We start from the raw sequence: 53,868 nt of genomic DNA on the forward strand, positions 1-53,868 counted from the left end.
GACCTGCAGGCGCACCAGGTCATCCACCATCGGCCGGTACTGCTTGAAAGTGTCGGAGGTGCCGTGCACCGGGCCCGAGATGATGAGCGGCGTGCGGGCCTCGTCGATCAGCACGCTGTCCACCTCGTCCACGATGGCGTAGTGATGGCCGCGCTGCACCCGGTCCTCCAGGCGGAACGACATGTTGTCGCGCAGGTAGTCGAAACCGAACTCGTTGTTGGTGCCGTAGGTGATGTCGCAGTTGTAGGCTTTCTGGCGCTCGGGCGGGTCCATGTCGTGCTGGATGCAGCCGACAGTGAGGCCGAGGAAAGTGAAGATCGTGCCCATCCACTCGCTATCGCGCCGGGCCAGGTAGTCGTTGACCGTGACCAGGTGCACGCCGCGGCCTTTCAGGGCGTTGAGGTAGAGCGGCATCACCGCCACCAGGGTCTTGCCCTCGCCGGTGGCCATCTCGGCGATCTTGCCCTGGTGCAGCACCACCGCCCCGATCAACTGGACATCATAGGGCACCATGTCCCAGACCATCGGCTGGCCGCAGACCGAAATCTCGCGGCCCATGTTGCGTCGGCAGGCATCCTTGGCCAGGGCGAAAGCCTCGGGCAGGGCCTCCTCCGTGGCGGCCGCCTGTTCCTCGAGGTCCTCGATCGAACTGAGTGCCTGCTTGAGCGCCAGGCTGCGCTCGACCAGTTCCTGGTCGCTCAGGGACAGGAGCCCGGCGCAGATTTCGTTGATCCGGTCCACGGTGGGACGGATTTTCTTGGTCTCGCGCTTGTGGGCATCCCCGAAAATCATCTTTCCGATTTTGGATAACATCGTTTTTCCTCGGCTGACTTCCGTTCGGCAGCCGGCCCGTGGTCGGGCCGGCCGTGCGTGAAATCGGTCCCCGGGCGCCGCCGGAGCGTTCAGCCGCGGCATTCCCGGTAAAGGTCGTTTTCCTGAATGTAGCGCGCCACCGGCTCAGGCACCAGGTAGCGTAGCGAACCACCCTGCGCGCTGAGCGAGCGCACGAGGGTGGAAGAGATATCGATCAGCGGCATGCGGACCCATTCGACCCGCAGGTCCGGCATCTTGCGCTCGACCACCTGGCGGGCCTGCTCCGTGCCTGGCCGCTCCAGGCCGGCGATCCGGCAGGCCGCGGTGATCCGGCGCCAGTCTTTCCAGGTGTCGAAATCGACCAGGTTGTCGGCACCCACCACAAGATAGAGTTCATCCTCGGCTGCCAAGCGGGCACGCACCGCGCACACCGTGTCCACGGTGAACGAGGCCCCCCCGCGCTCGAGTTCATCCAGCAGGATGTCGAAACGGGGGTTGCCCTTTATCGCCAGGCGGAGCATGTTCACCCGATGAGCGGATTCGCTGATATTCCGGGTGAACTTGTGGGGCGGAGCGGCCGCCGGGACGAACAGCACGCGGTCCAGGCGAAGGCTTTCGGCCGTGCACTCCGCGCCGATAAGGTGCCCGAGGTGCACCGGGTCAAATGTGCCGCCGATCAGGGCGATCCGCACCGCGCGTCCCTCCGCTTGCTCAGTTGGGTGAGTTGGGTGCGGTGGTCGTATCCGACGGGGCGCTGTCCTCGGGCTGGCCCCTGGGGGTAGCGGGCGTGGTCGAGACAGCCCCGCCGCTCAGCGGCTCCTCGGTCTGGCCGCAAATCAGCTTGCTGTACTCGTTGTCCGGGAATTCGGCGCACAGACGGTCGCGGGCATCCTTGGCATCGTCCGGATACCCCATCCGCCGGCTCGAAATGTACAGGTGGTAGAGCGCCGCCGGCACCACCGACGCACTCGGATAGGCCTCCAGCACGCTTTTCAGATAGATGATGGCCGAGTCGTACAGCTTCGCGTCGAAATAGAACTTGGCCGTATGGTATTCTTTCTGGGCCAGACGGTCCTTGAGCAGGACCTCGTGCGCCTTGGCCGTATCGGCGTACTCGGTGTTCGGGTACTTGGAGAGCAGGTTCTCGATCGTCTCCATGGCCTTGAGCGTCTCGGTCTGGTCGCGCTCGAAACGACGGCTCTGCTTTTCGTAGCTCAGGGCGGCCTTGAACAGCGCCACGTCGGCGAAACGGCCCTGGGGGAACTCACGGTTCAGGCGTTCGAACTCATCCGCCGCCAGCACGTAATCCTCGTTCAGGAAATACGAATCGGCCAGGTAATAGCGGGCGTGCTCCACCAGGTCGCTGCCGGGGTACTTGTAGATGATCTGCTTGAGTGCGTCTATCGCCTTGGAATAATCCTCTTTCTGATACAGGTCGTAAGCATTCTCGTACTCACCCTCCGGCGTGGGCGCATACTGGCGCTTGGCCCCGCAACCGGCCAGTGAGGCCAGCAGGGCGCAGAGGGCTATCGATCCAAAAAGCCGGTCCATCCTCATCCTTTTCCCCTTCCGTTAACCATCCCACGGCTCGCGGGCGCGATCATTCCGCCTTTTTCTTCGTGTCTATTTCAAGTATCCGTCGACGGGCCAGGTCGGCGATGCGTTCCTTGTAGTAATAGCGGTTGAGCTTTAGCACCTGGCGGTAGGCTGCGCGCGCCTCCTCGAAGCTCTCCTGTTTCAGCAGGATCTCGCCGCGCAGGAAATAGGCGTCATCCACGTAGTGCTGCGGCTGCCCTGAATCGATTATCTGGTCCACATAGTACAGCGCCTGGTCCAGTTCCTCTTTCTCGAACAGCTCCGAGGCCAGCGGCCAGCAGCAGTTGCCGCGGTGCCAGAGCGCCTCGGGGGCGTGCGGGTCCTGCGGGTAGACTGTCAGGAACTGGTCGAAATAGAGGAACGCGTTGGACCAGTCCTGCTGCTTCTCATAGCACTCGGCCAGATGGAACAGGTACAGCGGCCGGTTCTCCAGGCTCAACTCCAGCGGCAGCCCGCGCTGAAAATAGCCTATCGCCTGCGAGTAATCCCCCGCCGCGTAATAGAACTCGGCCAGATCGAAAAAATACGGCCCCAGGCTGTAGTTCGGAGCGATACGGAGGATTTCCTCCAGGGCCTTGACCTTGGTGGCGTTGTCCCCGGCCTGGCCCCGCTCGATTGCGATCTGGAAATAATCCAGCAGCACCGAGGAGTCGGGCTCGGCGTCCAGGGTGCTGAAATAGCGGTCCAGGTAGCTCTTGGCCTGGAAGAAATCGCTCTTCTTGACGTACACCTTGCCGATCTTGCGCACCAGCTCCGGAGTGACCCCGCGGATACGCTGGGCCATCAGGTACTCGGCCAGGGCGTCATCGTAGGAGCCGCTCAACATGTACTTGTCGCCGCGCCGCTCGTGGTCGGCCGACCCGTCCCCGCAGGCGACAGCGCCCAGCCCGAGGCAAACGGCGAGAGTGATGAGGAGCCTGCTGATCCATTGCATCCGTTCCGTCCCCGGCCTTTGGTTACGCTGTCCGCCCCGGAGTGTCCCAAGCAGTGTACGGCGCTTGGAGCGGCAAAATAAAAGCTAACCTCCGACAGGAGAAGTGTCAACGCTTTTAATTCCGCAAGCGCCGTGGCTTGCGGCTTTGCGCCCGCCGGAGGGCCGCGCCGGGCGGCCCGCGGCAGTGTCGGCGGCCTTGACAGCCGCCGGGGCCGGGTTCATAATATAGCCGACCCGCGGCCACATTGTGAACATCGCACCGGAACAGTCAGCCAGAAAGCGTCCCCGCGATGCCCGATACCTGTCCGGAACTGAAAGGCCTGCTCGCCCAGGTGGAGGGCCGCGACATCCCCTCCGACCTGCGCGCCCCCATCGAGGCCCACCTGGAAAGCTGCCACGCCTGCCGGGCCGATTTCAACCGTTTCCTCAAGATCGGCAACATCCTGCAGCGTACGGTCTACGGCAACCCGAACGAGGACAGGTACATCAGTTACCTCAGCCACCTGACCGGCAGGCGCATGCGCTGGAGTTCCATCCCCCGTACCTGCAAGCCGCCCGAGAAAGACCGCCGCATGCTGTTTCTTCTGCTCAAGGTCTTCATCGGCTTCCTGGTGGCCGCGGCCGCCGGGGCCTCGCTGGCGGTGATCCTGGGGCGTACCGGCATGCTGGGCCGCAAAACGGAAATCGTGCAGGTCGACTCGCTCGACGCCCCGGCCGGACCGTTCCGTATCGCCGGGAGCCAGGAAACGGACAGCGCCGTGGCGGTCACGGCAGCTCCGTCCGACACCTCTTTCCCGCTGCCGGATTCGGTCAGCCCGGGCCGGGTGCTGGAGGCGCTCAACAGCCGGACCGAGCGCGATAGCGGCCTCGCCCCCGCCGACTCGGCCGGTCTCAAGGCCATGCAGGCCGAACTGGGGGCGCTGCGCGACGCCCTGAGCCGTAACCCGCGCGACGCCGACCTTCAGCGGCGCACGGTGGAAAAGTCGCGCCAGGTGCTGGAGGAGAAACGCCGCCTGGGGCTGAGCGCCCAGGTGAAAGATTACTACAACCTGGGCTGGGCTCACTACCAGGGCCATGAGTTCCGCCAGGCCTTGCTGGTCACGGCAGACGGCCTTCAGAGCGTGAAAATCGGCCCCACGGAATATCTGCACTACCTGAAAGCCATGAGCCACTACCAACTGGCCAGCCGTCTGCTCAACCCCCTGCCGGCCGACACCTCCTCGAATGACGGGGCCCGGGTGAAAGGCGCGGTGCTGCGCTCGCAACTGGATGCGGATGCCCGCCGTCAGGCGGTGGGCGAGCTGCGGCGCGCCAGCGAGGAATTCAGCGCCATGCTGGGACGGCCCGAGCTGGAACCGGTGGCCCGCGGCTGGATATTGAAACTCAACGATCAGATCGCCGCTGTCACCACCCCCTGATCCCCCTGCGGCTTACATCCGGCTTGCCTTTTTTGTTCCAGGCTGTTATTTATTCCAACCTTGAAAACCGGCATTGTTTTGTCAGAGAAAGGATACCATCACCCGGTGCAGGACACGGTGTTCGAAAGATGGCGCGCGCGAGTGGAGCGCGGCCTGGCTCGTCTGGCTGGCAACGGCGGCCCGGCGGCCCAGCGGCAGCGGTTCGGGGAGTCCCTCGATCAGTCGCGCCGCCTGGCGGTGCTCGAGACCCCGCTGGCCCGGCTGTTCAACGGCCTGGGCGAGCTGAGCCTGAGCACCGGTTTCCAGGTGCTGGCCCTGATTTTGTTCCGCCGCGCCCGCGGCCTCGACCCGCGTGACCCGTTGCCGGTGGTGAACGTCTCAAGGGCCCGGCTCAGCCTGGCCAACCGGTTCCTGCTGCGCGCGCCGGCCAGCGGTGCGGTGGCCTACAACCTGGGGCTGGGACGGGAAGACCTTGACACGCTGCTCGGAAGGGCGCGCCTGCCCGAGGCCCGCCTGGTCGAGGCCACGGTGCTCAAGCGCCGCATCGAGGACCGTCTGGAGCTGTGGAAAGACATCCAGTCCGGCGAGGTCAAACCCGCCGAGGTACGAGAGATACTGCGCGGCGAGGACCGCGAGCTGCGTCCGGTGCTGACCGGCAAGCTGCCCAGCCTGACTGAACTCGAAAAGCTCGAACCGGCGCGAACCGGTTTCTATTACCGTCAGTACCGCGAGCGGCAGAAACAACACAGGGAGCGCCGTCCGGGACAACGATAGCCACCTCATCTTAACAGAATCGGGGTATCGTGACGGGCGGCCGGGGGGCCGCCTTTTTTCTTTTTCGGGAGTCGGAGGCCGTTTCCGAGGTGGAAACCCTCCGCGAAACGCAGAGAAAACCGGGCCTGCCAAGCGTTCAACGACAGACTCAGGAGGGCTTACTGCTTTCAGACCATGAATTTGCACAATCGGCTCATTTTCAGTATCTTTAAGGGCTGCCGACGGTAGATCACCTGTCCGAGTGCAGTCCTCCACGAGAAAATGACTGAAATCAAGCGGCTCAAAGATTGAGCTTCAACCTTGAATCCCAAGCAACGAGGAGGTGTAATTGTCTGCCCCCACCAAACACAAGAAGCTGTTGTCCTGGGTGGATGAAATAGCGCGGATGACCCGCCCCGACCGGATCGAGTGGTGTGACGGCTCTCAGGCGGAGTACGACCGTCTGACCAAACTGATGACCGACGGCGGGCTGGCCGTGCGCCTGAACCCGGAAAAGCGCCCTGACAGCATACTGTTCCGCTCGGACGCCTCGGACGTGGCCCGGGTGGAAAACCGCACCTACATCGCCTCCCGCACCAAGGAGGAGGCCGGCCCGACCAACAACTGGATCGACCCGGTGGAGCTCAAGGCCACCCTGCGCGGGCTGTACGAGGGCTGCATGGCCGGCCGCACCCTGTACGTGATCCCGTTCTCCATGGGGCCGATCGGCTCGCATATCGCCAAGATCGGGGTGGAGATCACCGATTCGCCCTACGTGGTGGTGAACATGCACATCATGACCCGCGTGGGCGACTCGGTGCTGAAAGCGTTGGGTGCGGACGGTGAGTTCATCCCCTGCCTGCACTCGGTGGGCAAGCCGCTGGCCCCGGGGGAGTCGGACGGCGCGAAATGGCCCTGCGCCCCGCTGGACCGCAAGTACATCTCGCATTTCCCGGAGGAGCGCACGATCTGGTCCTACGGCTCGGGCTACGGCGGCAACGCACTGCTGGGCAAGAAATGCCTGGCTCTGCGCATCGCCTCGGTCGTGGCGCGCGATGAGGGCTGGCTGGCCGAGCACATGCTGATCCTGGGGATCACCAACCCCGAGGGCCGCAAGAAATACATCGCCGCGGCGTTCCCCTCGGCCTGCGGCAAGACCAACCTGGCCATGCTCATCCCGAGCATCCCGGGCTGGAAAGTGGAGACCGTGGGCGATGACATCGCCTGGATGCGGTTCGGCGCGGATGGCCGCCTGTACGCGATCAACCCGGAGACCGGCTTCTTCGGCGTGGCCCCCGGCACCTCGATGGACTCCAACCCCAACGCCATGCTCTCGGTCCAGCGCGACACGATCTACACCAATGTCGCCCTGACCGCGGACAAGGATGTCTGGTGGGAGGGCATCGGGCACCCGGCGCCGGGCAAGCTGATCGACTGGACCGGCCAGGAATGGGAAGCCGGAGTCAGCGAAAAGCCCGCCGCGCACCCCAACGCGCGTTTCACCGCCCGGGCGGCGGGCTGCCCGGTGATCGACCCGGCCTGGGAGGACCCGGCCGGCGTGCCGATCAGCGCGATCCTGTTCGGGGGACGGCGTCCCGGGGTGGTCCCCCTGGTGCACCAGGCCCGCTCCTGGACCCACGGCGTGTTCATGGGTTCGATTGTCGGCTCCGAGATCACCTCGGCCGCGCTCGACCTGAAAGCCGGCACGGTGCGGCGCGACCCGTTCGCCATGCTGCCGTTCTGCGGCTACAACATGGGCGACTATTTCCGCCATTGGCTGAAAATCGGCGGCATGACCAGCGCCGACAAGCTGCCCTCGATTTTCTTCGTCAACTGGTTCCGCAAGGCCGCGGATGGCCGCTGGCTCTGGCCGGGCTACGGCGAGAACAGCCGCGTGCTCAAGTGGGTGTTCGAGCGTTGCGATGGCAACGGGGCGGCCCAGGAGACGCCCATCGGCTGGCTGCCGGCCGCTGGAGCGATCGAGCCGCCCGCCGGGGTGAGCCGCGAGGACATGGCCGAGCTGCTGAAAGTGGACCGCGAGGGCTGGCTGCGCGAGATCGATTCGGTCCGCAGCGAGCACTACCCGAAATTCGGCGCCAAGCTGCCCGCCGAGTTGCTCACCGAGCTGGACAGCCTGGAGAAGCGGCTCAAAGCCTGAGCTTTACTTGGATGACGATAAAAAGTAGGGGCGGGTTTTTAACCCGCCCCTACTTGTTTCGAGGAAGGGATTGAACCTGTAGAGGCAGGCCCCTGTGCCTGTCTCCACCTGTATCCACCCGTCGGAAAACTGATATTATCTCCCCATTTCTTCAACTGTTACGTTAACTCCGGGCACCGACGAAGTAATCTTCACCGTTTCCTCAGTAGAACCATCAATCGTCACCTGAATCTGATCGCTTTCTGTGGGGACCAGACTTGTACTTTGTTTGACAAGTTCAACGGAAACACTTTCCGGCCTGAGATTGTACCAGGAACCGGTTGCAGCGTCGACAACGACTCCGACAAGACCGGTCAGGACAACATCCAGCACGATTATTCCAGCGCTGGCTGTCTTTCTGATCTCAATTTTCTTAGATTCATAACCTTCTTTTGAGAAAGTCAAAACATAATTTTTGTTCCGCGCCAACTCCAGCGAGGTCGGCGTAGTCTGCTCCATCCCGTCCGGTTGAATTGCCAACCTTGCGTCCGGGCTGCACATTACTGCAATATGCTGATTCGAGCCCTTAAAAATAACTCCACAACCAGCGCCAAAAACAATTACCACCATCATAACAGCACATGCAAAAGCATTAAGCGCGCCAATTGCTTTCATAAACCCTCCCCAATAATGTAAGACCCTTTACAGAAAAAGATTAAGGTTGGCACAGCACAGTTCAAACCTAATCACAATAGACACGACATGTCAAGTTAAATGTTTTTTGAATAGTAAAGAACATGTTTTGATTTTTGCATTTGATTATAATTTATTATGTTATACCAATAATGATTCTTTTTGTGGGCAATCCATTCTAAAGGAAACAGGTGGGAACCGCTGATTTGAGGTCCAAGTGTCGATTTTTTCTTTACAGCCCGCCGCCGCCGGTCTATATTCGATCAGACATTCGCCAATCCACGCCCTCTGGGAGATAAGCCGATGAGCGCACCGTCCCCGGAACATGTCCAGGCCCCGAGCTATCCCGAGTGGTCACGGGAGGACCTCGTGGCCTCAATCCTCGCCGCACTCAGCTATTTCAACATCCTGGGCGGAATGGCCCTGATGCTGCTGAACCAGTGGAGCGGCTACCTGCTCACGATAAACGCCGTGGCCTGTGCGGTCGGGATGTTCGTGATCATTGACCCCAAGCTCAAGCGGGTCAGCGAGGATTACGAGAAAAAGCAGAAAATGTACCTCGCGGAGCTGGACAGTATCGTGGAGTGGGGTGAGGTCTCGAACCGGGAGGGCAAAGCCTGATGGACCTGGAGATACTCAAGCCGATCGGTCATCCCAGCCTGGGCGTGATAATCCCGCTGGCAGTGTTCCTGTTCGCCAGCCTGCTCACCTGGCTGCTCTACCGTCATTTTTCGAAACAATAGCCGCGCCGGGCAGTCCCGGTGTGGAACCGCTCTGGCAACAGCTCCCGGCCTCAGGCCGGGGGCTGTTGTTTTTTTATGCCCGCGGTCAGGGAATCGAAATGCTCGGGACGGCAGAACAGGATCGGCTCGGGCAGGCTCTTGTCGGCGCTCCAGAACGCGGCCGTGACCGGGGCGCCGTCCAGCGTGGCGATCCGCATGCCCCAGGCGCGGTTGATCGCCAGGATCGCCGCGGCGTCCCAGAGGTAGACTTTCCCCTGCAGGGAGCCGGCGGTCCCGGCCCGTCCTGTCAACAGGCCGTGGTAGGCGGCGCTGCCCAGCGAGCGCACCTTGCCCGGGAAATCGATCCAGAAACAGCGGTGCACGTCCGAGGGCACGTACAGCACCGACTCGTTGTCCAGGGGCGCGGCGGCCTCAGCCGGGAACGGCTGGCCGTTGCGGCGCACCGTGCCCTCCAGGTCGGTGTAGACCAGCTCATCCAGCATAGGGCAGCACACCGCGCCCCAGACCGAGCGTCCGGCCTCGATCAGCCCCAGCGACACGGCCCAGACCGGCAGGCCCGCGGCGAACGCGCTGGTGCCGTCCACCGGGTCGAGCACCCAGGTCGGCCCGCCGTTCTCATGCGCCCCGGCGTAGCCTGCCTCCTCGCCCAGCACCTGGAAGCCGGGGGTGATTCCCGCCAGCCGCTTGCGCACCAGGGCCTCCACCGCCCGGTCGGCCGCGGTGACCACGGAATTGTCGTGCTTGCGCTCGGTGCGCACCTTGCCGAAATAGCTCAAAGCCAGGGCCCCGGCCTCGCGCATCAGGTCCAGGACCGTACTCTGGTCGAAATCAAGTCCGGTCAATCGCATTTTATCTCAACTCTCCCCTCTTTCGTAGCTCCCCAGTCTCGCATAAAAAAGGCCCGCAATCCACGGGCACATTCCCTCACCGGGCCGTCGGCGACCGGCTGCGGTCACTGTCCGCCCTGACTTGTAAAATAATGCCCCGGAGCTTACTTTTCAAATGAATCGACCGGAAAGGGAGGAGACGGAATGCCGAGAATGTCGCCCCGCGAGCTGAAAGAACGCCTGAGCGGGCTTTTCACCGCCCACGGGCTGGAGCCGGAGGAATCCGCGCGCCTGGCCGCGATCCTGACTGAGACCGAGGCCGCCGGACGGCGCAGCCACGGGCTGATCCGGGTGCGCCCAATGCTCAACCACCTGGACAGGCGCGGCCACAGGCCGGGAGTGTGGCTCAGGACCATGCCGGTGGGGGCTTTGTATGACGGTCGCCAGGGGCTGGGATATTTAGTCGCCTGGCACACCGCGGCCAAGGCGGCCGAGCTGGCCGCGGCCTCGGGGATCGCCCTGGCCGGGGCCAGGGGCTGCACGCACACCGGGCCGATCGGCTATTTCGCCGGGATGTGCGCCCGGGCTGGGTTGGTCGGGATGTGTTTCGCCAACTGCTCGCCTTTCGCCGCCCCGTTCGGCGCGACAGAGGCAGTGCTGGGCACGAACCCCGTGGCTTTCGCTTTCCCGCGAAACGGCCAGGAGCCCTTGGTGGTGGATTTCGGGACCACGGCCGTGACCTACGGCGAGTGCCGGGTGGCGATAGCCGAGGGCCGCTCCCTGCCCGGGGGCGTGGCCCTGGACAGCGCGGGACATCCCACCACCGACCCGCAGGCGGCTATCGACGGCGGCACGTTGCTGCCGTTCGGCGCTCACAAGGGTTACGCCCTGGCCCTGGCCGTGCAGGTGCTGACCAGCGCGGTCATAGGCAGCGCGGCAGTGCCGGAGCCGGGCCAGGACTACGGATTGACCGTAATGGCGTTCAAGCCCGACCTGCTCGTGAGCCTGGAACAGTACGAGAGCAGCCTGGAGGAGCTTTCCGCGGCGGTGCACTGCGCGCGTCCGGCCGACCCGGCACGACCGGTGCGCCTGCCAGGTGAGGGGACCCTGAGCCGCAGGGCAACGGCCGTGCGCGAGGGTATCGACATCCCGGAGGCGCTATTAAGGGAGGTTTTCGGTTGAACGGGCGTGGCACGGAAAGAGTGGAAGTCCTTGAGACTTGACAGAAAGCGGGTCCGGCTTTAGATTTCGCGTCTCGCAGGCATGAAACCGCAGCTTACGCGTCCCCATCGTCTAGGGGCCCAGGACTCCGCCCTTTCACGGCGGCAACAGGGGTTCGAATCCCCTTGGGGACGCCAAAGATATAGAGAAGGCCGCTGGGACACCCCAGCGGCTTTTTTTATCGACATGCCGGGTTGTCAAAGGCAATCGCGGCCGGCGGATGGTGACTGTTCCGGTGTCTGGAGCTTGCCCCCCGTGGAAACGCTGCTCCTCCACGGTCCCGGCTTGACATTCCTCTGCCGGGCGAATTACCAGAATCGACTTGACACTTCCATGCAACTTAATTATTTCTAACTGTTTTACAAAATGCTCTAAAAACACAAAAGGCGCTTCACGGACGGCTTCTTCCCGGAGATTGAAATGAAAAACCTGCTCTGGCTGCTGCTCGCGTTCTGTGTCTCAAATGCATCCGCACAAAAATTTGATGGTTTGGCCAAGACCCCGCCGATGGGTTGGAACAGTTGGAATAAGTTCAACTGCGATGTGAATGAAGCCATGATCCGGGAAATAGCGGATGCGATGGTCAGCAACGGCATGAAAGAGGCAGGCTACCAGTATATCAATATCGATGACTGCTGGCACGGGGAACGCGACAGCCTCGGCTTCATCCAGGTTGACCCCGAGCGGTTCCCGTCCGGCATGAAAGCGCTGGCCGATTATGTCCACTCGAAGGGACTGAAATTTGGAGTCTACTCGGATGCCGGCTGGCAGACCTGTGCCGGCCGTCCCGGCAGCCGTGGCTATGAATACCAGGACGCGATGCGCTACGCGGAGTGGGGTGTGGATTACTTGAAATACGATTTCTGCAATACGGAGGGGCTGAACGCGGAGGGCGCATATATGACCATGCGCAACGCGCTTTTCAAAGCTGGACGCCCGATCGTATTCAGCATTTGCGAGTGGGGCAGCAACAAACCCTGGCTTTGGGGCAAAAATATCGGCAACCTCTGGCGCACTACCGGCGATATCGGAGTCGCTTTCGACGGGGATGTCGACCATGGCGATTGGAAATCACTGGGTGTTTTGCACATCCTCGACCTCCAGGTCGAGTTGCGCCAGTACGCCGGACCGGGCCATTGGAATGACCCGGACATGCTGGAAGTCGGAAATGGCCTGACGGTCAGCGAGGACCGCGCCCATTTTTCCATGTGGTGCATGCTGGCGGCCCCGTTGATCTCGGGTAACGACTTGAGGAACATGCCCAAAGAGACCCTTGAAATACTGACTAATAAAGAGGCCATCGCCGTTAACCAGGACACTCTCGGAATACAGGGATTCAAGTATTCCTCGAACGACAGCCTTGAAACCTGGTTCAAGCCTTTGGCCGGCGGCGACTGGGCCGTATGTTTTCTGAATCGTGGACTGACGTCCAAAACCGTTGAATTCTCGTGGATCGAGCATCCCATATCGGATTCGCTTTCCGGAAGAGCGATTGATTTCAAGCAGGCGGCTTTCAAGGTCTACGATGTCTGGACGCACAAGGAGTGCGGCAAGACAGACAAAACCTTCAAGGGCAGCATAGCCTCACACGATGTCATCATGCTGAGATTGAAGCCTCTAAAGAAATAGCAATCGGTTATGGCTTTGCGCTTGTTCAAGGAATTCCAGGGAATTTTCTATCCCTGGGCAGACCTCTGACAGATTCATTCCGCCGCCTTCCGGCCGGCATGATCTGAACCACTGTTGGGGCCTGCATTCAAATCTTGTTTCCTCACTCTCTGAATGGCGTGCCGATAAATGAAAGCCGAACAGTTATGAACTGGGAAACGAATATCCTGCCTTTGCTGTTCACCAGTCTGGCTCTGAAAATATTCCTTCTGGCCCTGCTGTTCGAGGTAATCGATGCCGCGCTGGGTCAGGGTTACGGGACACTCGGAGCGCCTACCTTTATCCTGATGGGCTTCGATCCCAAGGCCGTTGTCCCGGCAATCCTGATCTCCCAGGCCATCGGCGGGCTGGTCAGCGCGGTGTGCCACCACAAGTTCAACAATGTCGATTTTGGGCACTGGCGCACCAACGACCTGAAAAGAGTGCTCTTCATAGCCCTGTTCGGCATCGTGGGGGTCACCATCTCCAGCATCCTGGGGATAAAACTGCCTAAAAGCATCATGTCCGTCTATATCGGCCTGATGGTGGTGGTGATCGGGGCTATGGTGGTGAGCGGGATAAGGTTCAATTTCTCCTGGAAAAAGCTGGCCCTTATCGGCACGATAAGCGCGTTCAACAAGGGGCTGTCCGGGGGCGGCTACGGGCCCCTGGTGGCCGGCGGGCAGGTGGTGATCGGGGTGGACGGCAAAGCCGCGGTGGGGATTACGGATTTCGCCGAGGCGCCGATCTGCCTCACCGGCTTTGCGATCTGGACTTTTATGGGAGGGACGCCTCCTCTTGATTTAACACTGCCTATGTGTATCGGCGCGGGAATAGCCCCGCTTTTCGGCGCCTGGCTCACCTACAGGATACCGACCAAGCACCTCCGGTTCGTCCTGGGCGGGGTATTGTTATTGCTCGGGGTTTTGTGTCTTCTGAAGGTCATCAACCCATGAACCGGAAGCAAAGATTCAGGAACGCATAGAATAGTCTGATTCAGAAACATGAACAAAGGAAGCCGTCCGGCGCGCACAGAGCCGGGCGGCTTCTCTATTTGTACACTGGGAAGCGTTTTATTAGGGGTTGGTCAATATACGGCAGCGAGCTGTCCCCCACTCCGGTGGATGGACGGAACCTTCCCTGCGCGGTTCAGTCTGCTCCGCTAAATTCAAGCCACTGCCCGTTTTCGAGATAATAAACAGTCGAGGCTTTCTCGATGAAAATATAATTGATACCCAGGTGATCGATCTGCTTGGGCGGCTCGTTGCCACCATAGTATTCGTAATGCTCCAGGATGTACTTCTTGTCCGCCGCAGCAATAGTAATCCAGATGAAGGCTTTTCTTTTTTGGGCATCAGCTCCGGGCACGAAAAGATGTTTCAGGACCTCAAGCACCGTATCCGCCCTGCCTTCGGGAAACATCAGAAGGAACTGAGTGGTGTCCCGAACCGCCAGCAGGGCAATGTCCGGCTCCCCTATGCCGTCAAAATCGGCTTGGACAACGTTGTCCGGGATGCTGTCCTCCTCGTAGAATGAAACAGGAATCTTGTAGCCTCCTTGCTCAAGCCAGTCGGCAACTGGAACAGGCAAAGTCGGGATGCCACGCGGAGCGATAAGAGCCGTGTCTATCGGGATGGTGCTCATCCTGAGCGAATCATCGGTGATCGAGCACCATTTACCCTGGCTGCAATAGTACCAGGTTCGTTTATCCTCATAATATGAGAAACGCTTATCCTGCCAATTGAGCAGAATCCCATCCAGAAAAACCGTGTCTCCATTTTCGGCCGTTACGAACGGCGGCGGCATATTCGTTTCACCGTAAAAGAAATAGGCATTCTCCATACTCATATCATCGAGCAGATCCACATACAGCAGTGAATCTCTCATATTACCCTCAGACTGATCTGTGTTGAGAGGCTTAGTCATGACGACAGCCGGTTCTGTTCCCGCAACTGAGTCGAATACAATCAGATCGAGGTTGATTCCTCTCAGAGCCAGCACGGCCCAGGCTCTTTGTCCGGGCTGGATAAACTGGCCCGACCTCACGTTATTCGTCTCGCCGTAATTCGGATATTGAGGGATCAGATAGCCGTTGCGGGTCAGCCAGGAACAGAATTTTTCCGGCAACTCGGGAAACGCCTCCGGCCGCAAGAGGCATACATACGCATGCGGTCCGCCCTCCTCGGAGAACTTTACCAGAATAGGGGAGGTATTCCTTACTTCGGGCTTAGCCACCTCGGGCGGCGCAGTCTGTACCGTCGCAGGAGTGGGACTCTGTTGCTTTGTGGAGCACACAGCCAGACTGAGGACCAGTAGAAAAGCAGTTTTACGAAAAACCATACCTACCTCCCTGGATTTGAGGATTGCAGTAAGTATAATTTATTACCTTTTCGCCGGTCAACGTTTTTTTCTCTTTCCGCACAACCCGGCTTGACAACCCTCAAGCCGTCTTTTATCCTCAGCACTGTAATATTCTTTTCTTTTTACCCGGCCTATCCTCTTGGGATAAAAAGTGCTGAAAACCCTGTTTGGGCTTCTCGGCCTGTTCATTCTGGTCAGCCTCGCCTGGCGTCTGGCCTCCGGGCGGCGCTCCCTGCCCTGCCCGTCCTGGCTGCGCTGGCTGGTGGAGCTGGACAACCCGTTCTGCCGCACCGGCCGGGCGGCGGTGATCCTGTCGCGCCTGGACCTTCGCCCCGGCCTGGCCGTGCTGGATGCCGGCTGCGGCCCCGGGCGGCTGACCATTCCCGCGGCCGGGAGCGTGGGGCCGCAAGGACAGGTGACAGCCCTGGACATCCAGCGCGGGATGTTGGAGCGGGTCCGGGCCCGGGCGAGGGCCGAGGGCCTGGAGAACATAACCCTGATCGAGGCCGGGGCCGGCCAGGGCCGGCTGGAGCGCGGGCGGTTCGACCGGGCGCTGCTGGTCACGGTGCTGGGCGAAATTCCACAGCCCGAGGCAGCCCTGAAAGAGATTTTCGATTCGCTCAAGCCGGGAGGTGTGCTCTCTGTGACCGAGCTGATTTTCGACCCGCATTTCCAGCCCCGCGGCAAAGTGGCGCGCCTGGCCGTATCGGCCGGATTCCGCCAGAGAGCATCCTTCGGCGGCAGTCTGGCCTACACGCTCAATTTCGAGAAACCCACGTCCGGCTGAAAAAAACCATTTTCAACCCGCCGCGCTGGTGCTATTATCCGTAGGTGACAGCTTGACATCCCACCTGAGCCTCGCCGGGCCCACAGCGCGCCCGGCCCCGCCCAGAACCACCACGACCGGCCGCGCAGTAAACAGAGAGCAGAAGGAGGCGATGCATGTCAAACGGGGACAACCACATCTCAAGACGCAGCTTTTTCTTCTACGGCAGCCTGCTCGCCGGGGCGATCCCGGCGGCCGGGTTCGGCAGTGTGCCCTCCCTGAGCCGCCTGGGCTACAAATCCCCCAACGAGAAGCTGAACATCGCCTCGATCGGGGCCGGGGGACGGGCCGCCGGGGACATCGACGGCTGCACGTCCGAGAATATCGTGGCCCTCTGCGACGTGGATGACCGTCAGGCCGCCGAGACCTACGCCAAATTCCCGAACGCCAGGAAGTACAAAGATTTCAGGAAGATGCTGGACAAGGAGGGCCGGGGGATCGACGCGGTCATAGTCGGCACCCCCGACCACATGCACGCCACGCCCGCGATCTGGTGCATGGAGCGCGGTCTGCATGTCTACGTGGAAAAGCCCCTGACCCGCACGGTCTGGGAGGCGCGCCAACTGACCAAGGCCGCCGAAAAGTACAAGGTCGCCACCCAGATGGGCAACCAGGGCTACTCGAACGAGGGCACCCGCCTGGCCTCCGAGGTGATCTGGTCGGGCGAAATCGGCAACGTGACCGAGGTCCACGCCTGGACCAACCGTCCGATCTGGCCCCAGGGCATGAGCCAGGTCCCGGCCCCCGAGCCGGTCCCCGCCGGCCTGGACTGGGACCTCTGGCTGGGCATGGCCAGAATGCGGCCTTTCACCTCCGGCGCGGCCCCCGCGGGTGAGGCCGGGTTCTACCTGCCGTTCAACTGGCGCGGGTTCTTCGATTTCGGCTGCGGGGCGCTGGGCGACATGGCCTGCCATATCCTGGGCGCGCCGCACATGGCCTTGCGCCTGGGACCGCCCACGAGCGTGGAGGTGGTGCGCCAGGAGGGCAAGAACGACCTGTCGTTCCCCAGCGCCTCGGTGATCCGTTTCGAGTTCCCGGCCCGCGGGTCGATGCCGCCGCTCAAGCTCACCTGGTATGACGCGATGAAAGACGTGCCCATGCGTCCGGCCGGAATCCCCGAGGATCAATTGCTTCTCGGCTGGGGTTTGGATGTGGGCCACGGGCTGGCGCCGCTCAAGCCCGAGCCCCCGGCCGACGGTGAAAAACCGCGCCGCCCGCCGGACCAGGCCAACGGGGCCATTTTCATCGGCGACAAGGGCATCCTCACCACGGACAGCTACGCCGGCAACGTGCGCCTGCTGCCCGCCGAGCGGATGGTGGATTTCAAGAACCCGCCGCGGTTCCTGACCCGCTCGCCGGGCCACCACCGCGACTGGATCCGCGCCTGCAAGGGCGGCGATCCGGCCTGCTCCAATTTCAGCGTGGCCGGGCCGTTCACCGAGTGGATCCTGCTGGGCTCGATCGCCCTGCATTTCGAGGGCAAGCTGCTCTGGGACGCCGAGCGCATGCGTTTCTCCAACAACAACGAGGCGAACAGGTATCTCAAGCCCGAGTTCCGCAAGGGCTGGGAGTTCCACACAGTCTGAGCCGGCTGTTTACCCCAGCGGGCTGATGCATGAGAAACTGCGCGTGATAGGCCCACGCTGGCAAAGCTGTTTCTTGCCTTACTCTCAAGTATACGGCAAGATAAAAGGACCTGTCCTTAGGGGCAGGTCCTTTTTCTCTTATATCGAAGGTGGGAAAATCTCAGATCCGGTCTTTTTCAGGGAGAGGGCCATGCCGTCTGCTGAGCATATCGAGAAGCATTTCACCGCCGGTGAAACCGTGCGCGACATAGTTATCGGCATGTCGGACGGATTGACCGTGCCGTTTGCCCTGGCGGCCGGGCTTTCCGGGGTTGCCGCCTCGTCGGCAATCGTGGTGACCGCCGGGCTGGCCGAGATCGTGGCCGGCTCGATCGCGATGGGTCTGGGAGGCTATCTGGCCGCCCGCACCGACCGGGAGCACTACGAGAGCGAATTGCACCGCGAATGGCGCGAGGTGGAGGAAGTCCCGGAAAAGGAGGCCGAGGAAGTGGCGGTTGTGTTCCGCGAGTACGGCCTGGCCGAGGAGCATATCACTCCGGTGCTCGACGCCATGCGGTCGCGCCCCGAGGCCTGGGTCGATTTCATGATGCGTTTCGAGCTGGGGCTGGAAAAGCCTGTTCCCGGCCGCGCCCGGCGCAGCGCCCTGACTATCGCTCTGTCCTACATCGCAGGCGGGCTGATCCCCCTGGCGCCCTATATGCTTGTCCCCACCCTGGGCGAGGCGCTGCACTTTTCGGTGGCTTTCACCCTGACCGCGCTGCTGGTCTTCGGGGCGGTCAAGGGCCATTTCACCGGGCTGAACCTCCTGAAAAGCGGCCTTCAGACCGCGGTCACCGGTGGGCTGGCCGCAGCCGCGGCGTTCTACATCGCGCACCTGGTGGGACCGGCCGGTTGAATAGGGCAAGAACAGCAGGGGACGCACTACTCCGCGCCCCCGGCTCTACATTCCGTTTATCACCGGCCGAACCTCAGCTCCCGAACTCCAGGCTCATCTCGCCCAGCAGAAGGATACTGGATTGCGGCATGCGCCGGGCCCGCAGGAACAGGTCCATCACTCCGGAGAAGTCTCCTGCCGCCACGCCCTGGCCGGTGAAAGTGTAATCGTGCAGCGGGGCGTAACCCACTGTGCCGCCGTGGTGCGCCATGTACTGCGAGTCCTTCTCCTCAGGGGCGTAACCCTCAAGGCTCACTCCCTCCGGCACGGCGGAGAAAACCTTTTTCACCTGGTCGGCCAGCTCGCGGTTGTTCAGGTTGAAAGAGAACCCGAAATGCGCTCCGGTTATGTCCCTGACCTGGCTCACCTCCAGCCCGAGACAATCCCGGCAGGCCGCCAACGCCCGGCCGAAACCCTCGACCGCGCTTTCCTCCAGGCAGACATGCACGTAATTCTCCACCTCCAGCGCCTCCTTGACCAGCTCGGCCAGGGTGTCGCGGCGGATGCCGGACTTGCGGTGGAAGAAATACCCGAAACTGCCGCCACACCCCGCGCGGTAGCCCAACAGAAAGCCCTTGACCAGCCCGAACGGCCCTGAGATCACCAGTTCCTTGAACCGCGTGCTCATCTTGCCCTCCAGGAATGAGGATTTGTTGTCAGAAAGCCTCATCTCATTATAGGGCAAGGGGTGGCACTTTTTCCAGTGCCGGCAGAAAAAAGGGCGCCTCAAGGGCGCCCTAAAAGAAATGAAATGTAATTCTGGAATGGGTGCGGCAGCTTTTCAACCTAATTAATTAGGTGTTGAGCGTCTGTGACGCGTTACCCTAACCGGTCTACCGTTAACTTTCCGAGTGTACGGACGAACGGATACTATTTTACGACCATTGGTTGTTTTAGCCATTTGGCATCACCTCCTTCCTACAACAAGTGACGCCTTCCCAGTATCTCATGACACGGGAATGCGGTTTTGCTACCGCACCCAAAAACGATTCTAATAAATCTCCCTTTTCAACTGCAGCCGCTGGTGTCACCGCAGGCCGGGCAGGTGTAGCAGGAGCCGCGGCGCTCCATCATACTGCCGCAGTTGGCGCAGTTGGGTGCATCCCCCACCAGGTCGAACTTCATCTGCTGCCCCAGCGTCTCCTCCTGACCGGACAGGCCCCGCGGGCGGCTCAGCTCCTCAAGCACCTCCTCATCCGCCTTGATCCGCCGGATGCCGATCGACTCCTGCTGCCCGGCGGTCAGAAAGCGCGAGCCCAGCCAGCGGAAAATGTAGTCCACCACCGACTTGGCCATCGGTATCTGCGGGTTGCCGGTCATGCCGCTGGGCTCGAAGCGCATGTGCATCATCTTGTCCACCAGCACCTCCAGCGGGGCGCCGTACTGAAGGGCGATGCTGGTGACTATTCCAAGCGAGTCGAGCAGGCCCGACAGGATCGAGCCCTCCTTGTGGATCAGGATGAAAATCTCCCCCAGCTTGCCGTCCGGATACATCCCGGCGGTGACATAGCCCTGGTGGCCGGCGATCTCGAACTTGTGCGTGATCGCCTGGCGCTCGGCGGGAAGGCGGCGGCGCTTGGGCACGGTTGCCACCTCGGTCGGGGCGCTGGCCTTTTTCTGGCTCTTAGTCTGCAGGGGCTGGCTGCGCTTGCAGCCGTCCCGGTAGATCGCGATGGACTTGAGCCCGCTCTTCCAGGCCTGCAGGTAGAGGCTCTCTATATCCTCCACCGTGGCGTGGGCCGGCATGTTGACTGTCTTCGAAATAGCGCCCGAGAGGAACGGCTGCGCCGCGGCCATCATCCGCACGTGGGCCTCGGGGCTGAGCGTGGTCACGCAGTCCGGCTGGCCCAGCGAGGTGGCGAACACCTTTTTCTGCGCCTCGGGCAGCTCGAAAGTCTCCAGGCTGCCGTGCTCGGCGATATGCTCCTCGGCGCGGCGGACAGTCTCACGGTCGAGGCCCATGTATTCCAGGCTCCGTCGCACCAGCGGGTTGACCAGCTTGAGCACGCTGCCGTCCACCACGTTCTTGTACTTTACCAGCGAAAGCTCCGGCTCGATCCCGGTGGTGACCGCGTCCATGAAGAAACTGATCGTACCGGTGGGCGCGAGCAGCGTAACCTGCGAGTTGCGGTACCCCTGCGGGTAGAGGCGCTCCACGCACAGACGGTCCCAGCTGGCGCGGGCCTGGCGCAGAAGGTTGCTGTAGAACACGGGCGGCTCATCCTCCGGCTCGGTAAGATCGAGCAGGGCGCCGCGGTGCTTGTCCAGCACGTGGCACATCGCTTTCTCGTTCAGTTTCCAGGCGGCGAACGGCCCCACCCGGCCCGCGATCCAGCCGCTGGTCTCATTGGCCAGGCCGTGCATCAGGGCGGTTAGCGCAGCGGTGATCTGCCGGCCCGGATCGGAATCATAGGCCACCCCGTGGACCATCAGCATTGCGCCCAGGTTGGTGTAGCCCAGGCCCAGGGGACGGAAATCGAAGGAGTTGCGGGTGATGTCCTCGGTCGGGTACTGGGCGAAGCCGCAGATTATCTCCTGGGCCAGGATCATCACACGCACGGTCTGGGCGAACTGGTCCACCCGGAACGAGCCGCGCCCGGCGACATAGTGCAACAGATTGATCGAGGAAAGGTTGCAGGCGCTGTCATCCAGGAACATGTACTCGCTGCACGGGTTGGAGGCGTTGATCCGACCGCTGCGGGGGCAGGTGTGCCACTCGTTGATCGTGGTGTCGAACTGGATGCCCGGGTCGCCGGTGATCCAGGCCGCCTCGGCGATCCGGCGGAACATGGCCCTGGCCTCCACCTCCCGGACCGTCTCGCCCGAGGTGCGGGACTTGAGGGACCATTTGCCGCCCTCCTCCACGGCGCGCATGTACTCGTCCGTGGCCCGCACGCTATTGTTGGCGTTCTGGTAGGTGACAGTGCTGTAGGCCTCGCCGCAGATCGAGTCATCGTAGCCCGCGTCGATCAGGGCGTGGGCCTTGCGCTCCTCGATCACCTTGCAGTCGATGAACCGCTCGATGTCGGGGTGGTCGTCGTTCAGGATACACATCTTGGCCGCGCGGCGGCTCTTACCGCCCGACTTGATCGCCCCGGCGTTGGCGTCCAGCACTTTCATGAAACTCAACGGTCCGCTGGCCGTGCCGCCGGTGCTGAGCGGCTCACCCTCGGCGCGCAGGGTGCTGTAGTTGACCCCGGAGCCGCTGCCCCACTTGAATATCTGGCCCTCGGTCACGATCAGGCGGCTGATGTCCGCCATGTCATCCTTGACCGAGTTGATGAAGCAGGCCGAGGCTTGGGGCCGCTCGCCCGGCACTCCGATGTTGAACAGCACCGGGCTGTTGAAACAGGCCCGCTGGTGCAGCAACACGTATTTGAGCTCGGCGCGGAACGTCTCCCGCTCCTCCGGGTCCAGGAAATAGCCCGCCTCATCCCCCTTGAGCGCCACCGTGTCGGCCACCCGGTCGATAAGCTGGCGCAGGCTGGTCTCGGTGTACTGGCTCGATTTCTTGAAATACTTGCTGGCGGTTATCTTGCAGGCCGTGTCGGACCAGGCGGAGGGGAACTCGAACCTCTCGCCCTCGAAAATCACCCGTCCGCTGGCGTGGTCGGTGATTTTCACCGGGCGCTTGCCCCATTCCACGGTGGAGTAGACATCCTCCTCCGGCCGGGTGAACAGGCGCTCCAGGCGCTCCCCGTAGCGGAACGGTTCAGCCCCGGCTCCGGAATCCTCGTCTTTCGGGGCGCCGTTTGCCTGTTTCAGGCGGTTGATGATCCCTTGCTCCGCCCGGGCGGATTCGCCCTTGCTCCTCATATCGCCAACCTGCATCAGAATACTCCCCACAGAGGTTTTTAAACACCATATAGCGAAGCATTGTTTTGCATACATACTATATATAGTATTCTTGTCTTTATCAAGAGCCGCGAAAAAATATATATAAAAAATCAAGTTACTTTCAGGCCAGGCTCTCGCTCCAGCCGGCCAGTCGGATACCTGCTCCCGACAACTTCCGGCGCCGTGACAAAAAAAGCCGCACGGGCAACTCTCGACCCGTGCGGCTTCAGTGTTCTCTGTCCCGGCCTTCTTACTTCTTCTTCAGGATAATCTCCGCATTCTCGGCATCCCGGATCTGCTTGAACAGGTTGGCGTAGCGGGTATCGTAGCTGCGGGCCGCGATATTCTGCAAACCCATGGAAAACTTGCGCTTAATTTGCAGCTTGGCGCCGTCCGAGATGATGTTCCGGCTGTAAAAGAACCCCTTGGTGCGCAGCTCGAGCGGAGCGGGCAGGCTGTCCAAAACAGAGTAACCGGCCGGCAGGGCCAGGTTGACCGTGCTCTCGAAATCCCCCATGTAGGGGACTACGACATTGTATTCGCGGGGCTCGCCGGTCAGGCGGCTGGTGAACGGGTCGGTGAGCACGGCGCCCTTGAGCGCCAGGTTGCCGCTCACCGCGCGCGCCGCACCCTTGATACTGACATCCGCGCTGACATTGAAACCGTCGGCGGGCTGCGTTGGATCATCGGCCTTGTAGCCGCCGGTGACGCTGAGGTTGTCGAACATGCCCTCGATACCGGCGGCCCAGGCGGCCTGGCTCCCGGCCTCGCCGGCCGCGGTCAGGATCTGCTTGACCTCGGCCGCCACATGGCCGGAGTTACTCTGCTTAAGCTGGCCGCTCAGCGTACCGTCCGCAGCCAGGGTCAGGCTGGCCTCGATCTCTTCCTTGCTTTTTTCGGGTTCGAGGATCGGCACCTCGGCGTTGACAAAAGTCACATCGTTCTCGCCGCTCTGGTTGACTATCGCCATCACACCTTCCAGCGCCGGGTCGATATAGTCGGCCGGCATGGCGACCTCGCAGGCGGGCTGCCAGAACTTGAAGCGGCGGCTCGCCACTTCCAGGGCGATCAGCGGGCTGTCGAACTGGGTCTCGATGGTCAGTTTCATATCGAAAGCGCCGCGGTTGCGGCTCTTGGCGTAGGCCGGATAGACCGACAGGCCGTTGAGCTGCAGGGCCGACACCAGGAAGAAATTGATGTCATCGGCGTTGCCGGCCTTGGCGCGCAGGAGGTTGTCGGGGGTCTGCGGCTTGCTCGACCAGTAGAAAGCCTCCCATCTGTTGAGGTCGGGAAGCAACTTGATGTTCTTGCGCGCCCAGGACACCGCGGCGGTGACTTTCTCCTCGGGCGTGGAGGCCCCGGCGATGGCGGAGGCGATATCGGTTTTCGCCTGGCGCGCCTGACGTTCATTGGTCAGATAGTTCATGGTCATGCGGTGCAGCACGTGGTTCCAGCTCTGGCTGAAAAACGTGGGGCGCAGACGGTACTCGGTGTCGGTGTACTTGATAACGTTGACCGCATCGCGCATGAAGGCGTCGATCCGCGGCGAAATATCCATGTACGTGGCGACAAACGGGACTTTGGCCGGATAGGCCGGCACCGTGTCGAGCGAGACCTCGAAATACTGGTGCCCGAAGAACTGCCATTTGTCCGGGCTGTCGGAAACATCGATGGTGCGCAGCTTGTTGCGCACATCCGTGTTGTACTGGGTCTCGATGTTGTTGAAACGGTCGTCCATCACCAGCGTGGGCTTGACCGAGAAATTGTTCGGCTCGTAAGAGAAATGCAGCATTTTCGAATTGCGCATGATGAAATTGGCTTTGAGCACCGGATACTCTTTCATGAACAGGAACCGGTCATACAGCACGGCGCGTTTCTGCTCCAGCTTGTATTCGTATTCCAGAACGCTTCCCACCTGCACGTCCGGGAAAGTGATCTCACGTATCTTGTAGGCTTTCTCGCGCTTGTCGTGCAGCACCGGGTTTTCGTTGATCTTGAGCAGGTCACCGGCGCTGGCGTTGGTGTTGAGTTCCTCGTTGCGCAACAGGTACATCGTGGTGCCCTGTTCCAGCGGATAGACAAAATCCCGGTCCTGCCCGGCCAGATCGACCTCCCGCTCGGGAATGTCGTTCACCTTGGATATCTGGCCGTTGTTGATCGTGCGGGCCACCATGTCGACCACGCGGTTCTCGTAATAGATCGGAATCTTGACCGTGCGCAGCTTGGCGATGGCCGATTCCTTGAGGACTTTCAGCACGACATGCCGGGTGACATTGACCGGGTTGATGATGCGGGACTGATCGGTGTCCTTCTCATCCAGAATATAGACCGCCTCGGCCTCCGGATAGGCGGCCGCAAGGTCCGCCGGCATGATGATTTTCTTTTCCTGGATGAGCTGGTCGAGGTTGTCGGTCAGGGCCGCAGCATTCCCCGCCAGCACCACCAGAAGTGTCAGGACCGGAGCCAACACGCGCTTAAAAGCCATCGAATCCCTCCAATACAGAAGTTATACGGAAGTGAAACGGTTCCCGGACGAGATCAGAATCAAGTCGACCCCCTTTCTCAAGCGACCGGAAGTCTTTGAAAAAGTACGGGCGATTAAGACCAAATCTCGGGCCACCTGTGGCCGAGTAAGCACATCGGGTGGATTAAAATATAAACCTGCGTTCGCTGGTATCGAAGCTAAACGGGCGGTCAGTTTCAGTTTCTTGCAGTAACCTAATTTACATTCGTTCGATAGAAAGTCAATCGAATGGATGGTTTTTGCAGCGCTGCGGAACGGACTGGACGGTATGCCTGCGGGAAGGATTCTCAATAACCGAACGAAACACTGAAAGTGATGCGACCCTCGTTTCTGCGCTCACCGTCAGCAAATAGAAATACGGCCTGGGAGGCGGCCTCCAGGGTGAAAATGTCCCCCAACTCGGCGGTTACGCCGCCGCCGGGAGAGCACACAAGGTAACGCAACGGGCCGGCATCAACATCGCCCACCTGGTGACGGTAACCCACGGAGGTCTGAAAGAAAGGATAGATCCAGTAGCTGGACGGTTTGACATTGAAACGCGCGCCCAGGCCCCACTCGATGAAATCATCGTCCTGGCCGCGAGCGTCCCCCAGGCCGTAGACCGCATCCAGGCCCAGTTCCAGAACACCACGGCGGTCCACCTTACAGGCGACTCCCAGGCCGTAGAGGTCCTCCCCACCCCGGAAATACTTGCCCATGATGAAACGGTTGGACCAGCGGTAGAACCGCCCGCTCTCGAACCGGACCGGTGTGGTCATCTCCTGCCCCGCGGGTTGGGCGGCCATTTCCCCGGCCGGGGAGGCCTGCGGCTGCATCATTTCGGTTGAGGGTGTAAGGTTCCCAGGCGTGGAGACCTTGTCCAGCAGACGGTCCACCTGGCCCTCGATCCGGTACAGGCTGCCGTCCAGCGCGCTCACCCTGTTGCGCAGCACACTGATCTGGGTGTCGGTCAAGTCGCCGGCGCCGGCTTTCCGCCCGCCCGATCCGGCTGCGACCGCGGCCGGCGCGTTCGCGCTCAAAGCGCTGTTCTCGACCCAGCCCACCTCCACAGTACCGGGCATGCGCACCATCGACCAGCGGCCCTGTCCGCCCATCACCTCGACCGCCACCCCGGGCGCCAGGACATCCAGCACCACCGCGCCGGTGTCGGGACGGGCCAGGACAGAGGCCTGGCGGATGACTTTCATGCTCTGCTGGGCGTTGAGCCAGGACGGGACCAGGATAAAACAGAGAGTCAGGGCGAGTGCTTTCAGTATTTTCATCGGTTGACCGTGTGAGGATTGTTGTTCGGTTCAGGGTATCTGACAGCTCTCTTTATAAGCAAGTTTCGAGCCATATCCTGCCAGAGTCGCTCCACCACCCGCTTGCAGCCGCCCCGGCCCTAAAAAGAAGAGGCGGCCCCGGGCCGCCTCTTTGTGTGTAAAATATTACATTGCAATTCATAACGTTGTCATTCAATCCTCGGGCCGCGGAAGGCTGTGCTCCAGGCGCAGCCCGGCCTCACCCCCGGCGGCCACGCGCAGGGGTAGCTCATAGCGCACCCGGTCCAGGAAACATCTTCCACCGCCCGCCTTGTCACAGTAGTAGACTGTCAGGTCCAGCTCCAGACCGGCGGAGCCTGAGACCGCGTTCAGCGGCACCCGGGTGGAGAGCGTGTGCCCGCCGCTCAGCTCGAACGGGCCGACACTGACCGCGCCGCGGTCGGAGGTGGACACCTCCAGTGTGTTGGGGGCCTGGTCGTTCACCTCCAGGCCGCTGCCCGACTGGACCTGGAAATCGAGGCTCAGCGCTCCAGGCCGGACCGTACGCCCGGGAAGCCGCACCACCCGCCCGTCGAACGCAGTCCCGGCCTCCGGCTCCAGCTTGTCCAGGCCTTTCAGCTCCAGGCTGGACACGCGGCTGTCCGAGGGGTCGTAGACCCGGATCAGACTGTTGTTGGTGTCTGTGATGTAGAAGCGGCCGTCCAGGTATTCGATGTCGTTGGGCTCGTTGAGCCGGGCCCGCCCTGCCGGGCCGTCCGCATCCCCCGACTGCCCGTCGCCGATCAGGGTGCTTACCCGTCGCTGCTCCGGGTCGATAACGCGTATCTTGTTGTTGTAGGTGTCGGCCACGTAAATCTTCCCCGCGTGCCACAGAAGGCCGATGGCGTGCTGAAGGCGGGCCTGGCCCAGGGGACCGTCGATGTCCCCGAACTCAAACAGGCCCTCGCCCACGAGCGTGCTCACCCGCCCGTCCTCCAGCTTGCGCACCGAGGAGGTCTCGCTGTCGGTGAAATAGATCACCCGCCCATCCGTGCTGAGGCCCGAGGGCTGAGCCAGGGCGGCCTCCAGCGCCGGGCCGTCCTTGATGTCCTCCCAGCCGCTGCCGGCCAGGGGCGCGGCCTTCCCGCTCTCCGGGTCGAAACTCCAGAGCTGGTGCGGCCCGGCCATGGCGATTATCAGCCTATCGTCCAGCAGAAGCACATCCCAGGGGGAGTTGAGCGCCAGCGAGGTTCCCACTCCCCCGCCGGAGCGCCCGCCCTGCACGCCCGTGCCCAGCACCGTGGTTACACTCCCGGCCTTCAGGTCCACGCGGCGGAGCAGGTGGTTGTCGGTGTCCGCCACGTAGAGCACTTGCTTTTCCGGGTCCCAGGCCAGGCCCTGCGGGCGCAGGAAACCCGCCTGCCCGAACGGGCCATCCGCCCGACCGGCCACGCCGCTGCCGATCACCTGAAGGATATGCCCCTGCGGGTCGAGCACCAGCACGCGGTTGTTGTCGGAGTCGGTGACGAACAAGCGGTGGCCGGCGCTGTCCACGGCCAGCTTGCCCGGGAACGAAAGCACCCCGCGCGGGGCACGCCCGAGCTCCAGGTTGAACTCCATTTTCTTTTTCACCAGCACGCCGCGCTTTTCGTATTCCGCGGACAACCGCCCGAGGTTGCTGTCTATCAGGTCGAAAATCCCCTCGCCGCTGGCCTGGGCGATCACGTAGCCCTCCGGGTCAATCAGGACGAACGAGGGCCAGGCGTGGACCGCGTAGGCGTTCCACAACTCGAAACGGTAGTCGTTCAGCACCGGGTGCTCGATCCCGTAGCGCAGGATTGCCTCGCGTATGTTGCGTGTGCTGCGCTCGCCCTCGAACTTGGCCGAGTGCACACCCACCACGGTCAACTGCGGATACTTCTTTTCCAGACGGGCCAGGTCGGGCAGCACGTGCATGCAGTTGATGCAGCAGTAGGTCCAGAAATCGAGCAGCACGAAATGTCCCCGGAAATCGGCCAGGACGTAGCGATGGCCGGTGTTGAGCCAGTCGGCGTAGGAGGGGAACTCCACCGCCCGGACATGTTGCGTGTATGGCTGCATGGTCTCTCCCTGGGCCGGGCCTTGGGCGACGGCCGCTCCGGGCAGGGGATGCAATAGCAGCAGCCCCAGGCCGATCCGGGTCCATCTTTCGAGCGCAGCGGGCATGGCCGCCTCCCTGGCGCAGTGTATGAAAGTCGCTGCTTCAATATGCACTATTTGGTACAGTTTGTACACCGGCGGGAAGGATGTGTTCGCCATGTTGTTTTCAGGCTTTATCAGCCGAGCGCAGGCTCAGTCGTAGAAATTCCAGGATATGCCGAACACGGCGCGCGGGGCGGCCAGGTGCAGGGGGTCGGTCTCGTTGTAGTAGTCGGCCAGGAGATGGTCCAGGCGGCCGTAGATCACCAGGTCGATGATCCGCACCGCGGCCGAGCCGCCCAGGTCCACCCGGCCGGGCTGCGTGAGGGACCGGGACGCCTGCCCCGCCGGGATGAAACTGAACTCGCTGTCGTAGCGCAGCTCGGCGCGCAGGCTGTAGCCAAGGTCGCCGTGGAACATATCGCCCCCCAAGGCCAGGGTGGCGCTGTGGCTGCGCGCGGGAAGATATGGCACAGCACTGGGGGCATCGAACAGCTCTCTTCCCCGCAGCGTGAGGTCGAAACCCAGGAATAGAGGGCTCTCCAGCACATATTCCAGCCCGGCGGCGCTGTAGTCCACCCGCAGGGGATTGGCGGGAAGAGTGAACGGGTCGGGGTCGAGCGGGTTGAAACTGTGGTTGGAGACATTCACGTAGAGCGCCCCGGCGCTGAGCCGCGTGCGGGAGGCCAGGTTGAGGCTCATTCCGGCCCCGGCCCGGGTGATCCGTCCCACCGGAATCTTCCCGGAGGCGGAGGTTTCATCCAGCGTGGCCAGGTCGAGCAGGCCCACCGAAAGCGCCTCGCGCGAGAGCGAGAGGTTGAAACCGGGCTTGTCGCCTGGCTGACGCGCCAGGCCGAGGCTGAACACAGGGGTGTTCTCGGTGCGGTCGGACAGACGGTAGCCGGCGGAGGCCTTGAGCGCCAGCCCGGCCGGAGCGGCCAGCGCGGCGTGGGCGGCCAGAAGGCGGTTTCGCAGCGAGCCTGCGGCCAGGGAGAGCTTGCGCGCGCGGTCGTGCTCCTCCTCGGCGCTCAGGCCCAGGAGTAGCGTTTCCGTGGCCCGGTGTTCCAGGTTCACTGCGTAGCCGTCCCCCACGCCCCCGGCGAACACCAGCGCTCCGTTGCCGTCGCGCGCTGGGTGCTGGCTGGAGCTGTGGCGAAGGGCCAGGCTGTAGCTGGTCTTTTGTCCCAGGCTCCCGGCCAGGGCGGCCTGCAACCAGGTGTTGTCCTGTTTCTGCCGTGGGAAAGAGCCGTTGGCCTTGCGCGTGTCGGCAAAGTAAAGCCCGTCGACACTCAGCAGCATATTGCGTCCCAGCGACTGCTCCAGGCGGGTGAAATACTGTATCTGCTGGTAATCGAACAGAAAGGCCTCGTCATCCTGCTGCACCTTGTTGATATCAACGTGCAGCGCCCCCCGTCCGAAAAGGCCGCGGCGCAGCCCTCCGCCCATGCGGTTGAGCTGGTAGGAGCCGCCGCTCAGCCCCATGCGCGAGACCGCGGGCGAGCTCTGCAGGGTCCGGCTCTGCAGCGCCAGCGAGGCCGCTCCGCCGTAGGCCCCGGCCAGGCTCCCGGCCTCGCCGTCCAGCACGGCAGCCCCCAGCACCTCCAGCGGCACGACACGGGTGTCGCAGCCGCCGGTCAGCGGATCGACCAGGGGCATGCCGTTGAGGCTCAGGCGCAACTGCGAAAACCCGGTCCCGAAAGCGCTCAATCCGGCCGGACGGCCGCGCCCAAGGCTGTCCATGGTCAGCAGGGACGGCCCCTGGTGCAGGATATCCTCCAGATACACGCCGCGCACGCTCTCCAGCTCGGCGCTCTCCAGGCCGTAGCTCCCGGAGGCCTGCGGGGCCGCGACCGTGGACAGGCCGCGGCTCAGGCTGTCCAGTGCGGTGGAGGGAAACCGGGAGACCCGCTCCAGGCTGTCGCGTCCGGCTTGCAGGGCAGTGCTGTCCGCGGGCAGGCCAGGGAGGCTGTCCGGCGCGGAAGGCGCGGGCAGGGTCGAATCCGCCGGCGTCTCAGCGGCAGAGGAATCCACAACCGCGGCGGTGCTTTCAGCCGCCTGGGCGGCATAAGCCCCCCCGGCAGACAGGAGCAGCGGCACGAATGCAATAAGGGTAAGAAATCCGATGCGGTGTGAGAACGATCTCATCCGGGTGCGGCCGGTTCGAAAGGGATGGAGCTGCCGGGGATGCCCAGGCCGGCAGTGTATCACGGGACCCACGGAACGCCGTCGTTGCCGGTGGGTACATCGGTCACCGGCTTCACTCTTTTCCAGGTCTCGGTGTAGAGGACATTGCTCTGGGTGTAATTGAACCTGATCCAGTCCCAGTCCTTGTCGTACTCGCCGACATAGGCATAGCTGAGAGCGCCGTAGTAGAGTATCCCCACGTGATCGTCGCTGCGCAGCACGTAGCCCGAGTCGGCCAGGGAGGTGCTCCCGCCGTCCAGAGTGTAATCCCGTTTGAATGGATAGGCGTAAAGGTCGTAGCTGGCCGAGGCCAGGGTGTCCTCCGCCTCGACAAGCATCACCCCGCCGGTGGCGGACTGGTCATCGTAGGTGTAATTCACCCCGTCGCTGGTGGCGCTACGCTGGGTGAGATAGTAAGTCCCCCTGAGGCTGAAACCGGCCGGCAGGGTCCCGGCCAGGGGGTTGTCTTTGTCCGAACTGCAGGCCAGCGCCAGGAGCGCCAGCAGGGCTGTCAGCAGCAGGGCCGCTGCGCCGCGGCCCTTGCCGCGGTTGGATTCGGGGCTTAAATTGGCATTCGGCATGGCACACTCCGCAACAGTGGGGCCTGGAACACGTTTACCCGTGACGAACCGGCCGCCGCGGGCGATGTCCCTGTTCAGCCAATTATACTCCCTTTGGAATCTAACGTTCCCTTTACAAAAAGCAAGTCAGCGGGATGCGAAAAAGAGAACACCTTCCCGAGTGGTTCCGCGTGCAGCTCCGCTCGGGCGAAAGCTTCAGCCGCCTGAGCCGCCTTCTGGCCGAGCGCGGTCTCAACACGGTCTGCCAGGGGGCGCGCTGCCCCAATATCTGGGAATGCTGGAACCACGGCACCGCCACGCTGATGATTCTGGGGGCGACCTGCACCCGCGACTGCCGTTTCTGCGGCGTGCCGCACAGCGCCGCTCCCGCCGCTCCCGACCCGGATGAGCCGGAGCAGGCGGCCGAGGCGGTCGAAAGCCTGAACCTGGCCTGGGCCGTGCTGACCAGCGTGACCCGGGATGACCTTCCCGATGGCGGTGCGGAGCATTTCGCGCGCACGGTGGCTGCGATCCACGCCCGCCGCCCCGCCTGCGGCGTGGAGATATTGATCCCCGACCTGCGCGGCAACCGGGACGCCCTGACCGCAGTGGCCGGTTGCGGCGCGCAGGTGATCGCGCACAACCTGGAAACCGTGCCGCGTCTTTACCCCAAGGCCCGGCCCCAGGCGGACTACGCCCTCTCGTTGGGCGTGCTCCGGGTGCTGGCGGAGATATCCGGGGGACGCTACCGGGTGAAAAGCTCTCTTATTCTGGGACTGGGTGAAAGCGAGGACGAGCTGGCGCGGGTGTTCGACGATCTGGCGGGAGCCGGGGTGAGCGCCCTGACCCTGGGGCAGTACCTTCCGCCCGGAAAGAAGCACCTGGCCGTGGAGCGCTACTGGAGCCCGGAGGAATTCGTGTCCCTGGCCGGGCGCGCCCGCGAGGCGGGGCTGGCGGATGTGGCCGCCGGGCCGCTGGTGCGCAGTTCCTACCACGCCCACGAGCTGGCCGGGAGCGACCTGCACTGCGACTGCGGAAGCACGAACACCGATAAAGCTATTTGAGCAGCACCAGCTTGCGCGTGGCGCTGAACCCGGTCGCGCTCAAGCGGCAGAAATAGACCCCCGAGGGCAGCACCCTTCCTCCCGTGGCCGTACCATCCCATATCACAGTGTACGCCCCCGGCTCGTGCGCGCCCTGGGCCAGCAGGCGCACCCGCTGCCCGCGCAGGTCGAACACCTCCAGACGCACCGTGGCCGGTCCGCCCTCGGGCACGTAATAAGTGATCGCGGTCGAGGGGTTGAACGGGTTGGGGCTGGCCCCGGCCAGGCTGTACTGGCGAGGCAGGGCGGTTTCGGCTGCTGCTTGCCGCACGGCCGCGCTCTCTGTCTCCCCCTGTCCGGGTATCCCGGCGAGCACTCCCAGCACGCGCACCCGTTCCAGGGACTGAGCCTCCAGGCTGACAATCTCTCCCCCGTTGAACACCGCATCCGAAGCCGACAAGTCGATCAGCACATAGAGCACACCACCGGCGCGGGTCTGCAGGAATCCGGCTCCGCGTGGGAGGTCCTTTCCCGGTGCGGCCAGGCCCGCGGCCTCCAGCTCGATCCGCATGAGACCCCCGAACCTCTCCCCGCCCGCGGCGGCCAGCACCGGGCAGCCCCCGCGTGACGACAAGCTCAACTCCGGGCAGCCGTTTAAGCCTTCCGCGGCCAGGACAGTGGCAGCGCGCGCCAGGGGATCATCCAGGGCCAGGCGGAACACCGCGGCGGCGTCGCTCAGGTCCACCTTGCCATCCGCGTTCACATCCGCGGCGAAACGGGCCTGCTGGTCGTAGGAGGAGGGCCGGGCGACGCAGTCGATCGCTGCCAGGGCGTCATCGATCCGGATCAGGCCGTCGCGCACCAGGTCGCCGTGACGGGGCAGCAGGCTCAGGCGCAGCTCGTAGAAACAGTTGCTCCCGGTCAGGCTGCCCGGGTCGCCGTAGGCCACCGCGGCCTCCAGCAGACGCAGGTAGAGCGTGGCCCCGCGCGGGCTGACAAAGCTCTGGAACGGGTCCAGGCCGCTCTCGTCGTCGCTTTCCACCACACGCCCGTCCAGCCCGGTGAAGCGCGCCCCGGTGGAATCGAACGCCTCGAAATAGGCATCCAGGCCCGAGACCGGCAGGAACGGCCGCGTGCTCGAGGCGTCCACGTCGATCACCACACTGTCGCCGCGGCGGACCTCGAAACGGAAGAAGTCGATGTCGTTGCGGTCTTTTGTCGAGGCGATTGTCCCCCGGATCGCGCTCAGGCCGTGGCTGACCGGGGGGTAGCCCACCGCGGGGAACACCGGGACTGCGTCCTGAAGGCGCTCGTTCGGCTCGAAGCGGTCCGCCCCCAGGCCGAACACCGCGGGCAGGCTGCTGCGTCCCGAGTCGCTGAACGCGCTCAGTGAGAACCCGGCGGGGTTGGCGGGCAGCGAATCCACAGTGAGCACGGTGTCGCCGGGCAGGCTGAGGAAGACCAGCGTGGTGTCCGCCACCGGGGTCGCGGCCGCGGGCCAGACAAAGGCTCCGTGCACCCGACGGCCCTCACTGCGCAGGTCCAGCCGAACCGTGCCGCCCGCCGGGGCGAGTGTTCCCTGCCAGAGCCCCTCCAGCCCGGCGGAAAGACCACCGGCGGTCCGCCCGAGGTTGAGCGTACCTCCAGCCGGCCCGTGGCCGGAGAGCTTTTCCAGCGTGCCCAGCATACGGCCCCGGTCCAGGCGCAGGCCGCTGACCCGATAGAGCGAGCTGTCCCCGGCGGCCTCGTGACGCAGGAGTTGAAATTCCAGCCCGTCCTCCGCGCCGCTGTCCAGGGCCTCAATCAGTGAGGCCTCGGGGTAGGACTGGGCCGCGTTGCTGTAGCGCAATGAAATAGTGACCGGCTCGGCCGGGGCCCGGCCGCTCAGGCTCAGCGGCGGATGGAAGAAAAGTTGCACCGCCCGTGCTCCCGAAGCCGTGCGGGTCTCGACCAGGCGCGGCTGCGACAGCGGCTCCAGGGCGGACTCGCCCTCCAGTTCCAGGCCCATGCGCCAGCTCACGCCGTAGCCCATCACGCTGGTGAACGTCTTGCCGCCATCCGCCGAGATGAACGACTCATCCACCTCCAGCTCGCCCTGTCCCGCCCCCAGCACGTCGATATTGTGAAATGCATTAAAACGCCCCTGGGGCGAGCGCACCACCAGCCACAGCGCGCCGTCCTGCGGCACCTCGACCGGGTAGGTGAACGGCAGCGGCCAGGAGCTTAGCAGGCTTCCGTCCCCGGCAAAATCGCGGATCACGGCCAGGGGGTGCTCCAGGTCCGGGCGCGAGGGGTCGGAGGGGTCGGTCCGGGCCAGGATTATCTCGGGCCAGACCACCTGCGCGCCCTCGGGCGGCGCGGTCACTGAGGCGAAATCGCAGGCCGCGCCCACGATCCGGTAGGGCGCGCGGAACACCTGCGGGAACTTGCGCGCAATCATATCGTTCGTGGAGGACTGGGCGCTGGAGGGCGAGCGGAGCTGGTTCACCGCCACGATATAGTCCCGCTCGCCGAACATCCGCCAGAGCCGCTCCCGCCCCTGCGGATAGTAGTTGGTGATGAATTTCACTCCCGAAACCGTCCCCCCGGCTCCCACCTCGACCGGCTCCCAGTCCAGCGGGTCGCTCTCACGTCCGCTCTCGCGCGCTCCGTTGTAGAACTCGTCCCAGATATAGTCCACATCGCCGAAACGGCTGACCAGGGTGTTGAACGCGTTGCGGTTGGTGCCGGTGGGAAGGTCGTCCATGGGCTGAAGGCCCAGCACGTAGCGTCCGGGCGGAAGGCCGGGGATGCGGAAGCGCCCCCACTGGTCCGAGAACACGCCGATAGCGGTGGCGGCCCGGTGGTAGGCATCGATCAGGCTGCGGTAGGGCGCGCCCTCGGCCGAGAGTGCGACCACGAAATCCCCTCGCCCGGGGCCGCCGTCCGTGCCCTTGACCACCTGGCCCTCGATGGTCCCATAGCTGGAGCCGAACTCCGCGGTCGGATAGAGCATGGCCAGGGAGACCTTGTCATCCGCCTCCAGGCTGGTCATCGGGTTGCCGCTGCCGTCCGCGGCGTTGGGCAGGGCCAGGGAGAACATGGTGGGGGTGACATTCTTCCCGGATAGAGTTGTCCCCAGGTCGCGGATCGGGCTGTGCACCAGCCCGGCCAGGTGGCCGATCTCGTGGCTGAACACGGCCTGCATGCTGAGCGCGCCCGGGGTGTTGTCCACGGCGAAATCCACATCCGAGTAGGGGCCGCCCACATCCCAGCGCAGGTCGCAGTCGATGATTGTCCCGGCCTCCCAGACCCCTTCCGGGAAATCCGGGAAATCTATCTTCCCGTCCTGGTCCCAGTCCAGTCCCTCGGGGCCGACCCAGGTGCGGCGGGCCAGCACAAAGGGGCGCGCGCTGGCGATGGCGTCTTTCTGCACCCCGTGGATATACTCGCTGTCCGCGAACGTGATCACGTTGACCAGGTCGAGCTTGTGGTCCGGGATATCCCGGCGCTGCCCGGCGTACTCGAAGCGCATCCTGGAGCCCGGCACCGCGTTCCACTGCCCGAACGACCAGCTCAGGGCGGCCAAGGCCTGCTCCGGGGTGACCCCGTAGGGGCTCTTGCCGGCGATGGAGTCCGGGTCGAAATACCAGCGGACGCGCCCTCCCCGCACCGGGCCGTAATCGCGGCTCAGGTCCCAGAAAATGTCCACCGGGCGGTCGAGGATACGCGAGTAGCCAGCCTGCACGTTGCCCGCGGCAAGTGAGGTTGTCGAGGCGGCGCTCTTTTTCTTCCCGGCCTTTTCGACTGTATTCAGCGGGAGCTGCGGCGCCGCGGCCCCGGCGGGCAGGCTTTCCCCCAGGTACGAGGCCACGCTGCGCAGGAACAGGGCGAGCGGCAGGGGACGGTCGGCGGGCCAGACATGGCCATCCGCGGCCAGGACCGGCCCGGCGGGCTCCACGCCCGGATTGACCCGCGGCAGGCCGTCCGCGTCCGGCTCCACGCGGTAGACCCCGGTGGCGAGGCCATCCAGCTCGTATTCCCCATCCGGCGAGTCCTTGAGGAACAGCACCGCGGCCTCGCTCCGGCTGAACTCCGGCGCGCCCGGGACCACATAGGCCACCACGCCCACTGTCCCGCCCGGCACGCGCAGGCTCACAGTTCCGCCGCGGCCTTTCAGGGTCTGCATGGCGCTCAGGTCGTAATGGGTGTAGATACGTCCGTTCTCGGCGCTGCAGCGGGCGGAGAGAACCTTTCCGTAGATTATGCAGTCGGCGGAGAGGGTCTGCTCGCGCAGCGTGGTCCGCAGCGGCTGGTCGGCGCGCAGGGCGGCAACGGACAAGAGCAGAGCCAGGACCGGGAGAAGGCGCAGGGTATTTGAGCCGAGGCGGGTCATTTGAGGAGCACCATCTTGCGTGTGATCGCTGTGCCGCCGGCGCTCAGACGGTAGAGATAGACCCCGGCGGGAAGGTCGCGGCCACGCTCATCGCGGCCGTCCCACTCCACCGAGTATGTCCCTGCCGCCCGCTCACCCGCGTCCAGGGTCGCCACCCGCCGTCCACCCAGGTCGAACACCTCCAGGCGCACCATCCCGGCCGCCTCCAGGCTGAACCGGATACAGGTGGAGGGGTTGAACGGGTTGGGTGCGTTCTGGTAGAGCGCAGACGCGCGCGGCAGGCTCACCCCAGCCGACAAACCGTTACTTCCGGTCAGGGCCAGGAAGCGCGCGGCCTCCCCGCCCGGAGTATCGACACTCAGCCCGCCCTCCGGCCCCAGCCTCAGCGCGGAACCGTCCGGGAAAGCGAACCTCTCACCTGCCACTGCGGCCAGGGAGGCGGAGCTTTTCTCCCCCGGGCTGTCCGGGTCACGAGCGGGAGCCGGTATCACCTGGCGCAGAAGGCCGGCGAAATCCTGGTAATCCCCCAGCCACGCGCCGTCACCGTCCCAGTCCGCAGCGGCCAGTTGCGCCGGGCTGAACGCTGTGCTGTCCAGGACGCCGCGCACCAGGAAATACAGCACAAAGGCGTCCCGGTAGCTTAAGCTCCCGTCGCCGTCCAGGTCGCCCCGGCGGTTAAGACGGCGCACCTGGAGACTGTAGAACCGGTCGGCGGCGTTCTGGAAACTGCCACCCTCAAGGAAAGCGCGGTCGGCGACCAGGGCCAGGTAGCGGCCGGAGGCGTTCACCCGCGCGCCCAGGGGGACGCTGTCCTCGCGGTGGGCCAGCACCGCGCCGCTGGAGTCGAGCAGGCTAAGCGCGGGCGCGAGCGCGCTGCCCGAGCTGTCCAGCCCGGCCAGCACCAGCGAGACCGAATCGCCGGCCTGAAGCTCGAAGCTGAAGAAATCGAAATCCAGGGAATTGTCGATCATCCCCTCGGCGGCAAACACACCCTGCGTGTCGGAGGAAAGCGCAACAGCCTTGTCCGGGCTGTCGTTGGGCTCGTTGGGATCGACAGCCATCAGGTGCACCGCGGCGGAGGGAAGGCCGGCAACTGAGCCGGCAAGAAGCGAAAAAGTGAGGCTCAGGCGCCCGGCGGGCAGGCCGCTTAAGCTCAGCGTGCCGTCCGGCTCCAGGGGCACGCTCCATTCGGCGGCGAGGCTGCCGTCCGGGGCCAGGCTCCGCACGAACACGTTTTCCGGGAGAAAGGGCAGCCGGGCGCCGTCCGCCAGCGAGCCAGGCAGGCCCAGGCGCACGCTCAGCCCGTCCTTGCCGCTCTGCACCCGGAGCACTGACGGGGCGGCCGGAGGCGAGGAAAGAAATAGCTCGCCGCCCTGACGGCCGGGTTCGCGGCGCAGGGCATACAGGCTGCCCGACGAGGCAAAGCAGAGAGTCAGCAGCAGCGCGGAGACAGCGGCCCGCTGGGCGGGTGTCGGCATGGTCCGGTCGCGGATGGGGGTGGTCGTGGTCTCGGGGGGCCGCGGCAGTCATGACGGGGCCGCTTTGATTATACGCCAAGGCGGCCGGGCTGTCAATCCGGCGAAGCGGTGCGGAGGTTGAGCGGCAAGCGGTCAGGGCGCAACGGTGCGCTCGCGGGCCTCCCAGGCGCCGACCGTGAGGTCGCCCGCGACCACGCTGCCGCTCATGAAGGAGTTCTCGGAGAGCAATCCCAGGTAGAGCACCGGTTCGCCCTCGTAGACCACCAGAGCGCCGCCGGCCAGGAGATTGAAACGCAGGTCCGGCTTCTCGAATACCCCGTTGGCCAGGGCAAACGTGTCCCGGCGCACCGGCCCGGACAGCTCGATCCGCTCGCGCACCAGGTAGCTGCCGGACAGGGAGATCGGGTTGGGCTGGCTGAACACCAGGTAAATCGTCTCTGTCGAGCCCTCCCCGGCGACCGAGGTGAGCTGGCCTTTCCAGATGCCGCTGAGGGAGGAGCGGGTCAGGTTGGCCTCGCGCTGGACATCGAGAAGCTCCGAGGGCAGGGTGGAAAGGGTCCCCCCGCCGCAGGCCATGAATGTCAGGGCGGCCAGGGCCGCCAGCAGGCGGGGCTTTCTCAGAAGCGCCATGTCACCCCCCCGTGGATAGCCATGTTGGCGCTGGTCTTGGACTGGCGCTCCAGCAGCGCGCCCCCGGTTTCCAGCGCCCCGGTGACCTCGGTGCTGGTCACGATCCAGCTCGCCCCGGCCTCGAACGATATGCGCGAGAACAGGTGCTTGCCGATGGTCCAGCCGATCATCGGCCCCATCAGGTTGTCGGTGCGGCTCTTCCCAGCGGCCGTAGCCTTGAGTGTCATCCGTCCCAACCCCAGATGCAGATGGTTGTCGAACTTTTTCAGGATCGGCACGGCCGCAGCGTTGACTTTCCAGGCCACGCCCAGGCTGAGCAGCGAGGCCTCGACATTCAGCGTATCCAGCCCGGTCAGCGGCCCGGGTATCTCCTGGTCCGGCCCCAGGGCGGAGACAGTTGGTACGCCGCTGAACCGCCCGAACTCGAACGCCAGCGTGGGAGTCAGGTCCACCTTGACCCCGATGCCTTTCAGCATGGTCGAGGCCAGGCCGAGCGCGGAGCCGAAACTCTGCTTGCGCAAACCCAGGACCAGCGAGGTGCGGTGTTTCAGGCTATCGTAGCTCCAGGGCGAGGGCCGGACCTGGATCATCCTGGCGCTGTCCCGCTCGGCCTGACGGCGCAGGGTGAGGGTCCGCAGAAGGTTCAGGTCGAGCCGGGCCAGGCTGTCGCGGCGCTCCAGGTCGCCAAGCAATCCGCTCAGCTCACGGTCACGCTGCTCCTGGCGGTCGGCGGCATCCCGAAGCTCCTGCACCTGTTGCAGGCTGTAGCGCGGCTGGATATAGAAGCCCACATCCCCTTTCCAGATCCAGCCGGTCGCACCGCTGGGCAGACTCACCTGGTAGAACTGCTCGGCCTCGGACACGATGTCGAACACCTCGCCGCGGTAGACCCGGGCCAGGAGCTGTCCCTCGGAATTGGGGAAAGCCCGGATGGCGCTCTCGCCGGCGAGCACCTCCACCTTGCGTCCCTGCCAGCGCTGGCTGATCTCGCTGCCGGTGACCATGTACTCCATATCGTGGGTGCGCTCCACACCATACGAGATCACCCAGCCGTTCCGGCGGTTGTCGGACGGGCCGAACACTATCTTGTACCAGTTGTCCTGTTCCTCGGAGACTCCCACCACGCTGTTCTGCGGCAGGTACTTGATGATGCTGTCGGTGAGGGACTGCCCGGCGTAGACCGGGATCAGACGCAGCTTGACCTTGAGGTTGAAGCCGATATCGACGTTGATCTGGCCGGGTTGCGGGCCACCGTGGGCCATGGTGTCGGCGGAGGCGGCGGTGGTGTCGGCTGACAGCAGCTCACCCTGGGCCGCGAGACTGCCACAGAGGACAAGGAGCAGGCACAACACCATCCCGGCCGACTGACACAGAATCCTGGCTATATACTTGGGCATCTGGGCCTTCCCGATTGTCCCCGCGAGCGTTCCCGGACCCGGCCGGCCGTGCCCTGACTGAGCACCGGCCCGGACGCAATCCGGCCCTGGTTTCCACTTACTATATCGGCAGCGGGCGGTCATACTTTCGTTTTGCGGAACGCCGCGCCGAGGGCCCGCGACAGCGCAACGGGGAGTCCGAGCATAAACCTAAGCCCCAAGGCCAGATACAGGACCACGCGGGCCGGGGCCTCCCGCAGGCCGCCGTGGTGCTTGCGTATATACTGGCAGGCGGTGAAATTGAGGTCCCAGAGACGGCCCAGTGGGCGCTGACTGCTGCTCACGGCCCGCAGGTGCTGCACCCTCACCGCCGGGTGGTAGTACAGCTTCCAGCCCCCCTCGCGCGCCCGCCGGCACCAGTCTAAATCTTCGGCGTACATAAAAAACCGCTCGTCCAGGCCCCCCACAGTCTCCAGGGCCGCGCGCCGGATGAGCATGAAACTGCCGCTCAGGCTGTCCACCTCGATTGTCCGTTCGGCCGGGACTTGGCCGTAGATGTGTCCGGCGAAAAGACGGCTGGAGGGGAAAAGCATGTCCAAGGCCAGGCTGCGGCAGAGCATGCCCCAGGCCGAGGGCTCGCGGCGGCGGCAGCCGCGCTGGAGACGGTTGTCACTCCCCAGGATCATCGGTCCCACCGCGGCGGCCTCCGGGTGCTCCGCCAGAAATGCGAGCAGCGGCCCCAGCGTGTCCGCACTGAACCGGGCGTCCGGGTTGAGCAGCAGCACGAACGGGCTGGAGCGGTCGGTCTGCGCCAGACCCTGGTTCACCGCAGCAGCGAACCCGCGGTTGTCCGGGTTGCGGATCACCCGCAATCCCGGCAGGATCGGCTGTGCCGTCTCCACCGAGCTGTCGATGCTGGCGTTGTCCACCAGGACCACATCCAGGTCCAGGCCCGGATGGCAGCCGGACAGGCTCTCCAGGCAATTCCGAAGCGCCTGACCTGCGTTCCAGTTGACAATCACCACCGGGATTCTGTCCACGCCGCGCCTTTCCCAGGCAGAGAAGCGTTGCCGGCCGGCTCAGGGCCGGACAAACTCGTGCTCCGGGTCCTTGACGCTCAGCACCGGGCAGGGGGCCTTGCGCACCACGCGCTCGGTGGTCGAGCCGATAATCATGTATTCCAGCCCGGTCAGGCCGTGCGTGGCGATCAGGATCAGGTCGATCTCGTGGCTCTTGGCGTAGTTTATTATCTCGACAAATGGCTTGCCGCTGGCCACATCGCAGGTGAAATCGATCTGTCCGCGCAGGTCGTTGTAGACAAACTCGTCCAGGGCGTCCAGGGCCCGGTCGCGCAGGCCCTTGTCCAGGTCGAACGGGGTTTCCTTGTCCACGAGGTAGAACGCGGGGTGGATCCGCTGCTCGAACACGTGCAGCACGTGCAGCCTGGCGTGATACTTTTCGGCCAGGGAGACCGCGTAGGGCAGGGCCTTTTTCGAGTACTCCGAAAAATCGGTCGGCAGCAGGATGTTCTTGATCTGGCTCAGTTCCCGCGTGTGGGGGGCGTGGTGGCGCACACTCAGCACCGGGCAGTCGGCCAGGCGCACCACCTGCTCGGTGGTGCTGCCGAACAGGAAATGTGTCACCCCGGTGCGGCCGTAAGTGCCCATCACGATCAGATCGGCCTTCTCCTCCTCGGCCACCCGGATGATCTCCTGGTAGGGCGAGAACCCGCGGGTGACAACCTTGCGTATCTTGAGGTTGCGGTCGGCGTGGTTTGCGATCAACCGGTCGATGTGCTCGTGGGCCTTGCGCTGAAGCTCGTCCTCGTATTTCTGGGCGTAGTCCTCCATCTTGCCGAACTGCTCATCCGGCGAGACCCCGCCCTCCTGGTACAGGCTCAGCACGTGCATCATCAGCACCTCCGAGCCGAACTCCTCACCCAGCATCACGGCATAGCGCAGGGCATCCTCGGCCGATTCGCCGAAATCGGTGGGATACAGGATTTTGTCGAGCTTAATCATCTTGGACGCTCCTGTAACGGTGGACAACCGGGCAAAGATAACAACTGATTTCGATATCTTACGACCACTTTTACACCGCTATATATGCGGGCCTCTTACCGGGTGTAGATGCCTGATAAAGTGCCCTTTCCCCCTGCGGCCGCCAGGCCCCTGTGGGGGCCGCGTAGAGTAATTGTCCGCTTGGCCGAAGCCCTTTTGTTCATGTAGGGTCGCACCCGCGTGTGCGACCGGGCGGACACATGGGTCCGCCCCTACGGGGTTTTCCACTCACCGCGGTTTGAATGCAGCACTGTATAACACACGAAACGGATCACTGTCAGCAGATGCGCGGCAGAAGCTCATCCCCCAGCGGGACCACCATCCTGCGGCCTCCCACCAGGGTGCGCACCGTGACCGCCCGCGGGCGCGACTCGCTCAGGACGCCGATCAGGGCCGCCCGGGCCGCCCCTGCCCCGCGCAGGGCCTCCAGGGCCCGCTCCGCCTGCTCCGCGGCCACTATCGCGGTCAGCACGCCCTCGTTGGCCAGGAACAGCGGGTCGAAACCCAGTATCTCGCAGGCGCCGCGCACTGCCTCCAGCACCGGGATATCGGCCTCGGTCAGCTCCACGGCCAGGCCCGAGCGGGAGGATATCTCGTTCAGCACACCGGCCAGACCGCCGCGGGTGGGGTCGCGCATCATCCTCAATCCCGGGCAGGCGGCCACCAGCGCCCCGGCCTTGGAAGCAAGGGGCGCGACATCGCTTTCCAGGGCGGTCTCCAGGCGAAAACTTTTACGCGCGGCCAGGATCGCGACACCGTGGCTGCCCACCGGGCCGCTCACCAGCACCCGGTCGCCGGGGCGGCACTTTTCTGGTCCCAATTCCAGGCCCGCCGGCAGCACGCCGATCCCGGCCGTGTTGATGAAAATCCGGTCCGCCGCGCCGCGGGCCACCACTTTCGTGTCCCCGGTGACAAGCATCACCCCGGCCTCGGCCGCGGCCCGGGCCATGGAGTCGAGTATGCGCTCCAGGTCGGCCAGGGGCAGGCCCTCTTCCAATATGAGCCCGGCCGAGACCCAGCGCGGCTCGGCCCCGGCCATCGAAAGGTCGTTCACCGTGCCGCAGATGGACAGATAGCCGATATCCCCGCCCGGAAAGAACACCGGGTCGATCACGTAGCTATCGGTGGTGAAAGCGATCCGCTCGCCGCTGCCCAGGCCCAGCACTGCGCTGTCGCCCAATTGGGCCAGAAGCGGGTTGCCCAGCCGCGGCAGGATAGTCTCGCGGATCAGCCGTCCGGTCACCTCGCCGCCGCTGCCGTGCGCCAGACGGATGAGTTTTTCCTCTGTGTTCACAAGCCTGTCACCCGCCCCGCTCATCGGCGCACCTTCCCGGCGGGCGGAGTCCAGGCCCCGTGCGCGCTCACCCAGTCCCACATCTGGCCTGCCTGTTCCACCGCGGACGGGATATCCTCCTCGAACATCAGGCGGCGGGCCACCAGGGCCTCGGCCGCCTTGCGCACCGCCTCCAGGTACACCCCCCGTCCCCGGTAGCGCTCCTCCAGGCTCTTGCGCCCGTCCCCCAAACGCTTCCTCTCCTCGCGGGTCGCCGGGAACGGCAGCCAGGCCCCGCTCAGACGGACCGCGCGGGTGTTGTCCACCCGGTCGAACCAGGCGGGGTAGTTCCAGCCGGTATAGCTGGCCAGGGGCTCCGCAGCCAGCGGGGTGGCGATCCCGGACTTCTCGTTGCCGTCCTCCCCCACTGCGGGCACCAGCACCGGGTAGAGCTCGCCCGGCACGGGCAGAGCATTATCCAGGATGCCTTGCGCAAAACGCGGCCCCCAGTCGAAACGCGGGTGCAGCTCCACCAGGGCCGGGGCGGCAACGCCTTTCATTGACGGGAACCCGAACTCCTCCAGAGCCACCAGTTCGCCCGCCTCCAGGCGCGGGTAACTGCTCTCGGGCGGCAGCTCTCCGTCGGTGACCCAGCGGGCCAGGTCCTCCAGCAGCGGGGCCTCGACCAGATCGGGGTTGTTGGGGTTGGGCGGAAGGTAGAAGCCCGCGGACTCGGCCGGGTGGCCCTCCACCAGCGGGGCGTTGCCGTGGGAGGTGCCACGGATGAGGTAGATACGCACGTTGTCCGGAACTGGCAGGTCTTTCGCGCCCCGGGTGTCCACATGGGTCAGGGCCGCGCCGCTCGACCAGTACTCGGCCGAATGGTGGACGTAGAAAGTCCTGGGGCGGTATTTATCCGGCACATCGCACTGGAGGCAGCCGGAGGCCCCGCTCAGGGCGTCCTCGCTGCGGCTGTCGGCAAACGGGAACTCGAACTGCGGGTAGAAACCCCAGGCCCGCGAGGGCTGGGCGAAGCGGTAGTTGAAGAACCCGCGGCGGCAGCCCGGTACGTTGGAGAACACACCATCGAACACCACCGAGTCGTTGAGCGCGGCGTTGAAGCCCTGGTACACGAAGTCCCGCAGGAACCGTCCGCACTGGCTGGAGCCATAGGCGAGCGTATGAGTCACAGCACTGGCCTTGGCCGCGGTAAGCAGCGGGTTGAGCGTGTCCGCGCTACGCAGGAACCCGACCAGATCGCGCACCGCGGTGAACCCGAGGCCCATGAGCGGGCTGCGGCTGGGACGGTAGCGCACGGTGTAGAGCTTGCCCGGCTGGAACCCTGGGGAATAGACCACGCTGGTGCTGTCAGTCAGGGTGTCAGCGTTGACAATCCGCGCGAAACGCCAGTCGCCGCGCGGGACAACAGTGCCCGGGTCGGCGTGGCTTTCGTGCACGCGCATCTCGGCGGAGGCGGCGGAGTCGGCCAGCACAGGGAGGACCTCGTGGTTGGGGTCGGCCAGGGAGGACTGGTACAGGCCCGGTCCGCCCTCGATCTCGGCCAGGGCCTGGCCCGGCATGGCGATCCCCTCATGCTTGGCGTCGGGGGCGTAGAGCTTGAGCCGCTCCGGGGTGTCGACAAGGTCGGCCTGCCAGCCCGAGAAAGCCAGGCAGAACCCCTGCTTCATCAGCCTTGCCAGGGGCTCGGCGCTGCCGGTGGGGCCGGAGGCCAGGGCGGCCCAGGGCGCGGGGTCGGCCAGACGGGTGTCGAAATTGCCGCGGTTGACCACGGTATAGAGCAGGGCCCCGTTGGCCCGGGCCAGGTCCACCGGCTTGACAATCACGAACTCGGCCTCGTAGCGCACTCTTCCATCCAGCCCGGCGGCGTACACCAGGTCGGTCACGCGGGTGTTGTGGCTGTCCACCGGGTCCAGCACGTAGCTCACCCGTCCGAACAGCGCCTCATACTGTCCCGCGCCGCCGAACGCGATCCCCTCGCCCAGCAGCACCCGGCGCTCGACAGTGAACCCGCTCACCCCGGCATAGCCCTGGGCGCCGGGCTTGCCCTTGCCGCAGCCGGAAACGAGCAGGGCCAGAAGCGCCAGGACCGGTAATAGACTTAGAATCGGGTGCAGCTTGCGGCTTGGTCCGGTCATCGGTCAAGCTCTCCGTTGACAGAGGTGGTGTACCAGGGAAACCCGCGGGCGCACGCTGACTAATAATACGCTCACCGGGTGGCGGCAGGCAAGACAGACGGTCCGGTTCAGACCGCGTAGCCCCGCAGGATGGCGTTGAACAACAGTTTGAACGTGCCCCAGCTCTGAGCTCGGCTCTGCGGCCCGAAACCGAACAGGATCACATGACCCTTGCCCAGGCTGACATCCACCACCGCGGGCTGGCCCTGGACGGCCTTGGCCCCAACCACCCAGCCGCTGATCAGCGGGTCAGCCGCGGCGTAGGAGGCCACCACCCGACGGTCCAGCTCCACCGTGGGCGGAATGAACGTCTCCAGCAGGACACCGTCCGCCCAGAACGCCGCCGCACTCTGCGGCATGCCGAACCCCACCGGGTCGCGGGTGTCCACCTCCAGGCGCAACAAGGATCCGGGGCAGAAAAACTCGCCCTCGAATGTCTTGCCCTTGGCCTCGCGCACAGGCAGGCCGAACTCCTGCAACGGAAGGGCGCAGGCCTCGCGCAGCGCGATCAGGACTCCGCCCTCGCGGACGAATTCCTCCAGGTTCTTCACACCGTCCTTGCCTATCCCGCCGCAGTACTCGGGGGGACGGCTTCGCAGGCCCCAGCCAGCGGCCTCCGGGCCCGCGCCGGTTATCATCTCGTCCTTGCCCAGGCTGGGCAGGATTATGACCTCGTAATCGCGGCGAAGGCCGCCCTTTTTCGTCCGCTCGTTGGTCAGACGGTCCCAGTCGAAGCCGAAGCGGTCGAGGGTGTAGCGGGTCCAGCCCTCATCCTCGCTGGCGACCCAGCCACGGTAGAGGCCCACCCGCCCGCGTTTGAGCGGGAACTTGTAGCCCGCGGGCAAGGCGCCCACCGGGGTGAACACCACCCGGCAGGAGTCGGCCACGCGGCCGAGCACCCGTTCGGGGCCCTCGACCAGCAACGCCCCGGCGCTCCAGCGGCGGTCCGCGGCGCTCACCTCCTCGGCGTAGCGCTCCACGCGCACACGCTGATCCAGCAGCATGTTCAGGGCCAGATAAGTGTTGCAGTCGCGGCTGTCGAGCAGGGCCAGCCCGCCGGCGGAGGCGGCCTCGGCCTGCGGGGCGCCCTTGAGCTGGGCCAGCTCGGCCTCGAACGGCTCCGTCAGTTCATCCACCCGCACGCCCATCAACGGGCCCAGGCTCCAGGCAGCGTTGTCGTAGGGCTGCTTGGGCGGGCCGCCGGGGTACTCGCGCAGGTCGGGATAGGGCTTCACCTCCAGCATGTCCTTGATGAACCGTCCATAGGGCTGGCCGGTCTTGAGCACCACCGTGTTCTCGGGGTAGACCCGTCCCCCGGCGCTGAACGGCTCCGTGGCGCGCTGGATCTCGCAGTGGGTGCGGCCGAAGATTTCCAGCAGACGGGCCACCGCGCCGGGGTCGTCCTGCCGTGGCGGGATCGCGTAGGCGTAGGGCGCGCCGTGCTCGGGAAGCTCCACCGCCTCGGCCGCCATGTGCTCGAAATTCCGCAGGAACTGCTCGCGGTGCCTGGAGGCGCAGTCGATCATCGCCCGCATGGCCACGAGCTGGTAGTCGATTATGTCGCGCAGACGCCACCAGCCGCCGGGCCAGGGGTCGATGAAATTCATCTGGCGGGCGTACTCGGGCAGTCCCTCGGCCCCGGTCAGCTCGGAGCGCTCCACGTACAGCGGGGTGGCGATCCGCGCCGAGGCGGTCTCGGTCAAGAGAGCCGTGATATTGTGCTGGGTGGCGTTGGGCCGCACGCTGCCCTGATACCAGCCCGAAAACATGGCGTTGTTGATCACCCCGCTCTTGCCGGAGGCGGCCAGGCAGTATTTCATGTAGGAGCCAAGCACCTCGATCTGCTCCCAGACGAGACGCGGGTTGTTCGGGTTGGGCGGGTCGTAGAACGGCGGGACAAACATCCGCACGCTGCTGGAGCCCATCTGGTGGACATCCAGCAGCACCTGGGGATGCCAGGAGCCGTACATCACCTCGACCAGGGCGCGGGTCTCGGCCAGGTTGAGGAAAAACCAGTCGCGGTTGTTGTCGTGGCCGGAGTACTGATGGTAGAGCCAGGGCAGGTCGCCACCCTCGTAGGGCGTGCCCACGAAGCGGTCGTAGTAGTCCACTATCATCTGCTGGCCGTCCGGGTTGGCCGTGGGCACGATCATCACGACCACATCCTGCAGGGCGCGCTCGATCACCGGGTCGGTGCCCGCGGCCAGGCTCCAGGCCAGCTCCAGGGCGGTGTTGGAGCTGGCGATCTCGTTGCTGTGCTGGTTGCAGAGGAACAGGACAAACACCTTGCCCTCGGCCACCAGCGAGTCGACCGCGGCCCCGGAGAGTGTGCGCGGGTCGGCCAGACGGCGAACGGCGGTGCGGTGGGCGTTCAGCCGGGCCATGTTCTGTTCGGTCGAGATCACGGCCATATTGAGCGGCCGGCCCTGGGTGCTCGTGCCCACCTGACAGTAGAATATCCGTTCCGACTCCTGGTCCAGCTTGGTCAGGTAGCCGTCGATCTCCTCCAGCCCGGCCAGCTTGCGGTCCGCGCCCAGGTGGTAGCCCAGGTAGTCGTCCGGCGAGGTCAGGGCCGCGGCCCGCCGCGGGCCCAATCCGGTTGAAAGGATTACCGACAGAAAGATCACCCTGAGTCTGAGGCTCATTGTCCGCTCCGCTTTGACCGGCGCTCCCATCCCGGCTTTATGAAAGGGGAAACCGGGGATTGAAAATGAAATGTCGCAACTGAGCCACAGCGTGTCAACAGGTTTTTCTTGGTCCGCTACCCGAAACTCTTGCCCCCGGCGGCGGGCGGCGTGTACTTTATAGACCCTGATCGGTGACATTTCCAAACCCTCCCGCGGAGAAACCATGATTCGCCAAGCCACACTGCTGTCGTTCCTGCTGGCCCTGAACGCATTGCTCTCAACCGCGGCCGCCCAGAGCGGCGAGGACTGGTCGGTCACCGTCCTGCCCGCCTCGGTGCGGCTGGACCTCTCCAGCGGACGCTTGCTGGACAGCCGTCCCGAGACCTATAAGATGAAATCCCTTGATGGGGTGCTCCAGAAAAACTGGGTCTACGACGGCGCCAAGGTGTTCCTGGCGGCGGCCCGCGGCGAATATGTCTCTTTCCAGGTGGTCCTGGAGCGCAAGAGCGAGAGCGCACTCAAGGATATAATTGTCAGGATGGAACCGTTCCGCTGCCAGGAGTTCAGCCTGGCCGCCGAGCCGGAGCTGTTCCTGGAATGGGCGGTCGAGGTGAAAGAGGTCTCCACCGGGTACGAGCGCGCGAGCCTCGGGGCCGGCTGGTACCCGGACGCCCTGGTGCCGCTCGGCTGCGTGCAGATGGACATCGCCGGGATGAGCCGCCTGAGCTGGCCCCTGGAACTGCCAGATTTCCGTAACCGGGTGGACAACCAGAAATATCTGGTCGTCTGGGTCGACCAGTTCGTGCCGTTCGAGCGGGTGGGCGCGGCCCCCGGAGTCTACACCAGCCGGATAAGCGTAAAGGTGGAGGGTGTGGAGAAAGTGATCCCGGTGGAGCTGACAGTCTGGGATTTCGCCATCCCCCGCGAGAACCGTCTGGCCGGCAACCTTCAGCACGAGGGTTTCCTGCGCAGCATGGACCCGCGCCAGGAACTCCAGGTCTACCAGCTTTTCAAGCGCCACCGCGTGGTCCCGGCCGACCCGACCTATGTGCCCAAGATCGAGGTCGGCTCGGGCGGTGAGGTAAAAATCGACTGGGCCCCGTTCGACCAGCGGTTGCAAAAGTATTTCAGCGGCGAGGCTTTCAGCGAAAAGTACGGCTACAGCGGCCCCGGCCAGGGCGAACCCATCGAGCAGTTCATGCTGCCGTTCGATGTCTACGGCAAGTACGACACCCGCGGCTGGCCGGATATCGGCAAGCCGGATGTGGAGCGCAAGCCCGAGAACCGCAAAATCTACATCGAGGCGATCCGCCAGGTGCGCGAGCACATCCTGGGCCTGGTGGACCCCAAGAAAATCCGGCTGATAGTCTACCTGAACGGCCTGGATGAGAGCTATTTCCCCGAGGCCTGGGACCGCATGGACTACTACGGGAAAATGTTCCACGAGTATTTCCCGGAGGCTAAGTACCGGGTGGACGGCAGCTATCCGAAAGAGGCGATGGAGGTGATCCACGACGCCATCGACTACTGGTGCTGCCACACCATCGGCTACGACATCGAGACCATCAAGCAGTACCGCGCCCTGGGGGTGACCGACTGGCTGTACGGCCCCATGCTGTACGAGCGGGAGGAGAACGGCTGGTGCGGCAGCAGCACGTTCATGGACCTGCCCCTGGTCAGCGAGCGGGCCATAAGCTGGGCCTGCTGGAAATACGGCACCCTCACCTGGTGTTCCTGGGGCATCGGCAGCGGCTGGGACTATGGCTGGTACAACAGCGAAACATGGAAGGACTATTTCCGCGACCACGGCGCCGGGCCGCTCAGCTACCGGCGCTACAACGGCAACGCCCTGGGAGTGTACGCACCGGGGATCGTGCCGAACGTGGACATCCCCTGCGCCACGCTGCGGCTCAAGGCCATGCGCGACGGGGTCGAGGAGTACGAGTTGCTGCGCCTTCTGTCCGAAACCGACGGCAGCCACGCGCGCGCGGACAGCGTGGTGAACGCGATTGTCAAGGAACCGTTCGGCAAGAAATCCATCGGCAACCTGGATGTCTGGAGCTACGACCCCGAGGCCTGGGACCGGGCGCACGACAGCCTGGGCGGGATGTTGGACGCCGCTATCAGCGGAAAAAAATAGAGCGGGTGATATGGTCACGGCACACGTGACCATTCCATACACACCCCGTCGGCTTGCGCCGCCACCCCTCTTATTAGAGGGGACTGAATGCGCCGTACTTTGGCCGCATAGCCAAATCATGGGCAAGGGTGGCTTTTCTCCCCTCTTGAGAGGGGTGCCCGCGAAGCGGGCGGGGTGTGTAATGTCTGGGCCCCGGTTGCAAGGTTCTTGTACATGGGCATGCTATTCTTTTAACTAACCATCGTAATTTCCGCGCAAACGCGCTCGAGGTAATAGCACATGGCATGGGACAACAAACCGGGCGAGGGGCCGGACTGGCCGGAGCGCCTGTTCCCGGAAGCGCTGGCAATCCTGGACAAGCAAGGCCCGGAAAAAGGGCTTCTGCCGGCCATCCAGGCTCTCTACGCGCATCAGGTAAGGTTCTGGGCCGAGCTGAAGGAAGCTCTCGAAAGCTTCGAGAAAGTGCAGGTGCGCGAGGTGCCGGTGACAGGCTGTCCGGTGCGGCTGCAGTTCAACCCGGCCCGGGCGGCCAGTGTGAGCGCCCCGGTCTCGGCGGAGGCGATCAAGGCGCGGCCCTGTTTCCTCTGCGCGGCCAACATGCCCGCGGGCCAGCTCGGGTTCCAGTTCGGGCCGGGACTGGTGGCGGTGGTGAACCCGTTCCCCATTTTCCCGAGCCACCTGGTGGTGCTCTCGACCGAGCACCGTCCGCAGAGCGTGACCGGCACCTTGGGCCCCATGCTCGATTTCAGCGCGGCCAGCGGGTTCAGCACGCTTTACAACGGACCGGGCAGCGGAGCCAGCGCCCCGGACCATTTCCATTTTCAGGTCGCTCCGGTGGGAGCGATGCCGTTCGAGAACGAGGTCCTGGGCCTGGGTAGCGAGCGCGAGGGTGTCTTTGTCCGCCCCGGCCTGCCCCAGCGGCTCTATCTCCTGAGCCGGAGCCGGGAGCGGACGCTGGAGTTGTTCGAGGCCCTGGCCGATGAGTTGAGAGGCCTGACCGGTCGGAGCGAGCCGGAGCTGAACCTGGCCCTTGTCCCGCGGCCCGGGATGGCCCCGGCCGTGGCCGTGCACCCGCGCGGCAAGCACCGTCCGGACTGCTACTATCTGGAGGGCGAGGCGCGACGGATGGTCAGCCCCGGCTCCTGCGACATGGCCGGGCTGGTGATCCTTCCCCGGCGGAGCGATTTCGAGCGTCTGGACGGGCCCGCGCTGGAGGCGATCTACCGCGAGGTCGGCCTGCCCGGGGCGCAGTACGATGAACTCTGCCAGCGCGTGGGCGCCATGCCCCTGCCCTGAGGCCTCCCCTGCGCTGTTCACGGCATAAAGTCATAAGCTATGACATCCCCTGCTTGTTCCGGACCCACTTTCCCAAGGAGCGCAAGCCGTGGAAACAATCAAATCCATCCATCTCAGGCTGGCCTTTCTGATCGGTTTGTCCCTCCTGGCGGTCCTGTCCGGGGCGGCCCTGGCCCAGAACCCGGTGGCCCCGGAGCACAGTTTCGAGCTGGCCCGCAGACTGTACGTGGATGACCTGGCTTTCCCGCGGGATTACCGGGCCGGCAAGTACACGGCCTACGGCAACCCCACGCTGGGCGGCCAGAAAACCGTGGTCGAGCTGAGCGGACCCGGCGTGCTCACCCGTCTCTGGACCACCCAGATGCACGACTCCGATCTGGTGAAACTGTTCATCTACGTGGATGGCTCCGCCGAGCCGGTGCTGGCCGGACCGTCGCGCGAGCTGGCCGCCGCGGCCCAGGGCCTCAGCAGCCCCGCGGCGCCCTGGGGCGGGTTCCTGGACGGCAAGAGCGTGAGCCTCTACCTGCCCATCCCGTTCAGCAAGAGCCTGCGTATCGACGCCCAGTACGAGCAGGACCTGCTGGACGGCCCCTACTGGCAGGTGGACTATAAGAAATGCCCGGTCAGCGCGCCCATTGCCTGGAAACAGGTGAACGGCAGCGACGGCATACGGATTGTCCCAGCCGGAGAGACCGAAGCCCCGACGGCAGTCCAGAAAAGAACTATGAAGACCGTGGCCCGCGAGGTGCGGGCCTCCGCCTGGCCCGCCGATATCCTGATCGACGGCCCGGCGGTCATCCGCGCCATCCATATCAACAGCAACTACCTGAACCAGCTCCTGCTGCGCATCGCATTTGATGCGCCCGGCGGCTACGGCGACCCCAACCGGCGCATGGACCACGTGGATTTCCAGGTGGATGCCCCGCTCAAGTATCTGGTCTCCGATTTCAAGACCGCGCCGCTGGAGCTGAGCGGCACCACGGCCTCGCTCTATTTCCCGATGCCGGTGCGCAGGCAGGCCCTGCTCCAGCTCCAGGTGATCATGGAGGAGCAGAGCTTCCACGAGGGGGTCGCGGCCACGGTGACAGTGGAGTACGAGCCCGACCCGGCGGGCCTCGACAGGATGTACTATTTCCACGCCCAGGCCAACACCGCGGTGGGTGACGGCTACGAGGATGTCGAGGTGCTGAGCGCGCGGGGCAAGGGGCATTTCGTGGGGGTGAACCTGTTCGACACGAGCCATGACCACGGCGGCGGGGACAACATTTTCTTCGACGCCGGCACGCCCACGGCCGGGCAGCTCCACGGCATCTGCGGCGAGGACTATTTCCACCACGCCTACATGCGGACCGGGGTAAGCGCCCCCTATGTCCACTGCCCCACCCACAGCGCCCGGACCCGTCAGCACATCGAGCTGCCCATCCCGTTCGAGGACTCGTTCACTTTCGACTGGGGCGTGTTCAAGGGGGTGATGCCCAAGGCGGTGGCGTTCTGGTACCAGAAAGAGCTGACCTCGAAGGAAACGAAGGATTTGACCTACACGGTGAGCGGGCCGTTCCGTCTGGAGCAGTTCGGCAGTCTGGCTCCGGGCAAGGCCCTGCCGGACTCGGTCTACATCCGCAAGACCGACAAGACCTTTGCGCGTAAGCTCTGGAGCCAGAGAGCCCAGAACGGGTTCGTGGAGCTCTGCCACGCCTACCGTCAGTACGCCAACACCATCCCGCCCTCGCCCGGCGACCTGGAGTTCGACTGCTGCTATTTCGCCGAAACCCGTATCTGGGCCGCCCGCGCCGCGGAGACTATGTTCCTGGTCGGCTGCGATGACCGCATACAGGTCTACCTGAACGGCAAGCTTCTGGGTGAGAACCCCGGCCGCCAGGAGCCCGATCCCTACCGTCAGTTCACGCTCAGTGGCAAGCTGAACGCCGGAGAGAACCGGGTGCGGGTGGTGCTGGCCAACACGACCAATTTCAACTGGAAATGGACCGGGTTCAGCCTCTGTCTGCAGAACGACCTGGGTGAGGGGCAAATGATGTATATGTATTGAGAGTAGGCAGTTGTAAATCGTCTTAACAATGGGGGCACGGCGTGCCGCGCCCCACATTTTTGTCCCCCACCGGTATTCCGGCCCCAGCTCCCTTTGGTCCTTTCGGGCAAGACCAGCTTTGTCCGGTTAGGAGCTTGCAGTTTGAAGCTGACCGTCTCATTTCTGCTTTGGTTTCGGCCCAGTAGTGTCCGGTTAAGGTAGAAAAAAAGCGGGCTAACCCTATTTCTTATTAGATTTGAAGCGCCAACCGCAAATCTGAATAAGAAAACAGGAGGTTAGCCCGATGACAAGGAATACAGTATTCGGTCAGGTTAT

Annotated in this window: 36 protein-coding genes, 1 tRNA gene and 1 pseudogene; 15 read left to right on the forward strand and 23 right to left on the reverse strand. The window is 64.1% G+C overall.

All coding sequences use genetic code 11. The annotated features are described in order from the left end of the window. From secA to LLH00_00205, 4 genes are all read right to left on the reverse strand, one after another. A partial coding sequence (gene secA / locus LLH00_00190; GenBank protein ID MCE5269686.1) for a preprotein translocase subunit SecA occupies positions 1-792 on the reverse strand: 792 nt, incomplete at its 3' end. A 110-nt stretch (positions 793-902) separates the two neighbouring features. Then, positions 903-1,505, reverse strand: a complete 603-nt coding sequence (gene nadD / locus LLH00_00195) for a nicotinate-nucleotide adenylyltransferase (protein MCE5269687.1) — start codon at positions 1,503-1,505, stop codon at positions 903-905. 19 nt (positions 1,506-1,524) lie between these two features. Further along, positions 1,525-2,370, reverse strand: a complete 846-nt coding sequence (bamD, locus tag LLH00_00200; GenBank protein ID MCE5269688.1) for an outer membrane protein assembly factor BamD — start codon at positions 2,368-2,370, stop codon at positions 1,525-1,527. Between the two features lie 43 nt (positions 2,371-2,413). Then, positions 2,414-3,343, reverse strand: a complete 930-nt coding sequence (locus LLH00_00205) for a tetratricopeptide repeat protein (GenBank protein ID MCE5269689.1) — start codon at positions 3,341-3,343, stop codon at positions 2,414-2,416. A 290-nt stretch (positions 3,344-3,633) separates the two neighbouring features. Here LLH00_00205 and LLH00_00210 point away from each other — a divergent pair, with 290 nt between their 5' ends. The 3 genes from LLH00_00210 (at position 3,634) to LLH00_00220 (ending at position 7,672) form a co-directional block, all read left to right on the forward strand. Next, a complete protein-coding gene (locus LLH00_00210) occupies positions 3,634-4,761 on the forward strand; it encodes a hypothetical protein (GenBank protein ID MCE5269690.1) in 1,128 nt (375 codons plus the stop codon). 78 nt (positions 4,762-4,839) lie between these two features. Further along, on the forward strand, positions 4,840-5,535 hold the full coding sequence (locus LLH00_00215; protein MCE5269691.1) for a hypothetical protein: 696 nt from the start codon (positions 4,840-4,842) through the stop codon (positions 5,533-5,535). Positions 5,536-5,863: 328 nt separating this feature from the next. Beyond that, a complete protein-coding gene (locus tag LLH00_00220) occupies positions 5,864-7,672 on the forward strand; it encodes a phosphoenolpyruvate carboxykinase (GTP) (GenBank protein ID MCE5269692.1) in 1,809 nt (602 codons plus the stop codon). A 135-nt stretch (positions 7,673-7,807) separates the two neighbouring features. Here the strand turns inward: LLH00_00220 and LLH00_00225 are convergent, their stop codons facing one another. After that, a complete protein-coding gene (locus LLH00_00225) occupies positions 7,808-8,326 on the reverse strand; it encodes a hypothetical protein (protein MCE5269693.1) in 519 nt (172 codons plus the stop codon). 321 nt (positions 8,327-8,647) lie between these two features. Between LLH00_00225 and LLH00_00230 the strand changes: the two genes are divergently transcribed. Then, positions 8,648-8,965, forward strand: coding sequence for a hypothetical protein (locus LLH00_00230; protein MCE5269694.1), 318 nt, complete (start codon positions 8,648-8,650; stop codon positions 8,963-8,965). 172 nt (positions 8,966-9,137) lie between these two features. Here LLH00_00230 and LLH00_00235 read toward each other — a convergent pair whose 3' ends face one another. Next, entirely contained in the window at positions 9,138-9,935 is a 798-nt protein-coding gene (locus tag LLH00_00235) for an inositol monophosphatase family protein (protein MCE5269695.1), read from the reverse strand. Positions 9,936-10,118: 183 nt separating this feature from the next. On the opposite strand from LLH00_00235, the gene LLH00_00240 reads away from it, so the two are divergent. The 4 genes from LLH00_00240 to LLH00_00255 all read left to right on the forward strand — a co-directional run bounded on the left by LLH00_00240 (position 10,119) and on the right by LLH00_00255 (position 13,738). Beyond that, on the forward strand, positions 10,119-11,096 hold the full coding sequence (locus LLH00_00240; protein ID MCE5269696.1) for an Ldh family oxidoreductase: 978 nt from the start codon (positions 10,119-10,121) through the stop codon (positions 11,094-11,096). A 100-nt stretch (positions 11,097-11,196) separates the two neighbouring features. Further along, positions 11,197-11,272: transfer RNA gene (locus tag LLH00_00245), tRNA-Glu, on the forward strand. Between the two features lie 283 nt (positions 11,273-11,555). Continuing rightward, positions 11,556-12,764, forward strand: coding sequence for a glycoside hydrolase family 27 protein (locus LLH00_00250; GenBank protein MCE5269697.1), 1,209 nt, complete (start codon positions 11,556-11,558; stop codon positions 12,762-12,764). A gap of 185 nt (positions 12,765-12,949) precedes the next feature. Next, positions 12,950-13,738 carry a sulfite exporter TauE/SafE family protein gene (locus LLH00_00255; protein ID MCE5269698.1) on the forward strand — a complete coding sequence of 263 codons (789 nt, stop codon included), beginning with the start codon at positions 12,950-12,952 and terminating at the stop codon, positions 13,736-13,738. A gap of 193 nt (positions 13,739-13,931) precedes the next feature. Here LLH00_00255 and LLH00_00260 read toward each other — a convergent pair whose 3' ends face one another. After that, positions 13,932-15,122 (reverse strand): hypothetical protein, encoded by a 1,191-nt coding sequence (locus tag LLH00_00260; GenBank protein MCE5269699.1) that lies wholly within the window; start codon positions 15,120-15,122, stop codon positions 13,932-13,934. Positions 15,123-15,294: 172 nt separating this feature from the next. Here LLH00_00260 and LLH00_00265 point away from each other — a divergent pair, with 172 nt between their 5' ends. From LLH00_00265 to LLH00_00275, 3 genes are all read left to right on the forward strand, one after another. Beyond that, a complete protein-coding gene (locus LLH00_00265; GenBank protein MCE5269700.1) occupies positions 15,295-15,930 on the forward strand; it encodes a methyltransferase domain-containing protein in 636 nt (211 codons plus the stop codon). 155 nt (positions 15,931-16,085) lie between these two features. After that, on the forward strand, positions 16,086-17,555 hold the full coding sequence (locus LLH00_00270) for a Gfo/Idh/MocA family oxidoreductase (GenBank protein ID MCE5269701.1): 1,470 nt from the start codon (positions 16,086-16,088) through the stop codon (positions 17,553-17,555). A gap of 190 nt (positions 17,556-17,745) precedes the next feature. Beyond that, positions 17,746-18,450: a VIT1/CCC1 transporter family protein gene (locus tag LLH00_00275; GenBank protein ID MCE5269702.1), complete on the forward strand. Its 705-nt coding sequence runs from the start codon at positions 17,746-17,748 to the stop codon at positions 18,448-18,450. Positions 18,451-18,523: 73 nt separating this feature from the next. Here the strand turns inward: LLH00_00275 and LLH00_00280 are convergent, their stop codons facing one another. The 7 genes and pseudogenes from LLH00_00280 to LLH00_00310 all read right to left on the reverse strand — a co-directional run bounded on the left by LLH00_00280 (position 18,524) and on the right by LLH00_00310 (position 31,034). Continuing rightward, positions 18,524-19,117, reverse strand: coding sequence for a hypothetical protein (locus LLH00_00280; GenBank protein MCE5269703.1), 594 nt, complete (start codon positions 19,115-19,117; stop codon positions 18,524-18,526). A 380-nt stretch (positions 19,118-19,497) separates the two neighbouring features. Then, positions 19,498-22,320 carry a vitamin B12-dependent ribonucleotide reductase gene (locus tag LLH00_00285; GenBank protein MCE5269704.1) on the reverse strand — a complete coding sequence of 941 codons (2,823 nt, stop codon included), beginning with the start codon at positions 22,318-22,320 and terminating at the stop codon, positions 19,498-19,500. Between the two features lie 256 nt (positions 22,321-22,576). Further along, positions 22,577-24,811, reverse strand: coding sequence for a DUF3857 domain-containing protein (locus LLH00_00290; GenBank protein ID MCE5269705.1), 2,235 nt, complete (start codon positions 24,809-24,811; stop codon positions 22,577-22,579). Positions 24,812-25,137: 326 nt separating this feature from the next. Further along, the gene (locus LLH00_00295; GenBank protein ID MCE5269706.1) at positions 25,138-26,112 is read right to left on the reverse strand and encodes a hypothetical protein; all 975 of its coding nucleotides are present in this window, start codon (positions 26,110-26,112) and stop codon (positions 25,138-25,140) included. A gap of 192 nt (positions 26,113-26,304) precedes the next feature. Next, complete coding sequence (locus LLH00_00300) at positions 26,305-28,296, reverse strand: redoxin domain-containing protein (GenBank protein ID MCE5269707.1); 1,992 nt, start codon at positions 28,294-28,296, stop codon at positions 26,305-26,307. Between the two features lie 217 nt (positions 28,297-28,513). Then, positions 28,514-28,621 (reverse strand): annotated as a pseudogene (locus LLH00_00305) (chitin-binding protein). Between the two features lie 1,852 nt (positions 28,622-30,473). Then, positions 30,474-31,034 (reverse strand): hypothetical protein, encoded by a 561-nt coding sequence (locus LLH00_00310; GenBank protein ID MCE5269708.1) that lies wholly within the window; start codon positions 31,032-31,034, stop codon positions 30,474-30,476. Positions 31,035-31,168: 134 nt separating this feature from the next. On the opposite strand from LLH00_00310, the gene lipA reads away from it, so the two are divergent. Further along, positions 31,169-32,077, forward strand: a complete 909-nt coding sequence (gene lipA, locus LLH00_00315; GenBank protein MCE5269709.1) for a lipoyl synthase — start codon at positions 31,169-31,171, stop codon at positions 32,075-32,077. On the opposite strand, the gene LLH00_00320 is transcribed toward lipA, so the two are convergent. From LLH00_00320 to LLH00_00360, 9 genes are all read right to left on the reverse strand, one after another. Further along, entirely contained in the window at positions 32,070-36,431 is a 4,362-nt protein-coding gene (locus LLH00_00320) for a T9SS type A sorting domain-containing protein (protein MCE5269710.1), read from the reverse strand. The two genes, lipA and LLH00_00320, sit on opposite strands and share 8 nt — an antisense overlap. Further along, entirely contained in the window at positions 36,428-37,909 is a 1,482-nt protein-coding gene (locus LLH00_00325; GenBank protein MCE5269711.1) for a T9SS type A sorting domain-containing protein, read from the reverse strand. Before LLH00_00325 ends, LLH00_00320 begins: the two co-directional genes overlap by 4 nt. Positions 37,910-38,041: 132 nt before the next feature. Beyond that, a complete protein-coding gene (locus LLH00_00330) occupies positions 38,042-38,539 on the reverse strand; it encodes a hypothetical protein (GenBank protein ID MCE5269712.1) in 498 nt (165 codons plus the stop codon). Then, the gene (locus LLH00_00335) at positions 38,527-39,936 is read right to left on the reverse strand and encodes an SH3 domain-containing protein (GenBank protein ID MCE5269713.1); all 1,410 of its coding nucleotides are present in this window, start codon (positions 39,934-39,936) and stop codon (positions 38,527-38,529) included. The genes LLH00_00330 and LLH00_00335 overlap by 13 nt, the downstream gene beginning before the upstream one ends. A gap of 119 nt (positions 39,937-40,055) precedes the next feature. Beyond that, complete coding sequence (locus tag LLH00_00340; GenBank protein ID MCE5269714.1) at positions 40,056-40,955, reverse strand: glycosyltransferase family 2 protein; 900 nt, start codon at positions 40,953-40,955, stop codon at positions 40,056-40,058. A gap of 39 nt (positions 40,956-40,994) precedes the next feature. Continuing rightward, positions 40,995-41,936: a universal stress protein gene (locus LLH00_00345; protein MCE5269715.1), complete on the reverse strand. Its 942-nt coding sequence runs from the start codon at positions 41,934-41,936 to the stop codon at positions 40,995-40,997. Positions 41,937-42,252: 316 nt separating this feature from the next. Then, complete coding sequence (gene hypE / locus LLH00_00350) at positions 42,253-43,269, reverse strand: hydrogenase expression/formation protein HypE (protein MCE5269716.1); 1,017 nt, start codon at positions 43,267-43,269, stop codon at positions 42,253-42,255. A gap of 20 nt (positions 43,270-43,289) precedes the next feature. Next, entirely contained in the window at positions 43,290-45,404 is a 2,115-nt protein-coding gene (locus tag LLH00_00355) for a hypothetical protein (protein MCE5269717.1), read from the reverse strand. A 107-nt stretch (positions 45,405-45,511) separates the two neighbouring features. Continuing rightward, positions 45,512-48,088, reverse strand: a complete 2,577-nt coding sequence (locus LLH00_00360) for a M14 family metallopeptidase (GenBank protein MCE5269718.1) — start codon at positions 48,086-48,088, stop codon at positions 45,512-45,514. A gap of 205 nt (positions 48,089-48,293) precedes the next feature. Here LLH00_00360 and LLH00_00365 point away from each other — a divergent pair, with 205 nt between their 5' ends. The 3 genes from LLH00_00365 (at position 48,294) to LLH00_00375 (ending at position 53,553) form a co-directional block, all read left to right on the forward strand. After that, complete coding sequence (locus tag LLH00_00365) at positions 48,294-50,210, forward strand: DUF4091 domain-containing protein (GenBank protein MCE5269719.1); 1,917 nt, start codon at positions 48,294-48,296, stop codon at positions 50,208-50,210. A 279-nt stretch (positions 50,211-50,489) separates the two neighbouring features. Beyond that, positions 50,490-51,506, forward strand: a complete 1,017-nt coding sequence (locus LLH00_00370) for a DUF4922 domain-containing protein (GenBank protein MCE5269720.1) — start codon at positions 50,490-50,492, stop codon at positions 51,504-51,506. An 88-nt stretch (positions 51,507-51,594) separates the two neighbouring features. Continuing rightward, positions 51,595-53,553 carry a DUF2961 domain-containing protein gene (locus tag LLH00_00375; protein ID MCE5269721.1) on the forward strand — a complete coding sequence of 653 codons (1,959 nt, stop codon included), beginning with the start codon at positions 51,595-51,597 and terminating at the stop codon, positions 53,551-53,553. The last annotated feature ends 315 nt before the right edge of the window (positions 53,554-53,868 follow it).

The organism is bacterium (assembly GCA_021372515.1).
Lineage (GTDB): Bacteria > Gemmatimonadota > Glassbacteria > GWA2-58-10 > GWA2-58-10 > JAJFUG01.

Excerpts from the sequence above, each read along its gene's own strand:
- bamD (MCE5269688.1), bottom strand. The coding sequence starts at position 2,370 with ATGAGGATGGACCGGCTTTTTGGATCGATAGCCCTCTGCGCCCTGCTG.
- LLH00_00205 (MCE5269689.1), bottom strand. The coding sequence starts at position 3,343 with ATGCAATGGATCAGCAGGCTCCTCATCACTCTCGCCGTTTGCCTCGGG.
- LLH00_00210 (MCE5269690.1), top strand. The coding sequence starts at position 3,634 with ATGCCCGATACCTGTCCGGAACTGAAAGGCCTGCTCGCCCAGGTGGAG.
- LLH00_00225 (MCE5269693.1), bottom strand. The coding sequence starts at position 8,326 with ATGAAAGCAATTGGCGCGCTTAATGCTTTTGCATGTGCTGTTATGATG.
- LLH00_00230 (MCE5269694.1), top strand. The coding sequence starts at position 8,648 with ATGAGCGCACCGTCCCCGGAACATGTCCAGGCCCCGAGCTATCCCGAG.
- LLH00_00235 (MCE5269695.1), bottom strand. The coding sequence starts at position 9,935 with ATGCGATTGACCGGACTTGATTTCGACCAGAGTACGGTCCTGGACCTG.
- LLH00_00240 (MCE5269696.1), top strand. The coding sequence starts at position 10,119 with ATGCCGAGAATGTCGCCCCGCGAGCTGAAAGAACGCCTGAGCGGGCTT.
- LLH00_00250 (MCE5269697.1), top strand. The coding sequence starts at position 11,556 with ATGAAAAACCTGCTCTGGCTGCTGCTCGCGTTCTGTGTCTCAAATGCA.
- LLH00_00255 (MCE5269698.1), top strand. The coding sequence starts at position 12,950 with ATGAACTGGGAAACGAATATCCTGCCTTTGCTGTTCACCAGTCTGGCT.
- LLH00_00260 (MCE5269699.1), bottom strand. The coding sequence starts at position 15,122 with ATGGTTTTTCGTAAAACTGCTTTTCTACTGGTCCTCAGTCTGGCTGTG.
- LLH00_00270 (MCE5269701.1), top strand. The coding sequence starts at position 16,086 with ATGTCAAACGGGGACAACCACATCTCAAGACGCAGCTTTTTCTTCTAC.
- LLH00_00275 (MCE5269702.1), top strand. The coding sequence starts at position 17,746 with ATGCCGTCTGCTGAGCATATCGAGAAGCATTTCACCGCCGGTGAAACC.
- LLH00_00280 (MCE5269703.1), bottom strand. The coding sequence starts at position 19,117 with ATGAGCACGCGGTTCAAGGAACTGGTGATCTCAGGGCCGTTCGGGCTG.
- LLH00_00285 (MCE5269704.1), bottom strand. The coding sequence starts at position 22,320 with ATGCAGGTTGGCGATATGAGGAGCAAGGGCGAATCCGCCCGGGCGGAG.
- LLH00_00290 (MCE5269705.1), bottom strand. The coding sequence starts at position 24,811 with ATGGCTTTTAAGCGCGTGTTGGCTCCGGTCCTGACACTTCTGGTGGTG.
- LLH00_00295 (MCE5269706.1), bottom strand. The coding sequence starts at position 26,112 with ATGAAAATACTGAAAGCACTCGCCCTGACTCTCTGTTTTATCCTGGTC.
- LLH00_00300 (MCE5269707.1), bottom strand. The coding sequence starts at position 28,296 with ATGCCCGCTGCGCTCGAAAGATGGACCCGGATCGGCCTGGGGCTGCTG.
- LLH00_00310 (MCE5269708.1), bottom strand. The coding sequence starts at position 31,034 with ATGCCGAATGCCAATTTAAGCCCCGAATCCAACCGCGGCAAGGGCCGC.
- lipA (MCE5269709.1), top strand. The coding sequence starts at position 31,169 with ATGCGAAAAAGAGAACACCTTCCCGAGTGGTTCCGCGTGCAGCTCCGC.
- LLH00_00320 (MCE5269710.1), bottom strand. The coding sequence starts at position 36,431 with ATGACCCGCCTCGGCTCAAATACCCTGCGCCTTCTCCCGGTCCTGGCT.
- LLH00_00325 (MCE5269711.1), bottom strand. The coding sequence starts at position 37,909 with ATGCCGACACCCGCCCAGCGGGCCGCTGTCTCCGCGCTGCTGCTGACT.
- LLH00_00330 (MCE5269712.1), bottom strand. The coding sequence starts at position 38,539 with ATGGCGCTTCTGAGAAAGCCCCGCCTGCTGGCGGCCCTGGCCGCCCTG.
- LLH00_00335 (MCE5269713.1), bottom strand. The coding sequence starts at position 39,936 with ATGCCCAAGTATATAGCCAGGATTCTGTGTCAGTCGGCCGGGATGGTG.
- LLH00_00345 (MCE5269715.1), bottom strand. The coding sequence starts at position 41,936 with ATGATTAAGCTCGACAAAATCCTGTATCCCACCGATTTCGGCGAATCG.
- LLH00_00355 (MCE5269717.1), bottom strand. The coding sequence starts at position 45,404 with ATGACCGGACCAAGCCGCAAGCTGCACCCGATTCTAAGTCTATTACCG.
- LLH00_00360 (MCE5269718.1), bottom strand. The coding sequence starts at position 48,088 with ATGAGCCTCAGACTCAGGGTGATCTTTCTGTCGGTAATCCTTTCAACC.
- LLH00_00365 (MCE5269719.1), top strand. The coding sequence starts at position 48,294 with ATGATTCGCCAAGCCACACTGCTGTCGTTCCTGCTGGCCCTGAACGCA.
- LLH00_00370 (MCE5269720.1), top strand. The coding sequence starts at position 50,490 with ATGGCATGGGACAACAAACCGGGCGAGGGGCCGGACTGGCCGGAGCGC.